The sequence below is a fragment of the Kluyvera ascorbata genome (assembly GCF_023195735.1).
GTDB classification, from domain to species: Bacteria; Pseudomonadota; Gammaproteobacteria; order Enterobacterales; family Enterobacteriaceae; genus Kluyvera; species Kluyvera ascorbata.
Map to the genome: position 1 here is coordinate 2,069,588 of NZ_CP096201.1, position 57,223 is coordinate 2,126,810.

The 57,223-nt window shown below is 53.6% G+C and carries 54 protein-coding genes, 1 pseudogene and 1 riboswitch (2 of these 56 cut by a window edge); of the genes and pseudogenes, 30 read left to right on the plus strand and 25 right to left on the minus strand.

The features are described from left to right. The 7 genes from aspS to MY052_RS09835 all read left to right on the plus strand — a co-directional run. On the plus strand, positions 1-161 hold the final stretch of the coding sequence (gene aspS, locus MY052_RS09805; RefSeq protein WP_035891713.1) for an aspartate--tRNA ligase. Its footprint begins 1,627 nt before the window's first position; only the last 161 of its 1,788 coding nucleotides appear in the window; the start codon falls outside the window, past its left edge; its stop codon occupies positions 159-161. A gap of 1 nt (position 162) precedes the next feature. Beyond that, a complete protein-coding gene (gene nudB / locus MY052_RS09810; protein WP_035891712.1) occupies positions 163-606 on the plus strand; it encodes a dihydroneopterin triphosphate diphosphatase in 444 nt (147 codons plus the stop codon). A gap of 28 nt (positions 607-634) precedes the next feature. Continuing rightward, a complete protein-coding gene (locus MY052_RS09815) occupies positions 635-1,378 on the plus strand; it encodes a YebC/PmpR family DNA-binding transcriptional regulator (RefSeq protein WP_035891711.1) in 744 nt (247 codons plus the stop codon). 34 nt (positions 1,379-1,412) lie between these two features. Further along, on the plus strand, positions 1,413-1,934 hold the full coding sequence (gene ruvC, locus MY052_RS09820) for a crossover junction endodeoxyribonuclease RuvC (protein WP_035891708.1): 522 nt from the start codon (positions 1,413-1,415) through the stop codon (positions 1,932-1,934). A gap of 81 nt (positions 1,935-2,015) precedes the next feature. Beyond that, positions 2,016-2,627: a Holliday junction branch migration protein RuvA gene (gene ruvA, locus MY052_RS09825; protein ID WP_035891707.1), complete on the plus strand. Its 612-nt coding sequence runs from the start codon at positions 2,016-2,018 to the stop codon at positions 2,625-2,627. 8 nt (positions 2,628-2,635) lie between these two features. After that, entirely contained in the window at positions 2,636-3,646 is a 1,011-nt protein-coding gene (gene ruvB / locus MY052_RS09830; RefSeq protein WP_123652044.1) for a Holliday junction branch migration DNA helicase RuvB, read from the plus strand. 165 nt (positions 3,647-3,811) lie between these two features. Continuing rightward, positions 3,812-4,264, plus strand: coding sequence for a hypothetical protein (locus tag MY052_RS09835; RefSeq protein WP_035891704.1), 453 nt, complete (start codon positions 3,812-3,814; stop codon positions 4,262-4,264). Positions 4,265-4,347: 83 nt separating this feature from the next. On the opposite strand, the gene znuB is transcribed toward MY052_RS09835, so the two are convergent. Both znuB and znuC read right to left on the minus strand, forming a co-directional pair. Continuing rightward, entirely contained in the window at positions 4,348-5,136 is a 789-nt protein-coding gene (gene znuB / locus MY052_RS09840) for a zinc ABC transporter permease subunit ZnuB (protein WP_248538709.1), read from the minus strand. Then, positions 5,133-5,888 (minus strand): zinc ABC transporter ATP-binding protein ZnuC, encoded by a 756-nt coding sequence (gene znuC / locus MY052_RS09845; RefSeq protein WP_035891701.1) that lies wholly within the window; start codon positions 5,886-5,888, stop codon positions 5,133-5,135. The genes znuB and znuC overlap by 4 nt, the downstream gene beginning before the upstream one ends. Positions 5,889-5,965: 77 nt before the next feature. On the opposite strand from znuC, the gene znuA reads away from it, so the two are divergent. From znuA to lpxM, 3 genes are all read left to right on the plus strand, one after another. Continuing rightward, a complete protein-coding gene (gene znuA, locus MY052_RS09850) occupies positions 5,966-6,925 on the plus strand; it encodes a zinc ABC transporter substrate-binding protein ZnuA (protein ID WP_248538710.1) in 960 nt (319 codons plus the stop codon). A gap of 12 nt (positions 6,926-6,937) precedes the next feature. Continuing rightward, entirely contained in the window at positions 6,938-8,260 is a 1,323-nt protein-coding gene (gene mepM / locus MY052_RS09855) for a murein DD-endopeptidase MepM (RefSeq protein WP_248538711.1), read from the plus strand. A 130-nt stretch (positions 8,261-8,390) separates the two neighbouring features. After that, the gene (gene lpxM / locus MY052_RS09860) at positions 8,391-9,368 is read left to right on the plus strand and encodes a lauroyl-Kdo(2)-lipid IV(A) myristoyltransferase (RefSeq protein ID WP_123652041.1); all 978 of its coding nucleotides are present in this window, start codon (positions 8,391-8,393) and stop codon (positions 9,366-9,368) included. Between the two features lie 85 nt (positions 9,369-9,453). Here lpxM and pyk read toward each other — a convergent pair whose 3' ends face one another. Next, the gene (pyk, locus tag MY052_RS09865) at positions 9,454-10,896 is read right to left on the minus strand and encodes a pyruvate kinase (protein WP_035891694.1); all 1,443 of its coding nucleotides are present in this window, start codon (positions 10,894-10,896) and stop codon (positions 9,454-9,456) included. Positions 10,897-10,997: 101 nt separating this feature from the next. Beyond that, positions 10,998-11,867: a MurR/RpiR family transcriptional regulator gene (locus MY052_RS09870; protein ID WP_035891692.1), complete on the minus strand. Its 870-nt coding sequence runs from the start codon at positions 11,865-11,867 to the stop codon at positions 10,998-11,000. Between the two features lie 397 nt (positions 11,868-12,264). Here MY052_RS09870 and zwf point away from each other — a divergent pair, with 397 nt between their 5' ends. The 3 genes from zwf (at position 12,265) to MY052_RS09885 (ending at position 16,465) form a co-directional block, all read left to right on the plus strand. Next, complete coding sequence (zwf, locus tag MY052_RS09875) at positions 12,265-13,740, plus strand: glucose-6-phosphate dehydrogenase (protein ID WP_035891689.1); 1,476 nt, start codon at positions 12,265-12,267, stop codon at positions 13,738-13,740. 232 nt (positions 13,741-13,972) lie between these two features. Then, positions 13,973-15,784: a phosphogluconate dehydratase gene (gene edd / locus MY052_RS09880; protein ID WP_035891688.1), complete on the plus strand. Its 1,812-nt coding sequence runs from the start codon at positions 13,973-13,975 to the stop codon at positions 15,782-15,784. A gap of 39 nt (positions 15,785-15,823) precedes the next feature. Continuing rightward, positions 15,824-16,465, plus strand: a complete 642-nt coding sequence (locus MY052_RS09885) for a bifunctional 4-hydroxy-2-oxoglutarate aldolase/2-dehydro-3-deoxy-phosphogluconate aldolase (RefSeq protein ID WP_035891686.1) — start codon at positions 15,824-15,826, stop codon at positions 16,463-16,465. Positions 16,466-16,541: 76 nt separating this feature from the next. On the opposite strand, the gene purT is transcribed toward MY052_RS09885, so the two are convergent. Continuing rightward, positions 16,542-17,720 (minus strand): formate-dependent phosphoribosylglycinamide formyltransferase, encoded by a 1,179-nt coding sequence (purT, locus tag MY052_RS09890; RefSeq protein WP_248538712.1) that lies wholly within the window; start codon positions 17,718-17,720, stop codon positions 16,542-16,544. Positions 17,721-17,897: 177 nt separating this feature from the next. Here purT and ptrB point away from each other — a divergent pair, with 177 nt between their 5' ends. Further along, the gene (gene ptrB / locus MY052_RS09895; RefSeq protein WP_248538713.1) at positions 17,898-19,949 is read left to right on the plus strand and encodes an oligopeptidase B; all 2,052 of its coding nucleotides are present in this window, start codon (positions 17,898-17,900) and stop codon (positions 19,947-19,949) included. Here ptrB and exoX read toward each other — a convergent pair whose 3' ends face one another. The 3 genes from exoX to MY052_RS09910 all read right to left on the minus strand — a co-directional run bounded on the left by exoX (position 19,950) and on the right by MY052_RS09910 (position 21,620). Continuing rightward, the gene (exoX, locus tag MY052_RS09900) at positions 19,950-20,609 is read right to left on the minus strand and encodes an exodeoxyribonuclease X (protein WP_202217747.1); all 660 of its coding nucleotides are present in this window, start codon (positions 20,607-20,609) and stop codon (positions 19,950-19,952) included. A 22-nt stretch (positions 20,610-20,631) separates the two neighbouring features. Continuing rightward, complete coding sequence (locus MY052_RS09905; RefSeq protein ID WP_248538714.1) at positions 20,632-21,300, minus strand: carbon-nitrogen hydrolase family protein; 669 nt, start codon at positions 21,298-21,300, stop codon at positions 20,632-20,634. A gap of 89 nt (positions 21,301-21,389) precedes the next feature. Beyond that, a complete protein-coding gene (locus MY052_RS09910) occupies positions 21,390-21,620 on the minus strand; it encodes a DNA polymerase III subunit theta (RefSeq protein ID WP_035891678.1) in 231 nt (76 codons plus the stop codon). 137 nt (positions 21,621-21,757) lie between these two features. On the opposite strand from MY052_RS09910, the gene yobA reads away from it, so the two are divergent. From yobA to lpxP, 4 genes are all read left to right on the plus strand, one after another. Next, positions 21,758-22,132 carry a CopC domain-containing protein YobA gene (gene yobA, locus MY052_RS09915; protein WP_202217749.1) on the plus strand — a complete coding sequence of 125 codons (375 nt, stop codon included), beginning with the start codon at positions 21,758-21,760 and terminating at the stop codon, positions 22,130-22,132. A 1-nt stretch (position 22,133) separates the two neighbouring features. Then, positions 22,134-23,003: a copper homeostasis membrane protein CopD gene (gene copD, locus MY052_RS09920; protein WP_248538715.1), complete on the plus strand. Its 870-nt coding sequence runs from the start codon at positions 22,134-22,136 to the stop codon at positions 23,001-23,003. 12 nt (positions 23,004-23,015) lie between these two features. Next, on the plus strand, positions 23,016-23,354 hold the full coding sequence (locus MY052_RS09925) for a YebY family protein (protein WP_115074432.1): 339 nt from the start codon (positions 23,016-23,018) through the stop codon (positions 23,352-23,354). 742 nt (positions 23,355-24,096) lie between these two features. Further along, positions 24,097-25,032: a kdo(2)-lipid IV(A) palmitoleoyltransferase gene (lpxP, locus tag MY052_RS09930; RefSeq protein ID WP_035891672.1), complete on the plus strand. Its 936-nt coding sequence runs from the start codon at positions 24,097-24,099 to the stop codon at positions 25,030-25,032. Between the two features lie 31 nt (positions 25,033-25,063). Here the strand turns inward: lpxP and MY052_RS09935 are convergent, their stop codons facing one another. From MY052_RS09935 to yebS, 4 genes are all read right to left on the minus strand, one after another. Then, on the minus strand, positions 25,064-25,303 hold the full coding sequence (locus MY052_RS09935; RefSeq protein WP_035891671.1) for a YebV family protein: 240 nt from the start codon (positions 25,301-25,303) through the stop codon (positions 25,064-25,066). Between the two features lie 110 nt (positions 25,304-25,413). Then, positions 25,414-26,853: a 16S rRNA (cytosine(1407)-C(5))-methyltransferase RsmF gene (gene rsmF / locus MY052_RS09940; protein WP_248538716.1), complete on the minus strand. Its 1,440-nt coding sequence runs from the start codon at positions 26,851-26,853 to the stop codon at positions 25,414-25,416. Positions 26,854-26,932: 79 nt separating this feature from the next. Next, positions 26,933-29,566: a PqiB family protein gene (locus MY052_RS09945; RefSeq protein ID WP_202217753.1), complete on the minus strand. Its 2,634-nt coding sequence runs from the start codon at positions 29,564-29,566 to the stop codon at positions 26,933-26,935. Further along, on the minus strand, positions 29,535-30,818 hold the full coding sequence (gene yebS / locus MY052_RS09950) for a paraquat-inducible protein A (protein ID WP_248538717.1): 1,284 nt from the start codon (positions 30,816-30,818) through the stop codon (positions 29,535-29,537). The genes MY052_RS09945 and yebS overlap by 32 nt, the downstream gene beginning before the upstream one ends. 143 nt (positions 30,819-30,961) lie before the next feature. Here yebS and MY052_RS09955 point away from each other — a divergent pair, with 143 nt between their 5' ends. The 4 genes from MY052_RS09955 (at position 30,962) to htpX (ending at position 35,396) form a co-directional block, all read left to right on the plus strand. Then, complete coding sequence (locus tag MY052_RS09955) at positions 30,962-31,459, plus strand: GAF domain-containing protein (protein WP_035891663.1); 498 nt, start codon at positions 30,962-30,964, stop codon at positions 31,457-31,459. Positions 31,460-31,556: 97 nt separating this feature from the next. Next, complete coding sequence (gene proQ, locus MY052_RS09960) at positions 31,557-32,249, plus strand: RNA chaperone ProQ (RefSeq protein ID WP_035891662.1); 693 nt, start codon at positions 31,557-31,559, stop codon at positions 32,247-32,249. 19 nt (positions 32,250-32,268) lie between these two features. Beyond that, positions 32,269-34,317, plus strand: a complete 2,049-nt coding sequence (gene prc / locus MY052_RS09965) for a carboxy terminal-processing peptidase (RefSeq protein WP_248538718.1) — start codon at positions 32,269-32,271, stop codon at positions 34,315-34,317. Between the two features lie 194 nt (positions 34,318-34,511). Beyond that, entirely contained in the window at positions 34,512-35,396 is an 885-nt protein-coding gene (gene htpX / locus MY052_RS09970; protein WP_035891656.1) for a protease HtpX, read from the plus strand. Positions 35,397-35,448: 52 nt separating this feature from the next. Here the strand turns inward: htpX and pgaD are convergent, their stop codons facing one another. The 4 genes from pgaD to pgaA are packed head-to-tail and all read right to left on the minus strand — an operon-like array spanning position 35,449 to position 41,670. Next, the gene (pgaD, locus tag MY052_RS09975) at positions 35,449-35,883 is read right to left on the minus strand and encodes a poly-beta-1,6-N-acetyl-D-glucosamine biosynthesis protein PgaD (protein WP_035891655.1); all 435 of its coding nucleotides are present in this window, start codon (positions 35,881-35,883) and stop codon (positions 35,449-35,451) included. Then, positions 35,883-37,211, minus strand: a complete 1,329-nt coding sequence (pgaC, locus tag MY052_RS09980) for a poly-beta-1,6-N-acetyl-D-glucosamine synthase (protein WP_248538719.1) — start codon at positions 37,209-37,211, stop codon at positions 35,883-35,885. Before pgaC ends, pgaD begins: the two co-directional genes overlap by 1 nt. Beyond that, positions 37,208-39,214, minus strand: a complete 2,007-nt coding sequence (gene pgaB / locus MY052_RS09985; protein ID WP_248538720.1) for a poly-beta-1,6-N-acetyl-D-glucosamine N-deacetylase PgaB — start codon at positions 39,212-39,214, stop codon at positions 37,208-37,210. Before pgaB ends, pgaC begins: the two co-directional genes overlap by 4 nt. An 8-nt stretch (positions 39,215-39,222) precedes the next feature. Continuing rightward, positions 39,223-41,670 carry a poly-beta-1,6 N-acetyl-D-glucosamine export porin PgaA gene (gene pgaA / locus MY052_RS09990; protein ID WP_248538721.1) on the minus strand — a complete coding sequence of 816 codons (2,448 nt, stop codon included), beginning with the start codon at positions 41,668-41,670 and terminating at the stop codon, positions 39,223-39,225. 618 nt (positions 41,671-42,288) lie between these two features. Here pgaA and MY052_RS09995 point away from each other — a divergent pair. Continuing rightward, positions 42,289-42,888 carry a helix-turn-helix transcriptional regulator gene (locus MY052_RS09995; protein ID WP_035891746.1) on the plus strand — a complete coding sequence of 200 codons (600 nt, stop codon included), beginning with the start codon at positions 42,289-42,291 and terminating at the stop codon, positions 42,886-42,888. Positions 42,889-42,909: 21 nt separating this feature from the next. On the opposite strand, the gene MY052_RS10000 is transcribed toward MY052_RS09995, so the two are convergent. Beyond that, positions 42,910-44,283, minus strand: a complete 1,374-nt coding sequence (locus tag MY052_RS10000) for an MFS transporter (protein ID WP_248538722.1) — start codon at positions 44,281-44,283, stop codon at positions 42,910-42,912. Between the two features lie 177 nt (positions 44,284-44,460). Between MY052_RS10000 and kdgR the strand changes: the two genes are divergently transcribed. Further along, positions 44,461-45,252: a DNA-binding transcriptional regulator KdgR gene (kdgR, locus tag MY052_RS10005; RefSeq protein WP_035891649.1), complete on the plus strand. Its 792-nt coding sequence runs from the start codon at positions 44,461-44,463 to the stop codon at positions 45,250-45,252. Between the two features lie 50 nt (positions 45,253-45,302). Here the strand turns inward: kdgR and MY052_RS10010 are convergent, their stop codons facing one another. Beyond that, positions 45,303-45,542, minus strand: a complete 240-nt coding sequence (locus MY052_RS10010) for a YobH family protein (RefSeq protein WP_035891647.1) — start codon at positions 45,540-45,542, stop codon at positions 45,303-45,305. A gap of 168 nt (positions 45,543-45,710) precedes the next feature. Here MY052_RS10010 and mgrB point away from each other — a divergent pair, with 168 nt between their 5' ends. The 5 genes and pseudogenes from mgrB (at position 45,711) to rlmA (ending at position 48,302) form a co-directional block, all read left to right on the plus strand. Further along, the gene (gene mgrB, locus MY052_RS10015; RefSeq protein ID WP_035891646.1) at positions 45,711-45,854 is read left to right on the plus strand and encodes a PhoP/PhoQ regulatory lipoprotein MgrB; all 144 of its coding nucleotides are present in this window, start codon (positions 45,711-45,713) and stop codon (positions 45,852-45,854) included. Between the two features lie 73 nt (positions 45,855-45,927). Next, positions 45,928-46,221 carry a YebO family protein gene (locus MY052_RS10020; RefSeq protein WP_248538723.1) on the plus strand — a complete coding sequence of 98 codons (294 nt, stop codon included), beginning with the start codon at positions 45,928-45,930 and terminating at the stop codon, positions 46,219-46,221. A gap of 759 nt (positions 46,222-46,980) precedes the next feature. Beyond that, positions 46,981-47,125 (plus strand): annotated as a pseudogene (locus tag MY052_RS10025) (DUF2627 domain-containing protein). 12 nt (positions 47,126-47,137) lie between these two features. Further along, positions 47,138-47,347: a transcription antiterminator/RNA stability regulator CspE gene (gene cspE / locus MY052_RS10030; RefSeq protein ID WP_001062678.1), complete on the plus strand. Its 210-nt coding sequence runs from the start codon at positions 47,138-47,140 to the stop codon at positions 47,345-47,347. A 157-nt stretch (positions 47,348-47,504) separates the two neighbouring features. Continuing rightward, the gene (rlmA, locus tag MY052_RS10035; protein ID WP_248538724.1) at positions 47,505-48,302 is read left to right on the plus strand and encodes a 23S rRNA (guanine(745)-N(1))-methyltransferase; all 798 of its coding nucleotides are present in this window, start codon (positions 47,505-47,507) and stop codon (positions 48,300-48,302) included. On the opposite strand, the gene mntP is transcribed toward rlmA, so the two are convergent. The 5 genes from mntP to manX form a co-directional block, all read right to left on the minus strand. Next, entirely contained in the window at positions 48,299-48,868 is a 570-nt protein-coding gene (mntP, locus tag MY052_RS10040) for a manganese efflux pump MntP (RefSeq protein ID WP_035891640.1), read from the minus strand. The two genes, rlmA and mntP, sit on opposite strands and share 4 nt — an antisense overlap. A 17-nt stretch (positions 48,869-48,885) precedes the next feature. Beyond that, positions 48,886-49,048, minus strand: a riboswitch (yybP-ykoY riboswitch). A gap of 198 nt (positions 49,049-49,246) precedes the next feature. Then, the gene (locus tag MY052_RS10045; RefSeq protein ID WP_248538725.1) at positions 49,247-49,705 is read right to left on the minus strand and encodes a DUF986 family protein; all 459 of its coding nucleotides are present in this window, start codon (positions 49,703-49,705) and stop codon (positions 49,247-49,249) included. 53 nt (positions 49,706-49,758) lie between these two features. Next, entirely contained in the window at positions 49,759-50,613 is an 855-nt protein-coding gene (locus MY052_RS10050; protein ID WP_035891638.1) for a PTS mannose transporter subunit IID, read from the minus strand. Positions 50,614-50,625: 12 nt separating this feature from the next. Continuing rightward, on the minus strand, positions 50,626-51,426 hold the full coding sequence (locus tag MY052_RS10055) for a PTS mannose/fructose/sorbose transporter subunit IIC (RefSeq protein WP_035891636.1): 801 nt from the start codon (positions 51,424-51,426) through the stop codon (positions 50,626-50,628). A gap of 62 nt (positions 51,427-51,488) precedes the next feature. Next, positions 51,489-52,457 (minus strand): PTS mannose transporter subunit IIAB, encoded by a 969-nt coding sequence (manX, locus tag MY052_RS10060; RefSeq protein WP_035891635.1) that lies wholly within the window; start codon positions 52,455-52,457, stop codon positions 51,489-51,491. Between the two features lie 455 nt (positions 52,458-52,912). Between manX and yoaE the strand changes: the two genes are divergently transcribed. Then, positions 52,913-54,466 carry a CNNM family cation transport protein YoaE gene (yoaE, locus tag MY052_RS10065; RefSeq protein WP_202217759.1) on the plus strand — a complete coding sequence of 518 codons (1,554 nt, stop codon included), beginning with the start codon at positions 52,913-52,915 and terminating at the stop codon, positions 54,464-54,466. A gap of 91 nt (positions 54,467-54,557) precedes the next feature. Here yoaE and MY052_RS10070 read toward each other — a convergent pair whose 3' ends face one another. Both MY052_RS10070 and sdaA read right to left on the minus strand, forming a co-directional pair. Next, a complete protein-coding gene (locus tag MY052_RS10070) occupies positions 54,558-56,123 on the minus strand; it encodes an EAL domain-containing protein (RefSeq protein WP_248538726.1) in 1,566 nt (521 codons plus the stop codon). A gap of 136 nt (positions 56,124-56,259) precedes the next feature. Beyond that, a protein-coding gene (gene sdaA, locus MY052_RS10075; RefSeq protein ID WP_248538727.1) for an L-serine ammonia-lyase crosses the window boundary here: on the minus strand, positions 56,260-57,223 show its 3' portion. The gene runs 401 nt beyond the window's last position; 964 of the gene's 1,365 nt are visible here — the last part of the coding sequence; the start codon falls outside the window, past its right edge — the gene reads right to left on this strand; its stop codon occupies positions 56,260-56,262.

Genomic DNA, 57,223 nt, shown 5'->3' on the forward strand with positions numbered 1-57,223 from the left:
CCGGCACCGATAACATCCGTGACGTTATCGCCTTCCCGAAAACCACCGCGGCAGCTTGTCTGATGACCGAAGCGCCAAGCTTCGCTAATCCGGCATCTCTGAGCGAACTGGGTATTCAGGTTGTGGCGAAAGAGCCAAAAACGTCGGCGGAGAACGAGTAACATGCCATTCAAGCGACCCGTCTCTATTCTGGTGGTGATTTACGCCCAGGACAGTAAGCGGGTGCTGATGCTGCAGCGACGCGATGACCCTGATTTCTGGCAGTCGGTTACCGGCAGCCTGGAAGAGGGGGAAACCGCGTCGCAGGCCGCCATGCGTGAAGTAAAGGAAGAGGTCACTATAGACGTTGTTTCTGAGCAACTGACCTTGATGGACTGTCAACGCACGGTGGAGTTTGAAATTTTTCAACATTTACGTCATCGCTATGCGCCGGGCGTTGAGCGCAATACAGAATCCTGGTTCTGTCTTGCGCTGCCCCATGAGCGGGAAGTTGTGTTCACCGAGCACCTGACCTACCAGTGGCTCGATGCGCCCGCGGCGGCGGCGCTCACCAAGTCGTGGAGCAACCGGCAGGCGATTGAAGAATTTGTCATTAACGCTGCCTGAAAGGGCATAGTTTTTTGGAGATATTTTTATGGCAGGTCATAGTAAATGGGCCAACACCAGACATCGTAAAGCGGCGCAGGATGCTAAGCGCGGCAAAATCTTCACCAAGATCATTCGTGAGCTGGTGACAGCGGCCAAACTGGGCGGCGGCGATCCGGATGCGAACCCACGTCTGCGTGCTGCGGTAGATAAAGCCCTGGCCAACAACATGACGCGTGACACCCTGAACCGTGCTATCGCGCGCGGTGTGGGCGGTGATGAAGATTCCAACATGGAAACCATCATCTATGAAGGTTACGGTCCTGGCGGCACCGCGGTGATGATCGAATGTCTGTCCGACAACCGTAACCGTACCGTTGCTGAAGTGCGTCATGCGTTCAGCAAAACCGGTGGCAACCTCGGTACCGACGGTTCCGTTGCTTACCTTTTCAGCAAAAAAGGGATTATTTCCTTTGAGCAGGGCGACGAAGACACCATCATGGAAGCGGCGCTGGAAGCTGGTGCTGAAGACGTTGTGACCTTCGACGACGGCGCGATTGACGTGTACACCGCGTGGGAAGAGATGGGTAAAGTACGTGACGCGCTGGAAGCGGCTGGCCTGAAGGCTGACGCGGCAGAAGTGTCTATGATCCCGTCCACCAAAGCGGACATGGATGCTGAAACGGCACCAAAACTGATGCGTCTCATCGACATGCTGGAAGACTGTGACGACGTTCAGGAAGTCTACCACAACGGCGAAATCTCTGACGAGGTTGCAGCAACCTTAGAATGAGGTGGCTGTTCCGCAACCTGACAGGAGGTGCGTGATGTCTATTATTCTCGGCATTGACCCGGGGTCGCGCATCACCGGTTATGGTGTCATTCGCCAGGTTGGCAGACAGCTAACCTACCTTGGCAGCGGATGCATCCGCACCAAGGTTGACGATCTTCCGTCACGCCTGAAGCTGATTTATGCAGGCGTGACGGAAATTATCACCCAGTTCCAGCCGGACTATTTCGCTATTGAGCAGGTTTTTATGGCGAAAAACGCCGACTCGGCGCTTAAGCTGGGACAGGCGCGCGGGGTAGCGATTGTCGCCGCAACCAATCAGGAACTCCCGGTTTTTGAGTACGCCGCCCGCCAGGTGAAACAGACCGTCGTGGGTATTGGTAGTGCGGAAAAAAGCCAGGTTCAGCATATGGTCCGTACGCTGTTAAAGCTTCCCGCCAACCCTCAGGCCGATGCCGCCGATGCGCTGGCTATCGCCATTACCCACTGCCACGTCAGCCAGAACGCCATGCAAATGAGCGATACCCGGCTGAACTTAGCGCGTGGACGATTACGATAATCACAAATCAGGCTGGATAAATATCCAGCCTTTTTTTATGATAGTACATTACTCTTTTAGCCCTTAACGCAGGAGCGTCACGTGATAGGCAGACTCAGAGGCATCATTCTCGAAAAACAACCCCCGCTGGTTCTTCTGGAGACGGGCGGCGTAGGCTATGAAGTGCATATGCCAATGACCTGCTTTTATGAGCTGCCGGAAGCCGGGCAGGAAGCGATTGTTTTCACCCACTTTGTCGTCCGTGAAGACGCGCAGCTGCTATACGGCTTTAATAACAAGCAGGAACGTACGCTGTTTAAAGAGCTGATTAAGACCAACGGCGTTGGGCCGAAGCTGGCGTTGGCCATTCTCTCCGGCATGTCGGCGCAGCAGTTCGTCAACGCGGTAGAGCGCGAAGAACTTGGGGCGCTGGTTAAGCTGCCGGGCATCGGCAAGAAAACGGCGGAACGCCTTATTGTCGAAATGAAAGATCGCTTTAAAGGTCTGCATGGCGATCTCTTTACGCCAGCCGCCGATCTGGTGCTGACGTCTCCTGCGGGTCCGAGTGCCGACGACGCCGAGCAGGAAGCGGTTGCTGCGCTGGTGGCGCTGGGCTATAAACCTCAGGAAGCCAGCCGAATGGTGAGCAAAGTTGCCCGTTCGGATGCCAGCAGCGAAACATTGATCCGCGAAGCGCTCCGCGCGGCGCTATGAGGTAGAGGATGATTGAAGCAGACCGCCTGATTTCGTCAGGCAGTAGCATGGCAGAAGAGGTGGCGGATCGCGCCATCCGTCCTAAGTTACTGGCCGAATATATCGGTCAGCCGCATGTTCGTTCGCAGATGGAGATCTTTATCCAGGCGGCGAAGCTGCGCGGCGACGCGCTTGACCACCTGCTTATTTTTGGCCCGCCGGGGCTTGGGAAGACCACGCTCGCCAATATCGTTGCCAACGAAATGGGCGTAAACCTGCGCACCACGTCAGGCCCGGTGCTGGAAAAAGCGGGCGATCTGGCGGCGATGCTGACCAACCTCGAACCTCATGATGTGCTGTTTATCGATGAGATCCATCGTCTTTCGCCGGTGGTGGAAGAGGTGCTCTATCCAGCAATGGAAGATTACCAGCTCGATATCATGATTGGGGAAGGCCCGGCTGCGCGGTCGATTAAAATCGACCTGCCGCCGTTTACCCTGATTGGCGCCACCACGCGCGCAGGTTCTCTGACGTCACCGCTGCGTGACCGCTTCGGCATCGTGCAGCGCCTGGAGTTTTATCAGGTACCAGATTTACAGCATATCGTGGGGCGCAGCGCGCGCTTTATGGGGCTGGAGATGAGCGATGATGGTGCGCTGGAAGTGGCTCGTCGTGCGCGCGGAACGCCGCGTATCGCCAACCGTCTGCTGCGCCGAGTTCGAGACTTTGCGGAAGTGAAACATGACGGTACCATTTCGGCAGATATCGCCGCCCAGGCGCTGGATATGCTCAATGTCGATGCGGAAGGCTTTGACTATATGGACCGTAAGCTGTTGCTTGCGGTCATTGATAAATTCTTCGGTGGGCCGGTTGGGTTGGATAACCTCGCGGCGGCAATCGGGGAAGAGCGCGAAACGATTGAAGACGTGCTGGAGCCGTATCTGATTCAGCAGGGATTCTTGCAGCGCACTCCGCGTGGCCGTATTGCGACGACGCGGGCGTGGAATCACTTCGGTATTACGCCGCCGGAGATGCCGTAATGATGAGCAGACGGAATGATATATTCCGTCTGCGAGCCTGACCCATTATTTTCCTCATCAGATTTATCATCCATGTCATTTTAGATATTTCGCTCATTTGTGATGAATTTATAGCGAAACCCCCATGCTATAAATCAATTTCATCAATACATGAGGAGTAACAAAATGAAATCAATGACCGTCCTATCAATTGCTGCCCTGACTATCGTCGCGATGTCTGGCGTAGCGAATGCGGCTATTTCCGGAACCCAGACATGGAAAATGGTAAATGACCAACTTCAAAATACCAGTAACGGACAAACATTGTGTATGACCGGTGTTGCTTTCCAGCAGGCAACGATGGGAGTATGTGGTTCTAATCCAGGTATGCAAAATATTCGTCAGGTCACTTTCGAGATGAATGGCGCACTGCGACTGGATGCGCATCCAAATTATGCTTACACACCATTAGACGGTAAAATTTATATCCGCGAATATGATACCGTTGTGAGTAATTGGGACTATATCAACGGACAGCTGAAAAAAGTTGATTCCGATGGTGTTCTCAAGTGTCTTGATATTGAAGGCGGCAAAAACGTTCAGGGCGCCAAATTGTATTTAGCAGCTTGTACCCAGTAATAAAATAAGCACCGGTAATATCATCGGTGCTTATTTATTTAGCCGATTTCAAATCACCTCCTATGGAGGTGTTTATCGTTTATTTAGGCATTCGGTTGTTTTTTCATCATGCTGAAAATAAACAACAGGGCCGCACACAGCACCACCGACGGACCCGCAGGTGTGTCATAGAACGCTGAGAAGGTTAAACCACCGGTGACCGCTATCATGCCCACGCCAACGGCGACGCCCGCCATCTGCTCCGGCGTGCGAGCGAAACGACGCGCCGTGGCCGCCGGGATAATCAGCAGCGACGTGATAATCAGCGCACCGACAAACTTCATCGCCACGCCAATGGTGAGTGCCGTGACCAGCATCAGCAGTAGCTTCACCCGCTGCAGCTTCACGCCGTCGACAAAGGCCAGATCCGGGCTGATGGTCATCGACAGTAAATTGCGCCACTGCCAGAACAGAATCGCCAGCACCACCATCACGCCCAGCGCAATGGAGATAAGATCCTGCGGCGTAACCGCCAGCAGGTCGCCGAACAAATAGGCCATCAGATCGACGCGAACATTCGACATCAGGCTGACCACCACCAGGCCCAGCGACAGCGCGCTGTGCGCCATAATACCCAGCAGGGTGTCCACGGCGAGGTGAGGGCGTTTCTCCAGCCACACCAGGCCGCCCGCCAGCAGCAGCGTCACAAAGATAACCGCATAGAATGGATTAACGTTCAGCAGCAGGCCAAACGCCACGCCCAGCAGAGAAGCGTGCGCCAGCGTATCGCCAAAATAGGACATCCGTCGCCAGACAACAAACGAGCCAAGCGGGCCGGCAGCACACGCCAGCATTATTCCGGCAAGCCAGCCTGGAAGTAAAATTTCAATCATGACTGCCCATTTCCCCGACGTAGAACGATACGGCCCTGTAAATCATGGCGATGATTATGCTGATGGCGGTAAATACCCAGCTGTTCTGCACCGCGAGGGCCAAACATTGAGATAAATTCCGGATGCATAGAAACCACGTCCGGTGTTCCGGAGCAGCAGATATGGTGGTTAAGGCAAAGCACGTCGTCGGTCTTGGCCATCACCAGATGCAGATCGTGCGAGACCATCAGTACCGCGCAGTCGAGTTCCTGGCGAAGCTGGTTGATGAGATCGTAAAGCGCAACCTGACCGTTTACGTCCACGCCCTGAGTCGGTTCATCCAGTACCAGCAGCTGCGGTTTATTCAGCAGCGCACGCGCGAGTAGCACGCGCTGGGTTTCCCCGCCGGAAAGCTTCTGCATGGGGGCGTCTTGCAGATGTCCCGCCTGAACGCGCTTCAGCGCGGGCAGAATATCTTCTTTTCGCGTCGCCGGATGTAAACGTAAAAATCGCTTGACGGTCAGCGGCAATGTGGCGTCGAGGTGTAACTTTTGCGGCACATAACCAATGCGCAGATGTTTATCGCGGATGACAACACCTTCGCTAGGTGCTACGAGGCCGAGCACCACGCGTACCAGCGTTGATTTGCCCGCGCCATTCGGACCAAGCAGCGTCAGAATGCGGCCTGGCTTGAGATTCAGCGAGACGTCAGCGAGCACCCGGCGTTGGCCGAAGGTGACGGAGACATTTTCCAGAGATACAAGATTCGTCATAGCAATTAGGGGTTGCACAAGATAGTGAATGTTATAATATCACACTTCACTTATTCATTTCGATTAATAGACGCATTATGTTACAGAAAAATACGCTTCTTTTCGCAGCTTTATCCGCTGCACTTTGGGGAACGACAGCACAGCATGCTGATGCTGCCGTTGTAGCATCGCTCAAGCCGTTAGGCTTTATTGCTTCAGCCATTGCAGATGGCGTCACTGAGACGCAAGTATTACTGCCAGACGGTGCGTCTGAACATGATTATTCACTGCGTCCATCTGATGCAAAACGCTTACAGAACGCGGACTTAGTCGTATGGATTGGTCCTGAAATGGAAGCATTTATGGACAAGTCATCGCAAAGCATTCCCGACAATAAAAAAGTCACCATCGCTCAGCTTGACGGTGTGAAACCGTTGCTCATGAAAGGGGCAGATGACGATGATCATGATGCCGGTGACGGAGATGACCATGACCACGCTCACGGCGAAAAAGGTGACGCGCATCACCATCATGGTGAGTACAACATGCATCTGTGGCTCTCCCCAGAGATAGCGCGGCTGTCGGCGGTTGCAATCCATGACAAATTAGTGGAACTTATGCCCCAGAGTCGAGCCCGGCTCGATGCCAACCTGAAGGATTTTGAGGCCAATCTGGCCGCAACCGATAAAAAGGTGGCGAACGAGCTGGCACCGGTAAAAGGAAAAGGGTACTTCGTTTTTCATGATGCCTATGGCTATTACGAAAAACACTACGGTTTGACGCCGCTTGGGCACTTCACCGTTAACCCCGAAATTCAACCTGGTGCGCAGCGTTTACATCAAATAAGAACACAGTTGGTTGAGCAAAAAGCAACCTGCGTTTTTGCTGAGCCACAATTCAGGCCCGCCGTCGTTGAATCAGTTGCGCGGGGAACCAGCGTTCGCATGGGAACGCTCGATCCTCTAGGCACGAACATTAAGCTGAGTAAAGAAAGCTATCCGGCGTTTCTTACTCAACTGGCGACCCAGTATGCGAGCTGCCTGAAAGGAGATAAGTAAGGAAGTGAATACGTGCAGCAGATAGCCCGCTCTGTCGCTCTGGCATTTAACAATTTGCCGCGGCCCCACCGCGTTATGCTGGGGTCACTCACCGTTCTCACGTTGGCCGTCGCTGTCTGGCGGCCTTACGTTTACCATCCAACCTCTTCATCCCCCGTCGTCCGTACGATTGAGCTGGAGAAAAAAGAAATTCGCTCGCTTCTGCCAGAGGCCAGCGAACCGATTGATCAGTCCGCGCAGGAAGACGAAGCCATCCCTCAGGATGAGCTGGACGATAAAGCCGATAACGAAACGGGCGTGCATGAGTATGTAGTATCCACGGGCGATACCCTGAGCAGCATTCTGAATCAGTACGGAATCGATATGGGGAATATCAGCCAGCTCGCCTCGGTTGATAAAGATCTGAAAAATATGAAAGTGGGGCAGCAGCTCTCCTGGACGCTGAATGACGATGGTGATTTACAGCGTTTAACCTGGGAGATGTCGCGCCGCGAAACCCGTACCTACGATCGCGTTGCTAATGGTTTTAAAATGAGCAGCGAGTTGCAGAAGGGCGACTGGGTTAACAGCCTGGTGAAAGGTACCGTTGGTGGAAGTTTCGTCACCAGCGCCGTCAACGCCGGCTTAACCAGCGCGGAAGTCAGCGCGGTGATTAAATCAATGCAGTGGCAGATGGACTTCCGTAAGCTGAAAAAAGGCGACGAGTTCTCGGTGCTGATGTCACGCGAAATGCTGAACGGCAAGCGTGAACAGAGCCAACTGCTGGGCGTACGTTTGCGTTCCGACGGTAAAGATTATTACGCGATCCGCGCCGAAGACGGTAAGTTCTACGACCGTAGCGGTACCGGGCTGGCGAAGGGCTTCCTGCGCTTCCCAACCGCGCGCCAGTTCCGCGTGTCGTCTAACTTTAACCCGCGTCGTCTGAACCCGGTAACCGGTCGCGTAGCGCCGCACCGCGGCGTGGACTTCGCGATGCCGCAAGGCACGCCAGTGCTGGCCGTCGGTGACGGTGAAGTGGTGGTAGCGAAGCGCAGTGGCGCAGCAGGTTACTATGTCGCCGTGCGTCATGGTCGTACCTACACCACGCGATATATGCACCTGCGTAAGCTGCTGGTGAAACCAGGTCAGAAGGTTAAACGTGGTGACCGTATTGCGCTCTCCGGTAACACTGGTCGCTCTACTGGCCCGCACCTGCACTATGAAGTATGGATCAACCAGCAGGCGGTGAACCCGCTGACGGCGAAGTTGCCGCGCACCGAAGGGCTGACCGGTTCGGATCGTACCGATTACCTGGCCCAGGTGAAAGAAGTGCTGCCACAGCTGCGTTTCGACTAATTTCGCCTAAGAAGTATCCGTTCAGAGCCGGTGCCTTTACAGCACCGGCTTTTTCTTTTGTGCGAAGCACCCGGCCTCGCTACACTATCTGATTATCCACATTGACCGATGATTCAACCCCGGAATAGGCATGGAAACGAAAAAAAATAACAGTGAATACATTCCCGAGTTTGAGAAATCTTTTCGCCATCCTCAATACTGGGGTGCCTGGTTAGGCGTACTGGCATTTGCGGGAATCGCTTACGTACCGGCAAAAATCCGTGACCCTATTTTGGGTAAGCTCGGTCGCCTGGCGGGTAAATTTGGCCGCAGCGCTCGCCGTCGCGCGCAGATCAATCTGCTGTACTGCTTCCCGGATAAAAGCGAAGCTGAGCGCGAAGCCATTATTGATGAGATGTTTGCCACCGCGCCGCAGGCAATGGTTATGATGGCAGAGCTGGCGCTGAAAGGGCCGGAAAAAATTCTGCCGCGCCTCGACTGGCAGGGGCAGGAGATTATCGATGAGCTCCGCGCCAATGGCGAAAACGTCATTTTCCTCGTGCCGCACGGCTGGGGCGTTGATATCCCGGCAATGGTGATGGCGTCGCAGGGCCAGAAGATGGCGGCGATGTTCCATAATCAGGGCAACAAAGTCTTCGACTACGTCTGGAACACTGTTCGTCGTCGTTTTGGCGGTCGTCTGCACGCCCGTAACGACGGCATCAAGCCGTTTATTCAGTCCGTCCGTCAGGGCTACTGGGGCTACTATCTGCCGGACCAGGATCACGGCCCAGAGCACAGCGAGTTCGTGGATTTCTTTGCTACCTATAAAGCCACGCTGCCGGCGATTGGCCGTCTGATGAAGGTGTGCCGCGCGCGCGTAGTGCCGCTGTTCCCGGTTTATGATGGCAAAACGCATCGCCTGACCATTCTGGTTCGCCCACCGATGGATGACCTGCTGGAAGCGGATGACAACACCATTGCGCGTCGAATGAACGAAGAGGTGGAGATTTTCGTTGGGCCGCATACTGAGCAGTACACGTGGATCCTGAAGCTGCTGAAAACGCGCAAGCCGGGTGAAACCGAGCCGTATCAGCGTAAAGAACTCTATCCAAAGAAAAAGAAATAGCCCCGTAGCCCGGCGACACGACGCTTAGCCGGTTACGCGGATAAAAAAACCGGACATTGTCCGGTTTTTTTATAGCGAGAATAACTTACTCAACGGTCAGAATACGCGTGGTGTTGGTTGAACCCACGGTGCTCATCACGTCGCCCTGGGTAACGATAACCAGGTCGCCAGACATCAGATAGCCTTTATCACGCAGCAGATTTACCGCGTCGTGTGCCGCCGCAACGCCGTCACATTCGCTGTCGAAGAAGACTGGCGTCACGCCGCGATACAGCGCTGTCAGGTTCAACGTACGCTCATGGCGGGACATCGCGAAGATAGGCAGCCCGGAGGTGATACGGGAGGTCATCAGCGCGGTACGGCCAGACTCGGTCATGGTGATGATGGCGGTCACGCCTTTCAGGTGGTTAGCCGCATACATTGCCGACATGGCAATGGCTTCTTCCACGTTGTCGAACTGTACGTCCAGACGGTGTTTAGAAACGTTGATGCTTGGGATCTTTTCTGCACCCAGGCAAACGCGCGCCATGGCGGCAACGGTTTCAGAAGGGTACTGACCCGCAGCGGTTTCCGCTGAGAGCATCACCGCATCGGTACCGTCCAGCACAGCGTTCGCCACGTCCATGACTTCCGCGCGGGTTGGCATTGGGTTGGTAATCATCGACTCCATCATCTGGGTCGCGGTGATCACGGAGCGGTTAAGCTGACGAGCGCGACGAATCAGCGCTTTCTGGATACCGACCAGCTCAGGGTCGCCGATTTCAACGCCGAGGTCACCACGAGCAACCATCACGACGTCGGAGGCCAGAATGATGTCATCCATCGCGTCCTGGCTGCACACGGCTTCCGCACGTTCCACTTTGGCGACGATTTTGGCATCGCAGCCAGCTTCGCGCGCCAGACGGCGAGCGTAGTTCAGGTCTTCACCGCAGCGCGGGAAGGAGACGGCCAGGTAATCAACGCCAATTTTAGCCGCGGTATGAATATCCGCTTTGTCTTTATCGGTCAGCGCTTCAGCCGAGAGGCCACCGCCTAACTTGTTGATGCCTTTATTGTTGGACAGCGGGCCACCGACGGTCACTTCGGTGAATACCTTCATGCCCTGGATTTCCAACACTTTCAACTGTACGCGGCCATCGTCCAGCAGCAGGATGTCGCCCGGCACGACGTCGGCAGGCAGACCCTTATAGTCGATGCCCACTTTCTCTTTGTCGCCTTCACCTTTACCGAGGTTGGCGTCGAGCAGGAATTTGTCGCCGATATTGAGGAAAACTTTACCTTCTTTGAAGGTAGAAACGCGAATCTTTGGTCCTTGCAGATCGCCAAGAATAGCTACATGGCGGCCCAGTTTTGCTGCGATTTCGCGTACTTTGTCAGCGCGTAGCTGATGATCTTCTGGCGTACCGTGAGAGAAGTTCATGCGTACGACGTTAGCACCGGCGGAAATTACCTTCTCGAGGTTGTTATCGCGGTCGGTTGCTGGGCCTAACGTGGTGACGATCTTGGTTCTGCGAAGCCTTCTGGACATGTAATACTCCGTTGACTAATACAACTCAGGTGTTGCGTGAACAGGGATCCGGTATCAATCATTACCGAATGTTTAAATCGAATACACCGTTATTATCGGTTTTAGTGATTATCGCTGTGTGCTGAAAGCTCTTTATCAAACCGCGATTCCTTTAATGCTTCTTTGACTCGCTTCAAGTTATCCCTGAATTTCGCCCCTCGACGTAAGGTAAAACCGGTTGCCAGGACATCGATCACGGTTAGCTGCGCAAGTCGGGAAACCATCGGCATATAGATGTCGGTATCTTCGGGAACGTCCAGCGTGATAGCGAGGGTCGCTTCTCTGGCCAGCGGCGTGCCGGCGGAGGTGATGGCGATAACCATAGCATCATTTTCCCTCGCCACTTGGGCGACCTCGACCAGGCTTTTGGTTCTGCCGGTATGGGAAATCAGCACAACAACGTCATCGTCGCTGCAATTCATACAGCTCATACGTTGCAATACGATGTCATCAGAATAGATGACCGGGACGTTAAAGCGAAAAAACTTGTTCATCGCGTCATGCGCCACGGCGGCGGAAGAACCCAGGCCAAAGAAAGCAATTTTCTTGGCCTGCGTTAGCAGGTCTACCGCACGATTAACCGCCGACATATCGAGTGACTGACGAACGTGTGCCAGGCTCGCCATGGCCGACTCGAAAATTTTCGCCGTATAAGCCTCAACGCTGTCATCTTCATCAACATTACGATTAACATACGGTGTACCGTTGGCCAGGCTTTGGGCAAGATGGAGTTTGAAGTCGGGGAAACCCCGGGTCTCCATACTGCGGCAGAAGCGGTTAACGGTGGGTTCGCTGACCTCAGCTTCAAGCGCGAGTGCGGCAATGCTTGAATGGATTGCCTGTTCTGGCGCGGCCAGAATAACTTCCGCCACTTTTCGCTCGGATTTGCTAAGGTTTTCCAGTTGGGTCTGGATTCTTTCCAGCATGTTCATCGTGACAAGTTGCTCATAGATTGAAACGATTCCATTAATGGGTGAAATCTGCAGGCGTTTTAGCAAGAATATACGCCTGAAGATGAGTGAAAAGCGAAGAGGAACAGCAAAAAATGTTGTTTTTTTTCATAACATGATCACCGTCGTATTTTAACAGACGAGGCTCAGGCGAAAGAACGAACAAAACTGGCGGATTGCCTAATGCCGCAGCCGCAATGGTTCCGAATTGTGCGATCGGAGCCAGCGAAAGGCGTTAAAGGGTTTCGGCAATTTCGTAAACACAGTACAGTGCACCGTAAGAAAATTACAACGATATCCGTCGCTTTTCGGCAAAAGCTGAACGGTGACGGGTAGATAGCCTGGCATAGAACCGGGAATATAAACTGAGGAGAATGACATGGCGGTAACGCAAACGGCCCAGGCATGCGATCTGGTCATTTTCGGCGCGAAGGGCGACTTGGCCCGCCGGAAATTGCTGCCTTCCCTGTATCAGCTGGAAAAAGCTGGCCAGATTAATCCGGACACCCGGATTATCGGCGTCGGCCGTGCCGACTGGGATAAAGCGGCATACACCAAAGTTGTCCGCGAAGCGCTCGAAACCTTCATGAAAGAGAAGATTGATGAAGGTTTGTGGAACACCCTCAGCGCACGCCTTGACTTCTGCAACCTCGATGTCAACGATGCGCCAGCATTTTCGCGTCTTGGCGAGATGCTCGATCAAAAAAATCGCACCACCATCAACTACTTCGCTATGCCGCCAAGCACCTTTGGCGCCATCTGCCGCGGTCTGGGTGAAGCGAAGCTGAACGCTAAGCCGGCGCGCGTCGTCATGGAAAAACCGCTGGGCACTTCGCTGGAAACTTCCCGCGAGATTAACGACCAGGTGGGCGAATATTTTGAAGAGTGCCAGGTTTATCGTATTGACCACTATCTGGGTAAAGAAACGGTTCTGAACCTGCTGGCGCTGCGCTTTGCCAACTCCCTGTTTGTGAACAACTGGGATAACCGCACTATCGATCACGTGGAAATTACCGTTGCTGAGGAAGTCGGGATTGAAGGCCGTTGGGGTTACTTCGACCAGGCCGGTCAGATGCGCGATATGATTCAAAACCACCTGCTGCAAATTCTGTGCATGATTGCGATGGCTCCGCCGTCCGATCTGAGCGCCGACAGCATTCGTGATGAGAAAGTAAAAGTGCTGAAGTCGCTGCGTCGCATCGACCGCAGCAACGTGCGTGATAAAACCGTGCGCGGTCAGTATACCGCAGGGTTCGCGCAGGGGCAGAAAGTCCCAGGCTACCTTGAAGAAGAGGGCGCTAACAAATCCAGCAGCACCGAAACCTTCGTTTCTATTCGCGTGGATATTGATAACTGGCGTTGGGCAGGCGTGCCGTTCTACCTGCGTACCGGCAAACGTCTGCCGACCAAATGCTCTGAGGTTGTCGTTTACTTCAAAAACCCTGAACTGAACCTGTTCAAAGAAACCTGGCCTGAACTGCCGCAGAACAAGCTGACTATTCGTCTGCAGCCGGATGAAGGCGTGGATATTCAGATCCTTAACAAAGTTCCTGGTCTGGAGCACAAGCATAACCTGCAGGTGACCAAGCTGGATCTGAGCTACTCAGAGACCTTTAATCAGACTCACCTGGCGGATGCCTATGAACGTCTGCTGTTGGAAACCATGCGTGGTATCCAGGCGCTGTTCGTTCGCCGCGACGAAGTGGAAGAGGCCTGGAAGTGGGTCGACTCCATCACTGAAGCATGGGCAAGCGATAAAGACGCCCCTAAACCATACCAGGCTGGCACCTGGGGACCGGTTGCTTCGGTCGCGATGATCACCCGTGACGGCCGTTCCTGGAACGAGTTCGAATAAGGGACCGCGATAATCCGGAAGGGTTATTTTACCGGTAACATGATCTAACACAGCATGTAGTGCTATTTTTGCTCATTTAAGCCCCGAGTGGATTCACCTCCGGGGCTTTTTTTATTACACTACGGGTAGACCTTTGCCTCTGAGCTGCGCTATACGGTGATTTTCGATAAATCAGACCAATGATTTACCCGTGTAAGATAGCGGCCTGGACAGAAAAATTTGAGGAGCCTTTATGAACTCTGTAATGTTACGGGTAACAAATCGTATTATTGAACGCTCGCGCGACACGCGTGAAGCCTACCTGGCGCGTATCAATCAGGCCAAAACTGAAACGGTTCACCGTTCTGAACTGGCCTGCGGTAATCTGGCGCACGGTTTTGCCGCCTGCCAGCCCGACGATAAAGCATCGCTGAAGAGCATGCTGCGTAACAATATCGCGATCATTACCTCCTATAACGACATGCTTTCTGCCCATCAGCCGTATGAACACTACCCGGATGTGATCCGTAAAGCGCTGCATAGCGTGAATGCGGTCGGTCAGGTCGCGGGCGGCGTGCCGGCTATGTGCGACGGCGTAACCCAAGGGCAGGACGGCATGGAGCTTTCTCTGCTGAGCCGCGAAGTGATTGCGATGTCTGCTGCGGTAGGCCTGTCTCATAATATGTTTGACGGCGCGCTATACCTTGGTGTGTGTGACAAAATCGTCCCAGGGCTTGCCATGGCGGCGCTCTCCTTTGGTCATCTGCCTTCCGTCTTTATTCCATCGGGCCCGATGGCGAGCGGTCTGCCGAACAAAGAAAAAGTACGCATTCGTCAGCTTTATGCTGAAGGCAAAGTGGATCGTAATGCGCTGCTGGAATCCGAAGCCGCGTCCTACCACGCGCCGGGCACCTGCACTTTCTACGGTACCGCCAACACCAACCAGATGGTGATCGAATTTATGGGCATGCAGCTGCCGGGCTCCTCTTTTGTTCACCCGGATGCCCCGCTGCGTGCAGAACTGACCGCTGCCGCTGCGCGTCAGGTGACGCGTATGACCGGTAACGGTAACGAGTGGATGCCGCTCGGTAAGATGATCGACGAAAAAGTGGTGGTTAACGGTATCGTGGCGCTGCTGGCAACCGGCGGTTCGACCAACCACACCATGCACCTGGTGGCGATGGCGCGCGCGGCGGGCATCATCATCAACTGGGATGATTTCTCCGACCTGTCTGAAGTCGTGCCGCTGATGGCGCGTCTCTACCCGAACGGCCCGGCGGATATCAACCACTTCCAGGCGGCGGGCGGTGTACCTGTGCTGGTCCGTGAACTGCTGAAGGGCGGTCTTCTGCATGAAGACGTAAACACGGTAGCCGGTTTCGGTCTCTCTCACTACACCATGGAGCCGTGGCTGAACGAAGGCAAGCTCGACTGGCGCGAAGGCGCTACGGCTTCGCTGGATGACAACATCATCGCCACCTTCGACAAGCCGTTCTCTAAACATGGTGGTACCAAAGTCCTGAGCGGCAACCTGGGCCGCGCGGTCATGAAAACCTCAGCCGTCCCGGTTGAAAACCAGATTATTGAAGCGCCAGCGGTGGTGTTTGAAAGTCAGCACGATGTGCTGCCAGCCTTCGAAGCTGGCTTATTGGATAAAGATTGCGTGGTTGTTGTGCGCCATCAAGGGCCAAAAGCGAACGGCATGCCAGAATTACATAAACTTATGCCGCCACTTGGTGTATTATTGGACCGCTGTTTCAAAATTGCGTTAGTCACTGATGGACGACTGTCCGGTGCATCCGGTAAAGTGCCGTCAGCGATCCACGTAACCCCTGAAGCATATGACGGTGGCCTGCTGGCGAAAGTGCGAGATGGCGACATGATCCGCGTCAATGGCCAGACCGGCGAGCTGACGCTGCTGGTTGATGAAGCCGAACTGGCAGCACGCCAACCGCATATTCCTGATCTGAGCGCTTCGCGCGTGGGGACAGGCCGTGAACTGTTTGGCGCATTACGGGAAAAACTGTCCGGCGCAGAGCAGGGCGCAACCTGTATTACCTTTTAAGATGACACGTTTTGTAGATCTGGCGAGAGAAAATTTCTGATGAAAAACTGGAAAACAACTGCAGAAGCAATCCTGACCACTGGCCCGGTAGTACCGGTAATCGTGGTTAACAAGCTTGAGCACGCTGTACCGATGGCGAAAGCGCTGGTTGCTGGTGGCGTACGCGTACTGGAAGTGACGCTGCGTACTGCCTGTGCGATGGACGCTATCCGTGCTATCGCAAAAGAAGTGCCGGACGCTATCGTGGGTGCGGGTACCGTGACCAACGCTCAGCAGCTGAAAGAAGTGACCGACGCTGGCGCGCAGTTTGCTATCAGCCCAGGCCTGACCGACAACCTGCTGAAAGCCGCTACCGCGGGCACCATTCCACTGATCCCAGGTATCTGCTCCGTGTCTGAACTGATGCTGGGTATGGAACACGGCCTGAAAGAGTTCAAATTCTTCCCGGCTGAAGCGAACGGTGGCGTGAAAGCGCTGCAGGCAATCGCGGGTCCGTTCTCTCAGATTCGTTTCTGCCCAACCGGCGGTATCTCTCCAGCTAACTACCGTGACTACCTGGCGCTGAAAAGCGTTCTGTGCATCGGCGGTTCCTGGCTGGTTCCGGCCGACGCGCTGGAAGCAGGCGACTACGATCGCATCACCAAACTGGCTCGCGAAGCGGTTGAAGGCGCGAAGCTGTAAGGTGTTCGTTGCGCCCGGTCTGATAGCCGGGTAAGCAAAAGAAGGGCGGGTATGCGTAAGCAGCCCGCCTTTTTTCTTATCCCTGAACGACGACTGCCGCCGCGGCGATTTTGGCGCGTTCCACGGCCTCTTCAACGCTGTCTGCGGTTGCCAGCGCGACGCCCATGCGACGAGAACCCGCGATATCTGGTTTGCCAAACAGGCGCAGCTGTACGCCAGCATCCAGCGCATTCTGCACGTTATCAAAGGTGACGTTGCGACTGGTCAGCGTCGGCAGCAGTACGGCAGAAGCGGACGGACCGTACTGACGGATGCCGCCAATCGGCAGCCCGAGGAAGGCGCGAACGTGCAGGGCAAATTCCGATACATCCTGCGAAATCAGCGTCACCATGCCGGTATCGTGCGGGCGAGGGGACACTTCGCTGAATACCACGTCGTCACCGCACACAAACAGCTCCACACCGAAGAGACCGTATCCGCCCAGCGCCAGCACGACCTCGCGGGCGATCTCCTGCGCGCGTGCCAGCGCCAGTTCGCTCATCTGTTGCGGCTGCCAGGATTCACGATAGTCGCCATCTTCCTGGCGATGGCCGACAGGAGCGCAGAAGTGCACGCCGTCGACGGCGTTAACGGTCAGTAGGGTGATTTCGAAATCAAAATTAACCACGCCTTCCACAATCACTCGGCCCGCACCGGCGCGACCGCCTTCCTGCGCATACTGCCAGGCCTGCGCCAGCTGGTCTTCATGGCGAATAAAGGTCTGGCCTTTTCCGGATGAACTCATGACGGGCTTCACGATGCACGGCAGACCGATATCGGTGACCGCCTCACGGAACTGCGCTTCGCTGTCGGCAAAGTGGTAGGCTGAGGTTGGAAGCTTGAGGGTTTCTGCCGCCAGACGGCGAATGCCTTCGCGGTTCATCGTCAATTTGGTCGCCCGGGCGCACGGCACCACCTTCTGGCCCGCCTGCTCAAGCTCAATCAGCGTATCCGTGGCGATGGCTTCGATTTCCGGGACGATAAAGTCCGGTTTTTCCTGCGCAACCAGCGCTTTCAGGACATTGCCATCGAGCATGTTGATAACGTAAGCGCGGTGCGCGACGTGCATCGCTGGCGCATCGGCGTAACGATCGACGGCGACCACTTCAATGCCTAAGCGCTGGCATTCGATCGCCACTTCTTTACCTAACTCACCTGAACCCAGAAGCATTACGCGCGTCGCAGCGGGACGCAAAGCTGTTCCTAATAACGTCATTACCCATTCCACCGTCTATCCAAAGTTTGGCACATTATAAACGAAAACGTTTGCGTCTGTCTTGCGAGTGGCACAAAAGGCTGATGAAACGTAGGATGAGGGGATAGGTTAAGTTGGCAATGAGCGCGACTTTTGCCAGGCTTAATAATGAATTAACACAACAAGAAGAATAACGAGATGCCACCTAAAGCGAAACGGATACCCCACACCATGACATTGCATGGTGATACGCGCGTCGATAACTACTACTGGCTTCGCGATGACACCCGCACCAAACCGGCGGTGCTTGACTATTTACAGCAGGAAAACGCCTACGGGCGCGAAGTGATGTCCTCCCAGCGCAGTCTACAGGATCGCGTGCTGAAAGAGATTGTCGACAGGATCCCACCGCGTGAGGTCTCCGCGCCTTATATCAAAAACGGTTATCGCTACCGCCAGGTTTTTGAGCCGGGACGCGAATATGCGATTTACCAACGTCAGGCGTTAGATAGTGATGAATGGACGTTGCTGATTGATGAAAATAAGCGGGCGGCGCACAGCGAGTTTTATACCCTGGGCGGGCTGAACGTAGCGCCGGACAATAACCTGCTGGCGGTGACCGAAGATTTCCTTTCCCGCCGTCAGTACAGCCTGCGTATTCGCCATCTGGAAAACGAAACCTGGCTGCCAGAAGTGATTGACGATGTCTCGCCGGGCGTGGTGTGGTCAAATGACTCCCGCGTGCTTTACTACGTTCGCCAGCACCCCACGACGCTGTTGCCGTGGCAGGTCTGGCGGCATCAGGTTGGGGCATCTACGGAACAAGATGAACTTATCTATGAGGAGCAGGACGAGACGTTTTACGTCAGCCTGCACAAGACCTCTTCACGCCAGTACGTGGTGATTGTGCTCTCAAGCACCACGACCAGCGAAATGCTGCTGCTCGATGCTGACCAGGTAAACGCCCAGCCGCGCGTCTTTGTGCCGCGGCGTAAAGACCATGAATACAGCCTCGATCACTATCAAAACCAGTTTTACCTGCGCTCTAACCGCGATGGCAAAAACTTTGGTTTGTATCGCAGTGAATCCTTTGAAGAGGCGGAGTGGCAAACTCTGATTGCGCCGCGCGACGCGGTCATGCTGGAAGACTTCACGCTGTTTCGTGACTGGCTGGTGGTTGAAGAGCGCCAGCGTGGCTTAACCAGCCTGCGCCAGATCCATCGCCATAGCCAGCAGGAAACGTCCATCGCTTTTGATGATCCGGCCTACGTGACATGGATTGCCTACAACCCGGAACCGGAAACCGCCTGCCTGCGCTATGGCTACTCGTCGATGACCACCCCTGACACGTTGTTTGAGCTGAACATGGACAGCGGAGAACGCCGCGTGCTGAAGCAGCAGGAGGTGAAAGGTTTTGATGCCAGCCGCTATCGCAGTGAGCGTCTGTGGGTTACCGCACGTGATGGCATAGAGGTCCCGGTTTCACTGGTTTACCGCCATGAACATTTCCGTCGGGGTAAAAATCCGCTGTTGGTTTACGGCTACGGCTCTTACGGTGCCAGCATGGACGCCGACTTCAGCAGCAGCCGCTTAAGCCTGCTTGACCGCGGCTTTGTCTTTGCTATCGCCCATATTCGCGGCGGCGGTGAGCTGGGGCAGTTATGGTACGAAGAGGGGAAATTCCTCAAGAAGAAAAATACCTTCAACGATTATCTGGATGTGACGGAAGCGCTGCTGGCCAAAGGCTACGGTGACTCCTCGCTGTGTTATGGCATGGGCGGAAGCGCGGGAGGCATGCTGATGGGCACGGTGGTCAACGAGCGTCCCGATCTGTTCCACGGTGTCGTTGCACAGGTGCCGTTCGTTGATGTCGTGACCACTATGCTCGACGAGTCGATTCCGCTGACCACCGGCGAGTTTGAGGAATGGGGTAACCCGCAGGATGAAACTTACTATCGCTATATGAAATCCTACAGCCCTTACGATAATGTGCGTGCGCAGGCCTATCCGCATCTGCTGGTGACATCGGGGCTGCATGATTCCCAGGTGCAGTACTGGGAACCCGCAAAATGGGTCGCTAAGCTGCGCGAGCTGAAGGTAGACGACAATCTGTTGCTGCTGTGCACCGAGATGGACTCCGGTCACGGCGGGAAGTCCGGACGCTATAAAAGCTATGAAGGAGTGGCGCTGGAGTTTGCCTTCCTGATTGCCCTGGCGCAGGGAACGTTGCCGGGGCAAACCGAGCGTTAATTACAGCTCGAGGTAGTGCTTAAGCGTAACGCGCATTTCCGGGCTCATGCGGTCGAGGTTGTTAAACAGCCAGCGCAGGTAGCCCGGATCGTTTTTCGCCACTTCCGCGACTTCCTGCCCGCGGTACTTGCCGAAGGTAAAGGTACGCAGCAGCGCCGGTCGACCGGTGACGTCTACCATTTGATCCGGCGTCCAACCTGACACCTGCATAATATCAATCAGCAACGACGCGGTGATATAGCAGTCGTAAAGTGCGCGGTGATGATGCAGACCTGGTGGTGTCGCCACGCTTAGCTTGCGTGATTTATACAGCGCCATATTGCTGTACTTGATTCCCGGCCACAGGCGGCGGGCCATCTTCATGGTACAAATCCACTCGCCGTCCATTTCAGGCAACACGCGGCGGTCGAAGCTGGCGTTGTGGGCGACATACCACGGGCTACCCTGGTAAAACGGCACCACTTCTTCAATCCACGGTTTGTCGGCCACCATCTCTTCGGTTATCCGGTGGATGGCCATCGCCTGCGGGCTGATAGGGCGGTCCGGGCGAACCAGATGACTCATCGGGTTGACGATTTTACCGTCAATAACATCGACGGAGGCTATCTCGACGACGCCCCCTTGTAGGTCACAGGTTTCTGTATCGATAACGCGCAGCATGGCAAACTCCGGCCTAAAACGTTTAGCGTAATGGAATGATCTCGCCTTGCCAACCCTGGGCGCTCTTTCTGCCTGTCAGCAACAGTTCACCGCCGTCGGCGCGGACGATAAGCTGACCGTTTTCATCCCACAATGCGCTGCCGCCCGAAAACGTGCCGCTGGCATAGTTCGATTTTAAAACGGCAATGGCGTATTTGTGGGCGAAGCGCTGAAGCCGCTGGCTGGTGCGCTGCTGCTGTGGCTCCGCCATGGAGCTGACGGTTGCCAGCACTGAGGCTTGTGGGGAGAGTTCACACCCCTCATGGTTCAGCTCAAAGACGCTGATTTGATCTGATTCGGGAGCGAGACAGGTTCCCTGGCCTTGATGCTGCTTAATGAGGCCTGGGGTATGCGGGGCAAAAATGACAATACCCTTAATGCGTTTGCCGTCGTTGTCCATTGGCAGGCCAGCAATAATGGTCATTTGATGGCGCTGAGCGGCTTCGCTTAACGGCAAAAGCTGAGAATCGTCCGGCGGCGCAGGTAATGTCTGTTCGTCGTCAGGGCCGGTAAGCGAGAGCTCTGGAAATATCAATACCTTACAGGCCTGTTCGGCCGCGACATCGATAAACCGCAAATGGTGGGTGATGTTCTCCGCAACATCTCCCTTGCGGGGAGCATATTGCGCTGCTGCAATAGTCCATGTCAGCATCGTTGCATCCTTCAACACGTTGTCATTGGGCTTTTATTCCAGCTCATAGTATCAGGATTGGCGTAAGGAACTGTAACCAAGCGTAAGCTTTACTTGGATTTAGGCTCGTACGGCAGCCGGGAAAGATTGACGGAGGCCAAACGGTGCGTAATCAGGCGTTCGCGGAACCAGTCTCGCAGATGCGCTGGCTGTTCACGTTCAACCACTTCGGCGACGACCGGCATGTTATAGCGCTCTTTAAACGCCACGCCAGCGGCAGCCAGATCAACGTTCACTTTGTCCATCTCGTCTTGTGGTAGGGTTGCCAGATTGGTGTGCATGATTTTCTCCTTGGAATAACGCGCAAAAGTTACTAAGAGTATCGCAAAATGGCAAGTCCAGAGGGTGCTCATCTCGACGAGAACATTATACAGCGTTATTCTTTGTCATATATCGATAACAAAAGGGAATGATGGAAATGAAATTCACCGCGCCTCGCGCACTCAGTGCCATGGTGTTTGTCCTGGGTTCACTCAGTGCTTCATCCGTCTGGGCTCATGCCCATCTTCAGCAGCAAATCCCGGCAGCAAATTCAGCGGTCAGCCCCGCACCTCACGCATTAACGCTTAACTTCTCTGAAGGTGTTGAGCCTGGCTTCAGCGGTGTGACGCTGATGGGGCCAGATAAGCGCATTATTCCCGTTGGTAAAGCCACGCGTAGCGAAAGCGATAAAGCGCAGCTGGTTATTCCGCTGAACGAAACGCTGGGAGAGGGGCTGTACACCGTCGAATGGCACGTTGTTTCCGTCGACGGGCACAAGACTAAAGGTCAGTACCAGTTTAGCGTGAAGTAATATGCTGGCGGCTCTCTACGTTGGTTTGCGTTTTGCTCACTTTGCCGCGCTGATGGTGGCCTTTGGCTGCACGCTTTATGCGGGGTGGTGGGCACCTACAGAACTCAGGCGTTTGCTGGCCCAGCGCTTTTCTCGGCTACTGCGCAGCGCGTTAGCGGTAAGCGTGCTTTCAGCTATGTTGATGCTGGTGGTGCAGGGCGGGCTGATGGGCGACGGCTGGTCAGATACCTGGCGGCCCGAAGTCTGGCGGGCGGTGATACAGACTCACTTTGGCAGCGTCTGGCTGTGGGAGGTTGTCCTCGCGTGGGTCACATTAGGCATCGCCTGGGTTCAACCTCGACAGATGATGCGTCGGCTTTTGCTTCTGGGCGTCGCACAGTTTATCCTGCTGGCGGGTGTAGGGCATGCCGCCATGTATGACGGCGCGCTTGGTGTGCTGCAACGTATCAATCATGCGGTACATCTCCTTTGTGCTGGCGCATGGGTTGGCGGGCTGGTGCCGTTTCTTTATTGCCTGCGTCTGGCAAAAGGGCGCTGGCGTAAAGCGGCTATTGACACCATGATGCGCTTTTCCCGTTATGGGCACCTGGCGGTGGCTGGGGCGATTGCAAGCGGTCTGGTTAATGCCTGGCTGATTCAGGGTGGGCTTAGCGTTGCAACACCCTACGGGGTCGCGCTGTGGGTGAAGTGCGGCTTCGTGGCGTTAATGGTGATGGTCGCGTTGGCGAATCGTTATCTGCTGGTGCCGAGAATGTCGGCCGCGACGGAACTGACGCAGCGTATTTTCCTGCGAACCACGCAGGCGGAAATTGTCCTGGGGGCTCTGGTGCTGGCGTGTGTAAGCCTGTTCGCCACCTGGGAACCTTTTTAATTGAACTGGCGAATTATGAAAAAGATTATTCTCTCTTTGTTGTTACTTACCACCACCGGCTCAGCGTTGGCTGCACAGATTATTACCGTCAGCCGTTTTGAGGTGGGTAAGGAGAACTGGGCGTTCAACCGCGAAGAGGTCATGCTGACCTGTCGCCCTGATAATGCGCTGTACGTCATCAACCCGAGCACGCTGGTGCAGTATCCGCTTAATGATGTGGCTGAACAGCAGGTGAAAGCGGGCAAGACTCAGGCGCAGCCGCTAAGCATCATCCAGATTGACGATCCTAAACAGCCGGGTGTGAAAATGAGCCTGGCACCGTTTATCGAGCGAGCGAAGAAACTCTGCTGATTCTCAGAATATCTGTTTAAAAATCAATAAAAAACCGCAATCATTCTCATGGAATGGCTGCGGTTTTTTTATCTTATGCCGTTTATTCAACGAAATTTTTCAGCTCACAGCGGTTGTGGACTGGAAAACCTGTCACGGTCATCTATTCTTATAAAGCAAGGCGACTTAGCCTGCATTAATGCCAACTTTTAGCGCACGGCTCTCTCCCAAGAGCCATTTCCCTGGACCGAAAACAGGAATCGTTTTCGGTCTCTTTTTATCTGTCGTTTCCTTCCAACAGGTCAAACACGGTATACGACTCGCGTGCTTGTTAAACCAATGTAAACAGATTTTCTGCCGCATCCAAGTACTTTTGTGTCATTTCGCAAAAAAAAATTTCCGTGGAAATGTGATGCAGGAAATGGAACTGCTGAAAAACGCAGAAGAATCATTTCACTCACTAAAACCGCTATCGTGCTAATTATATTTATGCTCAGTATTAGAATAATTATTTCAATGCGTGAATAAAAATCGCTATTTTTTTTAAAAGAAAAAGCGCATGCTTGCGGCGAGTTAAGCCACAGCCTGCCACGCCGTATTACACCTCCGTATTCTGCCGTTTTGTAAATAAACGTCCGGACAGTGAATTTGTCGAATGCAGTACTGTCAAATACTCATACGTACCGCGTTAAGACAGAGGAATGGACTCATTTTTTTCTTAAGCGTTACCTTGTGCAGTGCTCCACGTTATCCGGAAAAAATGATGTTCCAGAATTTTGATGTTCGTTTGCTTCACCCACGTAATGGGTTGAAGTGGTTTGCGCTTGCTCTCTTATGGCTAGTAGTCCAACTCCCTTATCCGCTTTTACACCTGCTCGGTACCTCCGTCGGTAAAGCCTCGCGTCGTTTTCTGAAACGCCGTGAGCAAATTGCTACGCGCAACATTGAGCTCTGTTTCCCTCATATGACGGCGGAAGCGCGCGAAAAGCTGATTGAACAAAACTTTATGTCTTTGGGTATGGGGCTTATCGAAACCGGTATGGCCTGGTTCTGGAGCGATGCGCGCGTGCGCAAATGGTTTGATGTCGAAGGCTATGCCAACCTAATGCACGCGCTGACAGAGCAGCGTGGAGTGATGGTGGTTGGCGTGCACTTTATGTCGCTGGAATTAGGTGGCCGTGCGATGGGGCTGTGTCGTCCGATGATGGCAACCTATCGCCCGCACAACGACCCGTTGATGGAGTGGGTACAAACCACCGGGCGTCTGCGTTCAAACAAAGCGATGATCGATCGTCGTAACCTGCGTGGCCTGGTTCAGGCGCTGAAAGCGGGAGAAGCGGTGTGGTTTGCGCCGGATCAGGACTACGGCCCGAAAGGCAGCGTATTTGCTCCGTTTTTCTCGGTGAGCGAAGCGGCAACCACCAACGGTACTAACGTATTGTCACGCCTTTCCGGTGCGGCAATGCTGACCGTGACGATGGTGCGTAAGCCTGATACGAAAGGCTACACGCTGCACATTAGCGAAGCGATGACCGATTATCCTTGTGGGGATGAAGTGTCGGCGGCGAGCTATATGAACAAAATTATCGAACGCGAGATTTTACGTGCGCCGGAGCAGTATCTGTGGGTGCATCGTCGGTTTAAAACCCGACCGCGGGGAGAAGCATCGCTCTACAAAGTGGTGCCACACGCCAAATAAATAACCCGCCTATGGGCGGGTTCCTTTTGGGTTAGACAAGCCGCATAACCCAGGCATCAGACGGTTGATCGTAATGTTTGCGATAAAGCACTGAATGTTCGCCATCAAGAAGGGCCGGGATGCTGATATCGGCATCCCAGGCATCTAACTGCATGCACAAATCGGGATCGGACTTACAAGGGATGCTTAACGTTCGCTCGCCGTGTTGCTCGGCGTGCAGCACGGCATCATCAATTTCGAATGCGCCGATGCGTACGCTGGTTTTGCTCATAATGCTCTCCGTTAATCTGCTGACCGGTGTGGTACGACCAGTGGCCGTACCTTTTCATCCTAGCCAACACAGAGCATTTCGCCAATCAAAAAATGCGCTTTTTTTGTGCGCTACTCCGACCTGTTAGCAAAAAGTTTCCCATCGCGCACCAGTTCACGTGGATAGCTGTTCTTCAGACGTGAACCAATACGTTTTGCCAGCCCAAGCGGGAACCCCTGGAACGTGACGATGACATCATCCTGAGACGGGGCATTTCCCGGGTAGACGTCGCGACCACGATACCATTCCTGCGCGTCAGCTGATGTTAATTCGTGGCCGAGTTCAGCGGGGTTGGCCAGCGCAATCACCGCTTCATGCTGCCAGCGGAAGCCTTTATTGTGAGTTTCGGCAAGCTTAATACCAATGCGTGAGAAACGCACTTTACCCAGCAGCGGCTCGATTTCTTTCGGGAACAACCAGACTTCTTTGTCACGCTGCCATAGCACCAGCGACTCATCCCATTCAATACCGACGCGGCGTGCAGCATCGATGACGGTATGGGATTCTCGGGTTTTCATTGGTACGAACGGGAATTTACCCACTTTGTAGCCCGGCGCGGGCAGCGGGTCGATCGCCGCCGTTTTCTGCAGACGGGCCACGAAGAACCCTTCACAGTCATAAATCTGCGGGAAAACGTGCAGGTAACCTTCCGCAGTCAGCGCCTGGTCGGCAGTAGGGAAAAGGTCGCCTAACGGGAGAACGTGCACCGCATCGGGATAGCGCTCGAGCAGCCAGTTCACCACCGATTCATTCTCATCACGGTTGAGCGTGCAGGTGGAGTAGACCAGCGTACCGCCGGGGCGCAGGGCGTGAAATGCGCTGTCGATAAGCTCACGTTGGGTGTTGGCAATATCCTGATTGCTGGCAAGCGACCAGTTCTTCAGCGCGTCCGGGTCTTTGCGCACTACGCCTTCGCCGGAGCACGGCGCATCCAGCAAGATAGCGTCGAAGCACTCCGGCAACGCCGCGCCGAATACGCGACCATCAAAGTGGGTCAGTGCCGTATTGGCAATGCCGCAGCGGCTGATGTTGGCGTGCAGCACCTTGACCCGGCTGGCGGAAAATTCGTTAGCCAGCAGCATGCCGCGGTTTCCCATTCGGGCGGCAATCTGAGTGGTCTTAGAGCCAGGTGCGGCGGCGACATCCATCACTCGCGCAGGCGCGTCGCCGTCGGCAAACAGGGCCGCAACCGGCAGCATGGAACTCGCCTCCTGAATATAAAACAGACCGCTCAAATGCTCTGCGGTACTGCCCAGCGGGAACTCGTCTTCGTTATCACGCTCAATCCAGAAACCTTCGGCGCACCAGGGCACCGGCGTTAACTGCCAGCCATAAGGCGCGACCAGCGCCAGAAAATCATCGACGGTAATTTTGAGCGTGTTGACGCGAATACTCCGGCGCAGTGGGCGCTGGCAGGCATCAATAAATGCTTCAAAGGAGAGATTCTTCGGCATGGCCTCGCGCATTTGCGCAAGGAATTCATCGGGGAAAAAGACTGCGTTTTGAGCCACTGGCGAATACCACAAGGAGATAAAGAGCGCGCAGTTTACCATAAAAATGCGCCGGTGATGGGCACCGGCGCAGAGGTTGTTAGCGTGGCAGGGCGGTGCCCCATTCTCGCCATTCTTTCGGCTCTGACTCCAGCAGCAGGAAGTGTTTTCCTTCCTGCGCTTTTGGCGCCAGCGGAATGCCCGGTGGAGTGGCAAAGGCAATGCCGCCGCGGATGAACTGATTGAAGGTGCCGGTTTTAACCACGCCACCAATCAGCCCGAAATCGAGGCTGTAGCCAGAAGCCAGCCAGAACACCGAGTTGTTGCGTACCAGATGCTGATAACGTTGGCCGATGCGCATTTCGATCATCACGCGGTCGGAGAGGCTACCCAGGCGCAGACCGGTGACGGTCCCGACTTCAAGGCCACGGAATAATACCGGCGTGCCGATACTCAGCGAACCCGCTTCTGGTGCTTCGACGACGATGTTCAGGCCGTTGAGGTAGCGTGAGTCGGAGATGGTCGCTTCCTGCAGCTCAAAATCACGACGCATTTCACCGTGGCCCGGCTCGACGTTAACGTACGGCTGCAGCAAGGTATCCAGATGCTCAACGCCTGCCGCCGAAATTTGCGGCGTAATCACCGAGAAGCGAGTGCCGCGCCGGGCGAACGTTGACACGTACTCAGGGTAGAGCACGGCGCTGGCCTGGACTTCGTTGCGTGAGGCGTTCAGCTCAAGGCTTTGCACCTGGCCGATGTCGATACCGAGGTAGCGAATCGGCATGCCGGATGAGAGCTTATCGGCATCAAAGGCGTGTAGCGTTATCTGCCCGCCGATAGCACGAGCGGCGGTTTCTGATGCATAAAGCAGGCGTTTGTCACCCTTGCGGCTGCCTGCGCCGGCAGCGTTGAGATTATCGAAGCTGATAGCCCCTTTCAGCGCACGTGAAAGCGGTGAGGCTTGCACCGTTAGCCCGCTGCCGTTCAGCTGCACTTTCGCACCCCCTTCAGCCCAGAACACGCTATTTGGGGTCAGCAGTGAGCGGTATTCCGGTTTAATGTGAACTGCGATATCGAACGCATTAGCGCGCGGCTGCACCGAGGTGACTTCGCCGACTTCAAACTTACGATACAGCACGATAGAACCGGTCTGAATATCCGGCAGGGTATCGGCGGTCAGCATCAGGGTCGTGGTAGGGTAGTCGCTTAAATTGTTCTCCTGCGCTTTCTCGAGATTAGAGAACAGCGGGTAGCTCGCCTTCATTGGTCCTTTTTCGCCAGGCAGAATGCGAATGCCGCCGCTTAACCACTCATTGGCGCTGGCACCTAAGAATTCAACGCCGTCGATACCCACTTTGACATCCATCTTGCTGTTGACCACAAATTTGCTGTCGCCGTGGAGCAGGTCGCGGTACTGCGGGTCGATGGCTACCGCAAAGCTAATACCTTTCGCACTCAGCGTGCGTTCCATCACCTGACCGATTCTGACCCCGTGCAGCATGATAGGCTGTCCGGCATCAATGCCGTAGCTTTCCGGCGCGGTCAGCGTCAGCGTCAGGACGCCAGGCTGTTGCAGTAACGTTTTGTCGGCGGCCAACACGGTAAAGCGGTCTTTTGGTTCGCCGTCACCGGGTACCAGTTCAAACGTACTGCCGGTCAGCAGGGTGCTCAGATTCGGATTATCCAGCGACAGCTTAGGCTGATTCAGTTCAATCCGGGTTTTTTCTCGCAGCAGCGAGACGACGCTCGGGTCAACGGTCATTTCACCGGTAACGGAGCTATCCGGATTCAGCGTCAGTTTGGTCAACTGACCCACTTCCAGCCCTTGGTAGAGCATGGGCGTGGAACCCGCTTTCAAACCGTCGCCGCTCGGCAGCTGAAGCTGGATCAACACGCCACGTTGGCTGTGGGCGAGGTCTTCATAGAGGCCATACTCATCGTTTTGCGCAGCGGCCTGCGAGTCGGGCGGTGAATCAAAAGCGATAGCACCGTTGACCAGCGCCGCGAGGCTTTCGAGCTGCACTTTGGCACCGCTCAGCCCTACATCCGCTTTAATGCCCGACACGTTCCAGAAGCGGCTGCCTTTTTTCACCAGATTGGTGAAACGACGCTCAATCAGGACATCAATGGTTACGCCCTGATTGTTTGGATTAATGGCGTAATCATAAACGCGTCCCACGGGGATTTTGCGGAAATAGACCAGCGAGCCGCTGTTGAGCGAGCCTAAATCCGGCGCGTGCAGGTGGATCATCAGTTCGCCGTTGTTCAGGCGATATTTCGGCTGCGTGTCCAGTGCGGTGAAGTGATCGCGCGCTTCGCCTTTACCGGGCATCATGCCGATATAGTTACCGCCAACCAGCGCATCAAGCCCGGACACGCCAGCGAGGGACGCTTTCGGGGTCACCAGCCAGAACTGAGTTTCGTCGCGCAGGGCGTCTTCCATATCGCTTTTAATGCTCGCGCGCACTTCAATCTTGCTGCGGTCCTCGGCGAGGCGAATGTCCTGAACGGTACCGACCTCGACGCCCTGGAAGCGCACAGGGGTACGTCCCGGGACAATACCGTCTGCCGACATGAAGTCGATAGTAATGGTGGTACCGCGATCCTCGTAGCTGTTCCAGATTAGCCAGCCAGCAATCATCAGAGCGATGACCGGCAGCAGCCAGAACGGAGAGATGCGGCGTTTGGTTTTAATTCGCGCCTCAGTCTGTGAAGCGGGCGTTTCCTGACTCATGTGCGTCCCAAAGTAAGCGGCTGTCCAGCCATTCAACAGCAAGAATAGTTAATATTACCGCAGCGCCAAAATAAAATGCAGCGGGGCCCATCGTGAAGGCGAGAAGCTGATCGCGATTGATGAGCGACATGGTTAACGAAATGACAAACAGATCGAGCATTGACCAACGGCCAATCCAGGTGACAAAACGCAGCAGCAGTATACGCGTGCGCAGCCCCTGTTCACATTTAAAGTGGATGCTAATGAGTAGCGTCAGCATCACGATGATTTTGGTAAACGGCACCAGAATACTGGCGATGAATACCACCGCCGCGACCGCGATGTTACTGTTAGCCAGCGACATGATACCGGAGAGGATAGTGTCGGTCTGACGCCCACCGTTGACGTAGATAACGGAGATAGGCAGCAGGTTAGCCGGGATCAGAAAGACAATGGAGCTGACCAGCGCCGCCCAACTTTTTTGCAGGCTCTGTCGGCGCCGGTAGCGCAGCGGCGTATGGCAACGGCGACAGCGACCACGGGTATCGGCGTGCCCGGTGTAACCGCACGCAATGCAAACCCGCAGGTTGGCATCGGGCCGCGTTGAAGGGCGCTGCGGATAAAAACGCTCCCACAGCTGTTCAACGTTAAGGTGAATCAGGGTCAGAATGCTGAGCACCACCAGAGAGATAAAGGCGAACAGGCCAATTCCCGGCTGCAGGAAGGCATAGTCCTGGACTTTGATCGAGGCGACCGCGATGCCAACCAGGTAAATATCCAGCATCACCCACTCTTTGAGCTTATCGAGCATCAGCAGGACAGGGCGCAGATTCATGCCCAGAATATTACCGAGCCACAGATAGGCAATGGAGACGACCAGCACAGCAGGCGCGCCGACGGTGCAAAAGAAAACCATTGCTGCGGTAATCGGGTCACCCTGGTCAGTCATCTGCCAGATCCCCGACAACAGATTGGCGTCAATACGCACCCCCAGCAGATGAAGACGCAGCAGTGGCTCACTCCAGGCGAACGGCATCAGTAACAGCATGGTGATGGCCATCGCGCCAAGGCGAGTCAATGACCAGTCGCGCCCGTCGCGCACTTTGGCGTTACAGCGTGGACAATAGGCACTTTGCGATGATTTTACGACCGGTAACCGAAAAAGCATATCGCACTGCGGGCAACGTTGGTAATGTGCCCACGGCAACGGTGCATCAATCTTGTGAATATGTATTTTTTTCGACGGCGTTATGCGTGATGTTTTCAGTGCCATTTATTACATTGAGAAATGAATGTATAACTCTATCTTAACCTAAGTATCGATTCATCTTGAGCCCGAACGCACTTAATGCGTATTTTATAAGGCGATAAGCTGAGTAATGCATCAGTAACACCGTAAACAATAATGGTTATATAATGAGCAAAACAGAATTTTACGCGGATCTTAACCGCGATTTTCAGGCATTGATGGCAGGTGAAACGAGTTTTTTAGCTGTAATCTCTAATACCAGCGCGCTGCTGTACGAGCGTCTTTCTGAGGTGAACTGGGCGGGATTTTATCTGCTGGAAGGCAAAACGCTGGTCCTTGGGCCATTCCAGGGCAAAATTGCCTGCGTGCGTATTCCGGTTGGCCGTGGCGTCTGTGGTACTGCCGTGGCTGAAAATCGCGTGCAGCGCATTGAAGATGTCCATGCCTTTGATGGTCACATTGCCTGTGACGCAGCCAGCAATGCCGAAATCGTCCTGCCTCTTGAGGTGAACGGTCAGGTTATTGGTGTGCTGGACATCGACAGCACGGTCTTCTCCCGCTTTAGCGAAGAAGATGAAAAGGGCTTGCGTGAACTGGTCGGCCACCTTCAAAAAGTGCTTGAAGCGACCGATTATCAAAAATTCTTTGCCCCCGTCGAAGGATAATCAACGGATAACGTAGCATTTACGGATTGCGTCATTATAATGTCGCCTGTTCATGCCTGCGGCTTGTTGGCTACGTCCGTTGTAATCAGGAAATTTCATGGAAAATCAACCTAAGTTGAACAGCAGTAAAGAAGTTATCGCATTCTTAGCCGAACGTTTCCCGCAGTGCTTTAGCGCGGAAGGTGAGGCTCGCCCCCTGAAAGTCGGTATTTTTCAGGATCTCGTAGCGCGTGTTGAAGGGGAAATGAACCTCAGCAAAACTCAACTGCGCTCCGCATTACGTCTTTATACTTCAAGCTGGCGCTACCTCTACGGTATCAAAGCGGGTGCAGTACGCGTCGATCTCGACGGCAACCCATGCGGCGAACTCGACGAGCAGCACGTGGCGCACGCGCGTCAGCAGCTTGAAGAAGCGAAAGCTCGCGTTCAGGCGCAGCGCGCTGAACAGCAGGCAAAAAAACGCGAAGCGGCTGCTGCTGCGGGCGAACAGGGTGACGCACCACGTCGTGAGCGTAAACCACGTCCTCCAGTACGTCGTAAAGAAGGGGCCGAACGTAAACCACGCGCCGCCGCAGCTAAACCTGCAGCTAAGCCAGTTCGCGAAGTCCGCGAAGAGAAGTTTACCCCGGTATCCGATCTGTCCGCGCTGACGGTCGGCCAGTCCCTGAAAGTTAAAGCCGGCAATAACGCCATGGATGCGACCATCCTGGAAATCACCAAAGATGGCGTTCGCGTTCAGCTTACTTCTGGTATGTCAATGATTGTACGCGCAGAACACCTGGTGTTCTGAAACGGAGGCCTGGCCAGGCATGAACAAATTCTTTAGGCTCTCCGCGCTTGCTGGTCTGTTATTGATAACAGGCCAGGTCTTAGCGGTGGAAGATATTACCCGTGTTGATCAGCTTCCTGTTCTTAAGGAAGAGACGCAACACGCGACGGTGAGCGAGCGCGTAACCTCGCGCTTTACCCGTTCTCACTACCGCCAGTTCGATCTCGACGAGGCTTTTTCAGCCAAAATCTTCACCCGCTATCTGAACCTGCTGGACTATAGCCACAATGTGCTGTTGGCCAGCGACGTTGAGCAGTTCTCAGCGAAGAAAGGGCAGATTGGCGATGAGCTGCGTTCTGGCAAACTTGATGTCTTTTACGATCTCTACAATCTGGCGCAAAAACGCCGTTTTGAGCGCTATCAGTACGCGCTGAAGGTGCTTGAGCGCCCGATGGATTTCACCGGCTCCGATACCTTTAATCTTGACCGCAGCAAAGCGCCGTGGCCGAAAGATGAAGCCGAATTGAATAAGCTTTGGGACGGCAAGGTCAAATTTGACCAGTTGAGCCTGAAGCTTGCGGGCAAAGACGATAAAGAGATTCACGATACGCTGGCGCGTCGCTATAAGTTCGCGATCCGCCGCCTGGCGCAAACCAACAGCGAAGATGTGTTCTCGCTGGCGATGACCTCTTTTGCGCGCGAAATCGACCCGCATACCAACTACCTCTCTCCGCGTAACACCGAGCAGTTTAATACCGAAATGAGCCTGTCTCTGGAAGGTATCGGCGCGGTGCTGCAGATGGACGACGACTACACCGTGATTAACTCCATGGTGGCAGGCGGTCCGGCGGCGAAGAGCAAGGCGATAAGCGTAGGCGATCGTATCGTTGGCGTCGGCCAGACCGGTAAAGGCATGGTTGATGTAATCGGTTGGCGTCTTGACGATGTGGTGGCGCTGATTAAAGGACCGAAGGGCAGCAAAGTGCGTCTGGAAGTCCTGCCTGCTGGCAAAGGTTCGAAAACCCGTATCGTGACCCTGACCCGCGAGCGTATTCGTCTTGAAGACCGCGCGGTGAAAATGTCGATTAAAGGTACAGGTAAAGATAAAGTTGGCGTACTGGATATTCCAGGATTCTACGTTGGCCTCACTGAAGACGTGAAGGTTCAACTGCAGAAGCTGGAAAAACAGAACGTCAGCAGCGTGATTATCGATCTCCGTAGCAACGGCGGCGGTGCGCTGACCGAGGCGGTTTCGCTCTCTGGTCTGTTCATTCCTTCCGGCCCGGTGGTGCAGGTACGTGATAACAACGGCAAAGTTCGCGAAGACAGCGATACTGACGGCGTGGTGTATTACAAAGGCCCGCTGGTGGTGCTGGTTGACCGCTTCAGTGCTTCGGCGTCGGAAATCTTTGCTGCGGCGATGCAGGACTATGGTCGTGCGCTGATTGTCGGTGAACCGACCTTCGGTAAAGGCACCGTCCAGCAGTACCGTTCGCTGAACCGTATCTACGATCAGATGCTGCGTCCTGAATGGCCTGCGCTGGGTTCCGTCCAGTACACCATCCAGAAGTTCTACCGTATCAACGGCGGCAGTACCCAGCGTAAAGGAGTAACGCCGGATATCATGATGCCTACCGGCACGGAAGAGACCGAAACCGGTGAGAAGTTTGAAGACAACGCACTGCCGTGGGACAGCATTAATGCTGCCACCTATGTGAAGTCTGGCGACATGAAACCGTTTGAACCAGAACTGCTGAAGCTGCATAGCGATCGCATCGCAAAAGATCCAGAGTTCCAGTACATCGCCAAAGATATTGCCCACTTCAACGCATTGAAGGATAAGCGCAGTATCGTGTCTCTGAACTACGCCCAGCGTGAGAAAGAGAACGAAGAGGATGATGCAACCCGTCTGGCGCGGATTAACGATCGCTACAAGCGAGAAGGTAAGCCAGCGCTGAAGAAACTGGAAGATCTGCCAAAAGACTACAAAGAGCCGGATCCATACCTTGATGAGACGGTGGATATTGCCATCGATCTGGCAAGGCTTGAGAAGGCTGCCCCGGCAGAACAGCCGGCGGCGAGCAAGTAAGACTCTGACAGGCACAAGCAATTGTGCCTGTTTTTTTATCTCTCTCTTCTTCTCGTAAACAACTATGCTACAAAATGTAAAGTTGTGTCTTTCTCGTGACTTAGCCTAACGTAATCGTTGAAAATTCCCGGATTACCCCTACGATATGGGTAATCGCATAGTGCGTTTTGTTAAAAAGAGGTTAAAAGTAAATTATGATGCGAATCGCGCTCTTCCTGATGACCAACCTGGCAGTGATGGTTGTGTTTGGGCTGGTGCTAAGCCTGACAGGAATTCAGTCGAGCAGCATGACCGGCCTGCTGATTATGGCGCTGTTATTTGGTTTCGGCGGTTCCATTGTGTCATTGATGATGTCGAAATGGATGGCGCTGAAATCCGTCGGTGGGGAAGTGATTGAACAGCCGCGTACCGAACAGGAACGCTGGTTGGTGGATACCGTTGCGCGTCAGGCGCAGCAGGTGGGTATTGCTATGCCACAGGTCGCGCTGTATCACGCGCCGGACATGAACGCCTTTGCTACCGGCGCACGTCGTGATGCGTCGCTGGTGGCCGTGAGCACCGGTCTGCTGCAGAACATGAGCCGTGACGAAGCCGAGGCGGTCATTGCCCATGAAATCAGCCACATTGCTAACGGCGATATGGTGACCATGACCCTGATTCAGGGCATCGTGAACACCTTCGTTATCTTTATCTCTCGCGTTATTGCGCAGATTGCGGCCGGTTTCCTCGGCGGCAACCGTGATGATGGTGAAGAGAGCAGCAACGGCAACCCGCTGATTTATTTCGCGGTGGCTACGGTGCTGGAGCTGGTATTCGGTATTCTGGCGAGCATTATCACCATGTGGTTCTCACGCTACCGTGAATTCCACGCCGATGCGGGTTCCGCAAAGCTGGTGGGTCGCGAGAAAATGATTGCTGCGCTGCAGCGTCTGAAAACCAGCTATGAACCGCAGGAAGCCAGCAGCATGATGGCATTCTGCATCAACGGTAAATCCAAATCGCTGAGCGAAATGTTCATGACTCACCCACCGTTGGATAAGCGTATCGAAGCGCTGCGCAGCGGCGAGTACATGAAATAATCCCTCGGGGTTCTGAGAATGCCAGTCGGTAACACGACTGGCATTATTGTTTTTACTCCTCAACTTCTTCCTGCCGATTAATCTTTAAATCAATAATGCGGCCAATTCCATCGTGATAGACCGTGAGCAGATTATTACGGCTCATCTCCGAAATGATTTGGGGTTCAACCTCAAAGCTTCTTGCCAGTTCGTCCCGCGGCAACGCCAACCGCCAGGTATGACGGCGAGCGTGGGATCGCCGTCGGTTGTACTGGTACCAGATAATCAGCAGCCAGCCGTTAAGCGCGGCAATCAGCAAATAGGCCAGCACCGCATTAAACGATCCGGTAATCGCGTCCCAGCGGCCATATTTCTGCTCGGTAAACTGCATCAGCAGATTAGCGTACAGAAAAAACAGAAAACCGCACCAGGCGAGCGCCGTGAGCACGGCATCAAAAAGCCGGGGAAACGGTCGGTGCTCGGTTAAAATTAACGTACTTTCGTTCATCAAATGCTCCTTTTTCCACGATCCGGACTTACCCAGCGAGCCCTTGCGCGCTGGCGTTTCAACATGACTTTGGGAAAGGCAGCCACGGTGGTAAATAGCCCAATCATCCAGTAAACCATCGGAAACCAAATGACCCAGAACAGCGCCCCGGCGACCTGTTTTTCATAGCGCCGCTCAATGTACAAACTGACGACGAATTGCAGCAGACACATGATCCCTAGCAGCATTCCGGTAAAGCCCGGAGGGAAAAGACTCTCCACCGTCAGGTTTGCCGGAAGCGGTGCGAGATAGCTGAGGATAAAAAGCAGCACCGTTGTCGCGTAAGCAAAGGCCCAGAATGTTGACAGGGCGTACTCGGCAAACAGCGGCCACATGCGGTGATGCTCCCAGCGGGTCAGAATGCGTAGATTCACCAGAAACACTTCTGCGCCGCCCTGTGCCCAGCGAAGCCGCTGTCGCCACAGGCCTTTTAAGGTTTCCGGCATTAAAATCCAGCACAGTGCGCGCGGTTCGAAGAAGATGTCCCAGTGATGGAGCTGGAGCTTCCAGCTGATATCGATATCTTCGGTTATCATGTCCGGGCTCCAGTAGCCTACCTCGGCCAGCGCCTGTCGGCGAAAGGCGGCAATGACGCCTGAGACGGTAAATACGCGGCCATAAATCCGCTGCGTACGTTTGATTAGCCCGATAATGGATGAAAACTCGCCCACCTGAATGCGCCCGATAAGCGTAGAACGCGTGCGGATGCGCGGGTTGCCGGTGACCGCACCGACGTGGGGATACTGAATCAAGGGCGCCACCAGATAGGCTGCGGTATCGCGGTCAAGCAGGGCGTCGCCGTCAATACAGACCAGCAGGTCGCCTCTGGCCGCCGCAGCACCCGCTTTCAAGGCTACCGCTTTTCCCTGATTTTCCGCCAGATGGATAACCCTCAGCCCCGGTTGTTCTTGCGCTATCTGCGCTAATACGTCCGCGGTGTTATCGGAAGATCCGTCGTTAATGGCGATAACCTCAATATTGGGATACCGCTGCGCCATGGCGGCCGCGATGGTCTCGCGAGCGTTCTGGGCTTCGTTAAAACAGGGGATCAGAATCGACACCAGCGGGTTACCCGGTAATGATGGCGCAGGCATGTCGTGGCTCCACGGCCAGTGTCGTTCCAGTTGAAACCAGAAATAGAGCCCGCCGGTTATCCATAATACCGACATAAACAGCGGCCAGAAAAAGACGAAATCCAGAATCAGTTCACCGGTAAATACGGCGGCGACGCCAAACGGTAGCCCGAAAACCAGACATAAAATGCAAAAAGCGAGCAGACGATCGGTCATTTGTTTGGGTACCAATACGATGAGAATTCAGGCCTGATTTGTGAAATATCAGGTTGGTTATGGATAAAATCGTCGGGGTAGTAGCCGTAATTTTTAACGCCCTGTAGCTGAAGCAGACGCATCCACGCCACCATCTGCTTATCAGCAATGGCGCGATGTTGATTCCAGTCTCTGGCTTGTAGCTCAAAAATAGTTTTGTTAAGCCCACCAGGGCGCTGTGCGACGGCGTTCACCACGCGCGTCAGCCACTCATCGCTGTTTTTCGCGGGTACGGATTCCATTAATGGCATCGCCATCGGAACGGTCCAGTCATAAGCCCGGAGAAAATCATCCAGATTTTGCGCAAACCAGGCTTCGCTTTCGGGTTCAATAAGCGGCAGCGCGAAAATATTGCGTGCTGTTTTTATCTGTGGGCCGCGAATGGCTTTAGCGGCCAGGCTCAGGCGTTGGGTGAAATCGATAAGCTTCTGGCTTTTAAAACGAGTCCAGGCGTGTAGCGCAGACGGCGTTTGCTGGAAGTGATGCATATCGAACGCACGTCCTGTGCGTTGCCAAGCTTGCAGGGCATCTGGGCTAATATCCTCATAATCCGTCAGCACGGCATCATCATGGAACAGAATGCCGTTGAAGGGGGCGTAGCGGGCGAGATCCTGATAAATATCGATGACCTGCTGCTGCGTTTGCGGGTTCCACGGCGAGAGCCGCACGTAGGGTTCAGTGGACATCTGCGCGCGTTGGGTTTTCGGGTCCCAGCGCTGCACGCGGGGAAGTGAAGACGCGAGGTTGAAGGAGAGTACGGGCATCCAGGCGAACACCTGGACCTTCGCGCGGGTTTGCAATTGCCAGGCGACAAAGTTAAACAGGTCGGCGCGCACGGGGAGATGGCGGTTGGGGAAATAGAGCGCGTTAATTTTGCCATCGCCAACCGGGTCTGAAAACGCCTGTAGAAAGACGTGGGTGATTTTCATGTCGTAGACACGCTGCACCAGTTTATCGATGTTGCGGGTCTGCTGTGCGGTATCGCGGTCGTAGACATAATCGAGGTCGACGTGCATCACGCGGACGGGTTCCTGTTCCTGAACCTGCGTGACCGTACTGGCAAACGTCTTGATAGAAGGATTTCCTGAGATAAGCAGGCGAGGAATATTATCAAGATGGTGCACGTCGCCAAGTCCATCGGCAAGCGTGAAGGCCAACTGATAACCCTGACGTTTTGCAATGGCAAGCGACGTGCCGTTTGCCTCGCCGTAAGGCCATACCCAGGCGCGCGGTGCTTTGCCGGTCACTTGTTCGATTTTGCTGGTAACGTGGCGTACGTCTTCGCTAATACGCTGGTCGAACTGGGCGTCGGTTTCATAGCGCCCGGTGGTTTTATCGTAGAATCGATTGGCGATGGCGGGTTCGAGACTGCCTTGAGGGTTCGCTTGAATACCGTAATGGGAAGCCCAGGTATGGGCACCAATTTCGACCCGTGAAGAGTGGCTCAATTCACGGACCATGTCCCAGGTAGCAAAGCGTTCACGCGGGGTCATCAGCCCGCCGAAGTTAACCGCCTGTCGCTCTGGAGTATCAACCCAGCTTCCGACCGGCGCCCACAGAGCAGGGACGTCCCAGGCCTGAAGCAGCGGCCAGACGCGGGTATAAAAACTGCTGTAGCCATCATCAAAGCTCAACAGAAACGCTTTTGGCGGCAGCGTTTTACGCCCCTGGTGCGCGTCCAGAATGTCCTGAACGCTGATGGCTCGATAACCGTTATGGAGCAGCCAGCCAATCTGATCGTTGAGGGCACTGGTTCGTACCGTCAGATAGCGTTGATCGGCTGCATCATCTTCGACATCGTGATAAGCCAGCACCAGAAAGCGATTGGTGGGCCACGGTTTTTCTGCCTCCAGCGGCGTTCTATTTTGTGGTGGAATAAAGGTCAGCGGTTTGGCACAAACTCCCGCACTCAGGCACAACCAACCGGTGAGAACCAGGCGGCAACCCAGACTTCTGTTCAACATAATCATCCTTAAAAACGTAGCGTTGCATCAATGGCGATGGCGAGGTTACTTTCGCGTTTGCCGTCATAGGGGCGCTTGTCCCAGCTCAGCACCACGCCGGTATCAACGACGTTGTTCCACTGAATTCGTTGACCGTAACCGGCGAGGGTAATCGCGCCGGGAGCCTGCGCTTTTTGCCAGTAACCGCCACCTCCGGCGAGCAGCTGTTGGCTCCAGAGCGTGTCATAGTGGCGATACATGAGATGCTCAAGGGCAAACGTCGCGGCAGCGGAGAAATCGCGGGCCGGGTTGTAATAATCGGTATCGACCTGGCTGTTGGTACTGGCCGAGAGTTCCGGCATGAGAGAAAGCGTCAGCGCCGGTGTCTGCCACAGGCGTTCTGAGCCCGTGAGGGTGTATTCCTGTCGGTGGTCGCCGTCAGTGAAGTCGCTTAGCGCCGCGCTGAGGCGGTACTCGCGTCTTTCGTTCTGATACCAGCGGAGCCAGGCCTCGCCTTGATTAGCGCTAATGCCGCTACGCAATGCGCGCAGCGGGGTGGTGCGGGAAATTCGTTCGAGGTTGCTGCCTATCTGCCAGCTATCTCCGAGGCTATAGCGGGTGGAAAGCCGGGCACCCACTTTGCGGGTGCCGTGAAAATGAATAGAGGACACTTCTGCCTCGGCCCAGAAATCACGCGGTCGCCACTCAATCCCGCCAAACTGCTGGCGGCTGATGCCTTTGCCTTCATCAAATTGCCCTTGCGCAAAACGACTGCCCGCAAAAGGACGCCAGCTACAGTCAATCGGTGGGCCGTAAAGCGTGGCATCCCAGGAGAGGTCATGCGAACCGCTAATGGGGTTATCGGAATGAAGACCTTTACCCACGTTCAACTTCAGCTCTGAGAAATGGTGCAGGCTGCGCATTCTTGCCAGGTCGCGAGAGTCGGTGTCCTTTGGCGTTCTGGCAACGACATCGTTGGTGAGCAATTCCATTTGCTGCCATTCGTGAAGGTCCATGGCCACGTACGCCTGCTGACGCTCCAGCTCAATGTTGGCGGGCTCCAGCGCTTCTGCCATTTTTAGCGTCCGTTCTGCGGCGCGCGGCAGCCCGCGGGCCTGAAGCAAGGTGGCGTAATCAATTTTCAGCCCTTGATTGCCCGGTGCTGTCGATGTCAGATGTTGCGCGAGTGCCTCCGCTTCAGGCAGCGAGTGGGTTTGCAGCAGATACTGAAAATAGAGGGATTGACCGGTAAGCCATCTATCATTTGGCTGCGGCGAGGGATCTCCGTAGTCATAGCGGGCCCAAGGAGTCTGTTTCACGATGCTATCGACGTACTCACGTGCGGACTCATAATGGCCGGTATTCAGCAGGGCGAAGAAGAGATCCTGCCGGTCGTCATCAGGATCGGGCTTATAGTTCGGGTGCTGTGCCAGTAGCGTAAATGCAGCGTCGGCATTTTTTTGTTCGAGATAAGCGGAAATGACCCAGCCGATAGCCCAATCTGGCAGGGACTGGCCTTGCGCAATGAGCGACTGATATGCGCTGATGACGCCGGGGTAATCGGCGTTAGCGTACAGGGCGCCAAGTCTATCGATTTGCGCACGATATCTGTCCGCCTGCGCATCGGGTTGGGCCTCCCAGCGTGTTAGCAGAGTGCGATAGCGGCTCAGGGTACGTTGAGGCAGTACAAAGCGCTCCTGCTCCGTTCGTGTTGGCAGCGCAGCCACGCGCACCATGCTGGCCGCATCATTCAACGCCAGACGACGTTGTTGTTCTGGTGACGGCGTAATTTCCCGCGAAAAGGAAAGGGCGGGACTATCGATCCGGTTTTGCGTCAGCGCGTCGACCCATTCCTGCCGTATTTCAGGGGTATCCTCACCGCGGTTAAGTATTTGCGTATCAACCAAAAGCCGGTCGGCATTTTTCCCCTGACGCTGATACACATAAGCGAGCGTTTGCAGATGCGCGAGACTCGGCTGCGACGCGAGCAGGCGCTGCGCCTCCTGTAGGGCGAGATCATCCTTCCCCGCGTCGGCTAACGTTTTCACGTAGCTAATGCGATAGTCATCGTTGTCCGGTGACAGGGTAATGACTTGCTCCCAGAGGGGAAGAGCATTATCCCACTGATGAAGGTTGCGCCAGGACTGTGCCGTTGCCGCGATCGCGCGTGAGGGCATCGGCATATAAACCTGATAACGCTCCCAGAGATGAATAACGTCCCAATCTCGTCCTGCCCAGGAGGCTACCTGCAGCCAATCCGCAACCTGCTGTGAGGTTAACGGATGGTGCTGCTCATAGCGCTGAACATAAAGGAGATACGGCGCATAATTTCCGTCGCGTGCCTGCTGAATTTGTTGGTCATATATCGATTCAGTGCCCAGTACTCGCCCAGGGAAAAGTAATAACAAGCTAATTGAAATCGACAATGTTGCACGATGATAAAGGTATGATTTATTGAAATGAATTGTACTTTCCATATCTATTAGCCATTGGTGTATCAAAAGTCACTGCAAAACCTATCCGCCTTTCAGCGCTGGGTGAAAGGTAAGGTAATGAACGCATTTATCCTGATTGCACATTGCGATGGTCGGTTTATTTTATGGAAATAAATGGCTTCCTTATTAATGGCTGGGAGTGCCAAGCAATATACACCTGATATGGTTGTTGTTAAATATGTTCGAGGAAGGCTAATGTTTTAGGATTTATCTGTGGTGATTCGGAATTTTTGTAATCGAAAGATCGAGTTTGTATTTTTATCGCATTGATATTATTGTATTTTATTGTTTTTTGATTTTTTTGAAACCATTCTGGCAACTGCGTTTTAGTATTCTTTTTCAGGCTTTTATGGGCACATTTGGGACAGTTTTTGACAGAAATTCCTAATGTCCAGAATGCTCTCTTTTACTCTGTTGCAATTTAATTATAATTAACCGCACTAGACGTAATGATACTTCTTTTTAGAGAAGGGATGAATTCATAAAATACACCTTTATTAAAGGTGGTGAAGCCCTATCATCATAATAAAAATATTGTGAGGCGGCATTCTATCCACTTCTTCCATGGACGCTCTTGTTTGAAAATATAAAGGGATGATTGTGGCAACATCAATACTGTTAGTGACGCAGGATTGTTATCTCGTCAAAGGTATAAAAATATTTTTCCCTGACATCATCCAACTCAGTTCGATTAACCACCAGGTTTTTGAAAGTCAGGCTGACGAGTATTCTGTACTGATCGACAGCCGCTCACCGCTGCGTTGTTATGACTACCTGATTATAAATGCCGTAAAGGCCAGGAAGCCTGTCTATTGCGTGATGCTGGATATGCGTCAACGGGAGTCACAGCTGTTTAGCCTGAAGATGTTTTTAAACACATCGCGATCATCAGGAGATATGGCAGGCCTACTCACGCTGTTTCTTAATATGAAGAGCAAACGTCTCACGCCAGTATGGCTCGAGAATCTCGGACTTAGCGTGCATGAGCAAAGCATGCTTCGCATGCTGAACGCAGGGATGTCGATGGAGGAAATAGCGGGCGTATTGAAGGTGTCGGTTAAAGGGCTTTACCGGGAAAGAACGGCGCTCTATGAACGCCTTGGTGCCACGAATTTTAACGAGGCCTGTCTGTTTATCTTCCGCAACCGTCTTCTGGACGATTTGAGTGATGGCCCATTGGCAATGCGCCATACCCCTTGAGGTATGACGCTCGACAGGATTTTAGCTTTGCGCGCGCGGTTGCGTGACGCGCAGTCCGCTGAACAACGTGGCGACGACTGCTAGCGTACCGGCCAACAGCAGTGATACGTGAGTACCGCCGTTGCCAAAAGAGTTAAACATCAGGGCGACGAGCGCTGCACCGGTACTTTGTCCCAGCAATCGCGCGGTACCGAGCATGCCGCTGGCGCCACCGCTGCGGTTACGCGGTGCGGAAGCAATAATGGTGTGGTTGTTCGGTGATTGGAAGAGGCCAAAGCCGGCACCGCACAGCAGCATACGCCAGATAATATCGATATCGCTCGATGACGACGGCAGCAGCGCCAATCCAAACAGGCCGCAAGCCATAATTGCCATACCCAGCGCCCCCAGCAGGCCCGCATGAACGCGCTCGATAAGATAGCCCGCTAGCGGAGCCATCACCATGGTCGCCAGCGGCCACGGCGTCAGCAGCAATCCAGTCTCTACCTCGGTACGGCCGACAACCGACTGCAGGAAGAACGGCAGAGACACCATTGCCAGCATTTGCGCACAGAAAGAGCAGATAGAAGTGCAAATGGAGAGTGAGAACAGCGGAATACGCAGCAGGTCGACCGGTAGCAGCGGCACCGGCAGACGTAGCTGGCGACGGACGAAGAAGAAGCCAATCACCAACAGCGCAACGATTTCCAGCAGCACCACTTGAGTGGACTGCCCTTGAGCAAAGCCACTCAGCGCCGTGATAAGCAAACCGAAAGTGAGCGCATTCATCACCGCGCTCGGCAGGTCGAAGCGTTGTGTCTGACTACGTGTACCGTTTGAAGGCAGGAAGCGGACGGCCAGTAACCAGGCAATAATCCCGAGCGGCACGTTAATAAAGAAAAGCCACTGCCAGCTGGCGAGTGAAAGAATCGCCGCTGCAATAGTGGGGCCTGCTGCCGAAGAGACCGCGACCACGAAAGAGTTTATCCCCATCCCACGACCTAACTGACGCTGCGGGTAAATCAGGCGAATGAGCGCCGTGTTGACGCTCATGAGCGCGGCACCGCCGAAGCCTTGCAGAATACGCGCTAACGTAAGCATTTCCAGGGAATTGGAGAACGCGCAAAACAGTGAAGCCAGCGTGAAGACCACCAGACCCGCTTTATAAATGCGGTGGTAGCCAATCATGTCGCCGAGGAAAGAGAGGGAGAGCAGGGAGATAACAATCGCTATCTGGTAGGCGTTGACTATCCAGATGGACGCTGCCGGTGAGGCGTGCAAATCTGTCGCTATGGTGGGTAGCGCAACGTTAGCAATAGCCCCGTCTAGCACTGCCATCGTAATACCGATAACAATGGTAAGAATAGCCCCGTAACGTTGTGGGATCGGAAGGCCATCAATCAGGTTTCGAGTCATGTTAGAAACTTGTTTTCATGTAAATTATTATCCAGAGAATGATTCTAGCATCGATTATTCGTTTGAATGTCGTAGATTTGTAACCAGGTCACAGAAGTTTCATTGCTACGGAGGCATTGCGAAATTATAATAAAAACCGGTTCTAATTTTTATAAAACAGTTGCGATGAGGTGATAAATGTCAGCAACGGATTTGGACAAACAACCAGATTCTGTCTCTTCGGTACTCAAGGTATTTGGTATCCTGCAGGCACTTGGCGAAGAACGTGAAATTGGTATTACTGAACTGTCGCAACGCGTCATGATGTCAAAAAGCACCGTCTATCGCTTTTTGCAAACCATGAAATCATTGGGATACGTTGCCCAGGAAGGAGAATCCGAAAAGTATTCACTCACGCTGAAGCTGTTTGAGCTAGGTGCGCGTGCCCTGCAGAACGTCGATTTAATCCGCAGTGCGGATATCCAGATGCGCGAACTCTCTCGTCTGACGAAAGAGACCATTCACCTGGGCGCGCTGGATGAAGACAGCATTGTCTACATTCATAAAATCGACTCTATGTACAACCTGCGTATGTACTCTCGCGTAGGTCGCCGGAATCCACTGTACAGCACCGCGATTGGTAAAGTACTGCTGGCATGGCGCGACACGGCTGAGGTTCGTCAGATCCTCGAAGGGGTTGAGTATAAATGCAGCACCGAGCGCACCATTGCGAATACCGATGAACTGATTACCGTTCTGGAGCAGGTACGTAAACAGGGCTGGGGTGAAGATAACGAAGAACAGGAAGAAGGGCTGCGCTGTATCGGCGTACCGGTATTCGATCGTTTTGGCGTGGTGATCGCCGGGTTGAGTATTTCTTTCCCAACGCTGCGTTTTTCTGAAGAACGTCTGCATGAGTATGTGGCGATGCTGCATACCGCAGCGCGTAAAATTTCAGAGCAGATGGGATACAACGATTACCCGTTCTGAGTTTGAAATAAGAAAGCCCGGCGTTGAACCGGGCTTTTTTTTACTCATTTTTAACCGTTATCGACCACGCTTGTACTTTTTCTCAGCAGCGGGCAACTAGACCGACCGACCACACCATTGTCACCGTGTAGATAAAATGCGGTGCTATAGCCTTGTGCAGTCAGATACTTACATTGCAGGCCCAGGCCGCCAGCCGTTTTCTGGCTTCCCACCAGTACGCCGTAACCGCTCAGGAGCACCCCGATCGATACGATAACCAGAAAAACGATAGTTCTGATAAACAGGCGCATAAGAATTCCTCTTCTATTATTTCTTTCATGAATACTACGTTACTGCGATAACGGATTGACACAAGTCTCTGATTCCTAAAAGCGGGAGATGCCGTTACAGTTAGCCGCGGTTTAAGGTTAGCATGCTAACCTGGTTGCATCTGAATAAGAATTCATGCGGAGAGTGGAGTGAAAAAGTTTCGGTGGGTATTACTAATACTCGTGATTGCCGCCTGCCTGCTGCTCTGGACACAGATGATCAACGTGATGTGCGATCAGGATGTTCAGTTTTTCAGCGGCATTTGCAGCATTAACCGGTTTATACCCTGGTAAAACATTTTTGCCGGCTATGATTTCCTTCCGTAATGTGAGTGGTAGAATAGATCGTTCCTTTTGAGGTGGTAAAATGAGTGATCTTGTAAGTTCTGGGGCATTAAATCTGGTATCTCTGGTATTTTCCTTCCTGCTGCTGTTAGTCGGTCTGGTGTTGTGGTTCTTTGTGAATCGCTCTAGCTCCCGCGCTAACGAGCAAATTGAACTCCTTGAATCGCTGCTCGATCAGCAAAAGCGCCAGAATGCGCTGCTGCGTCGTTTATGCGAAGCCAATGAGCCGGAAGCGAAGGAAGAAGAGGCACCAAAAGCAGAAGAAGTTGAAGACGAAAGCAAAGATGATTTCATTCGCCTGGTGGCAGAACGATAGTATCTTTAACAGCCAACGCCGGGCAGCCTGATTCAGGCTGCCGGACGCCGTTCGATGCACTGTCCTGGTGCGCTTATTTCCGCTCTCCTTACTCTCAGCCGTTACGCCACATGCCACGCTTATTGCGCAATGGAGAAAGGATATATTTGTCCCCCGTCCAAACGGCCTTATCTATAACGTTATGTTATTATTGCCTATAAATCATTCAATGAATCTATTCCTCACGCAGAGATATTATTGTTCGTATTAACCTTGTACGAAGTGGTTAATTAATCACCCGGTGGGGTAAGCATAATCTGCGCCATAATAGCGAAACGTTTTTATTGCTTTGTAATGAAGCAATGTCACGAAACTTTCATTATTTTGGTGCAATATAAGATGTGATTGTGAGTCGTATGCTCATCGTTTGGTCGACGGGTTCGGACAGGGGACTTATAACTGACGGGCTAATCGGCATGCGAAAATGTTATAGCGAAAATAATCTAACGATATAAAAAATTTTTGAGGCGATAAGGTTAATCTGGACGCTGAAAAAAAGTTGGTCTATGTTAAAAATGTCTTACGTTACCGTAAGCTAGGTCACATTTCAGGTCTGCTAACATTCATTAAACACCGCGTTTTGTTGTGGGGAAATGCGCCTCGAGACAACGGAATTGTTGGGATTTGTGCGGCTGATCGAGACACCTTTAAAAATGGCTTGCCATTATTAACGTTGTATGTGATAACACGTTTTGGGTTAAACGAGGTACAGTTCTGTTTATGTATGGCATTATCAGTAAAGAAGTTCTGAGTAAACACGTTGACGTTGAATACCGCTTCTCTGCCGAACCTTATATTAGTGCCGCATGCAGTCATGTCTCAGTTTTATCTATGAAAACGCCTGCGGGCGCAGAAAACACTCTAAGGAATTTTGCAAATGGCAAAGATTAAAGGTCAAGTTAAGTGGTTCAACGAGTCTAAAGGTTTTGGTTTCATTACTCCTGCTGACGGCAGCAAAGATGTATTCGTACATTTCTCTGCAATCCAGGGTAACGGCTTCAAAACTCTGGCTGAAGGTCAGAACGTTGAGTTCGAAATTCAGGACGGTCAGAAAGGCCCAGCGGCTGTTAACGTAACCGCTATCTGATTCGACAATCACTGATCTTGCAGCGCGTTAGCGCAACATTATCAGACATAAAGCCTCGTTAATGCGGGGCTTTATCATTTTATCCCCATCGCTTCACCTTTCTCCTTCGCCTGAATAGCGGTACACTTTCGCCCTTTGAAATAGAGCCGGAGTTGCTATGTCCTACAGTTGTCCGCTTTGCCATGCGCCGTTAGCGCGCAGCGGCAATAGTTATCTTTGCCCGCAGCGTCATCAGTTCGATCGGGCGAAAGAGGGATACGTTAACCTCCTGCCAGTACAGCATAAACGCTCCCGTGACCCCGGTGATAGCGCCGAGATGATGCAGGCGCGTCGCGCCTTTCTTGATGCCGGGCACTATCAGCCGCTTCGCGATGCCGTCAGCGCTAAATTACGCGCGATCAAACCCGAACACCTGCTGGATATTGGCTGCGGGGAAGGGTACTACACCCACGCTTTTGCAGATGAAGCACAGGTAACCTGGGGGCTGGACGTGTCGAAAACCGCGATTCGTTATGGTGCGAAGCGCTATCCGCAGGTAGATTTCTGCGTGGCATCCAGTCAACGTCTCCCTTTTGCTGATAACAGCATGGATGCGGTAGTGCGTATTTATGCGCCTTGTAATCAACAAGAGCTGAAGCGGGTAGTGAAACCGGGCGGTTGGGTGATAACCGTAACGCCGGGGCCACGACATCTGGTCGAGCTGAAAGGGCTGATTTATAACGAAGTGCAGCTTCACGCCCCGCATTCAGAAGTGCTGGATGGCTTTACCCTACAAAGCCACGATGCGCTGGCCTATCCAATGCAGTTGACCGGTCAGGAAGCGGTTACGCTTTTGCAGATGACGCCGTTTGCGTGGCGGGCGAAGCCGGAAGTGTGGGAGAAGTTAGCGGAGCAGACACAGTTTGCATGCCAGACGGATTTCGCGATTCACGCCTGGCAAAGAGATGCGGATTAACCCATATAGTGGGCGTAAAGAATCTGCGCACCGATAGCAATCAGCACAATCCCGCCCAAAATTTCGGCCCGTTTGCCAAGCAGCGGGCCGATAAAGCGACCCACCATCATCCCTAAGGTTGACATCAAGAAGGTCGCGCAGCCGATGGCAAACGCGGTTGCGAGAATGTTGACCTGCAGGAAGGCCAGGCCAACGCCGACGGCCATTGCGTCCAGGCTGGTGGCAATGGCGGTGGTCACCAGCAGCCAGAAACCATGACGACGCGGAGTTTCTGCATCATTGTCGTCATCTGTGCCACGGAACCCTTCCAATACCATACGGCCGCCGAGGAACACCAGCAGAACGAAAGCGACCCAGTGGCTCCACTCCATAACGAACTGACTCGCCAGCATGCCAAGACCCCAGCCAATAAGCGGCGTTAGCATTTCAATGATGCCAAAAATGAGGCCAGTACGCAGGGCTTCGGAGAATTTAGGTTTGTGTAGCGTGGCGCCTTTACCAATCGATGCAGCGAACGCATCCATTGACATGCCAAGGGCGAGAAGGATAGTGGCGGTTAAGTTCATGCGAAGGTCCAGACCGGGAAGTTTCCATATGACACATTCCTGCCCCCAGTAATCAGCAGTAAATGCGTCTATGGTCTCGCTTGACTACGATGTAATCCGTACGCACCACGTTTTTCAACGAGTATGTTGACACGTACATTTCCATTTAATGGAAATTAGCTACTCCCCAACGACGGGCGCAACCTTAACATATTTTTAGAATATAAAACAACTCTAAGGCTTGCTTATTTAATCTTTTAATGATAACGATTTTCATTTAGATTTATTGGGTAATCAGGAGGTTAACAAATATGGAGGTATTTTGCGGAATAAACATAGCCAACGCTATAATTGATCTGTTTGAAAATAGCACAGATATAGCGATGGCTATATTTTAACTCATTGAGAATTAATGAGAAGTTTGTAAATCTTTTCCAGGTCGTCAATATTCTTTACGCGGACAAGAAGGCGGCGCTGTTCTAATTGCATAACCAGTACACCATCTTCCGATAAATTCATTTTTTGGATTCGACTGTATTTAATCCAGGCATTTGCAAAGAAGAAGCCTTCGGTTTTAAAGATAATTTTCGGGCTACGGATCCAGAACAGATAAAATCCAGTCAGCGCTAGAGCACATAATAACCATGTGGTGATTAATTCACCGTGGTTATTCACATTGTTGTAAACCAGGATAACGATCAGTACAACGAAGATAACGCTGTCGACACGGTCAGCGCGCAGCAGCGGAACGGACAGCAGAGTGGTGCCATGACGGCGGGGCATGATGAACTGGTCGTAGATGGCAAATGCCAGCATTGCAATGATAAAGAGAACCAGTACCAGATCCGTGATTGTCATTAAGCCTCCAGATAAAAAAAACCGGGGGCAGGGCCCCCGGCATACTACAGATATTACAGACCCAGCAGGCCGACAGCGTAGCCTGCGATACCAATGACGAAGAAGCCAATGATGATCCACAGGGCGTTAACTTTCTTACGCAGCAGCCACATACAGGCGAAGGTCAGCAGCAGCGGTACCAGACCCGGCATCAGCTGATCCAGGATGGTCTGCACGGTGGTAACACGAGTCTGACCATCCTGACCGGTGATGGTCGAAACCACCAGCGGGATGTTCACGTGCGTCCACTTGTTAACCAATGCCCCCATGACAAACAGGCCGAGGATTGACGCCCCCTCAGTCAGTTTCTGCAGGAAGCCGCCGCCCATATCCTTAACGATGTCGATCCCTTTCTGGTAGCCGTAAGCCACGCCGTAGTAACGGGTCAGCAGACGTACTGCGTTGAAAAGGATGAAGAACAGCAGTGGCCCAAGCAGGCTGCCGCTCATCGCGATACCGGCACCCAGTGCCGCGAATACCGGACGTACGGTACCCCAGAAGATTGGGTCACCCACGCCTGCCAGCGGACCCATCAGACCAACTTTGATACCGTTGATAGCACCATCGTCGATCTCTGCGCCGTTCGCACGCTGCTCTTCCATCGCCAGCGTTACGCCGAGTACCGGCGCTGCTACGTATGGATGGGTGTTAAAGAATTCCAGGTGACGCTTGATGGCCTGTTTGCGCGCATCGTTGTTCTCTGGGTACAGACGACGAATCGCTGGAACCATAGAGAAGCAGAAGCCCAGCGCCTGCATACGTTCGAAGTTCCATGAACCCTGGAACAGGTTAGAACGAATGAACACGCCACGAATGTCACTCGGTGTGAGTTTTTTCTCGGTGGTGGTAGTTTTAGTCATATCAACCATTTCGCTCACCTGTTAGTCCAGTTCGTTATCAAGATCGTTATTACCAGCAGCCTGAACTGGCGCACCGGCTACGCGGTTATATTTCGGGCTCAGCTGAATGTAGAGGATGGCCATAACTGCACCAATCACACCCAGAGCAACCAGGTTGAAGTTAGTAAACGCCGCGGTAACGAAGCCGAGATAGAAGAACGGCATCAGGTAGCCTGCGCGCATCATGTTGATGACCATCGCATAACCAACTACCACAATCATACCACCGGCGATGTTCAGACCGCTGGTGACCACTTCTGGCAGAGCGTTCAACAGGCCCTGAACTTCACTGGTGCCTACGGATACGGCAACGATAACCGCTGGGATAGCGATACGCATTGCTTGCAGGAACAGGGAAGAGACGTGCAGCCACGAGATGGCCGTCAGGTTACCGTTTTCCGCCGCTTTATCCGCCGCGTGCTGGAAGGCAACGGTGATAGTACGAACGATGATGGTCAGAACCTGGCCTGCTGCTGCCAGTGGAATCGCCAGAGCGATACCTGCACCAATGCTTTGGTGACCGGCAATAACCAGAACGGTTGAAATAATTGAGGCTAATGCGGCATCTGGTGCTACTGCTGCACCGATGTTCATCCAGCCCAGCGCGATCATTTCAAGGGTACCACCGATGATAATACCGGTTTTCATGTCCCCGAGAACGGCACCGATTAGCGTACAGGCCACCAGCGGACGGTGGAACTGAAATTCATCAAGTACCGACTCCATACCCGCGATACATGCGACGATGAACACCAGCACAATCTGAAGAGTGGTAATCTCCATTGTACTTCTCCTATTGCTTATACAGACTTAAGTGTGAAGGCTAAAAAACGTTGCCCGAGCGGTTATTTATCCGCTTTGGCAATCAGATCCATCATTTTCAGTTTCTGATCGGTGGAGACCTTACGGGCTTCCAGCTCAATACCGCGGGCATTCAGTTTCTTGAAGGCTTCGATATCTTTTTCATCAACGGAAATCGCGTTGTTGACCTGGGTTTTGCCCTGACGGAATGCCATGCCACCAATGTTTACGCTGGTCAGTTTCACGCCGCCTTCGACGATACGTTCAACGTCGGTCGGGTTGGTGAACAGAAGCATCACACGATCGCCTGCATATTTCGGGTTATTGTAAACGCGGATCATTTTGGCGACATCGACAACGTGTGCCGTTACGCCTGGAGGAGCAACCTGAGTCAGCAGGGTTTTACGCACGGTATCGGCGGCAACTTCATCGCTCACGACAATGATGCGGGTGACGTTGGTCTCTTTGGTCCAACGGGTCGCAACCTGGCCGTGAATCAGACGGTCATCGATACGCGCCAGACCGATGGTCATGTAGTCGTTCGGGCCCATTGGTTTCGCCGGAGCGGCGGCTTTCGGTGCAGCAGGAGCCGCAACCGGAGCAGCTTTCTCGACAGGTTTGGCTTTCAGCGCTTTCACGCCTTCGCTACCGGTTTCCACCGCCAGCGCAACCAGCTCGTCAAAGCTTGGGTTATCGTCACGCGCCATGAAGGTTTCGACCAGCATCGGTACGTTGACGCCCGCAATCACTTCATAGTTTTCTTTATCAACAACAATGCGGCTTGCCGCGTTGAATGGGCTACCGCCCCAGGTGTCAACAAGGAACAACACGCCTTTGCTGGTATCAAGCTTAGCCAGTTGCGCATTGTATTTTTCGATTAACGTGTCTGCATTCTCGCCAGGCACGAAATCGATCCAGCCAACATTGTCCTGCTCGCCCAACAGCATTTCTGCCGTTTTCAGCAGTTGTTCTGCTGCCCAACCATGTGTGCCTATTACAATAGCAATCGTCACTTGCTACCTCCTTTATTATCGTGTGTATCAGTAGGGCTGATACATTCATGAGTCGACACGTTACCGAATCGATTCAGACAAGGGTTAGAGACAAAAAATAAATAACTACCGAGAATTATTTTAGACAGTGAAAGAATAATTAATGTGATGAAGATCCGTAATTTAGTTAAAGAGCCGCAATTATTTTGTGGTGCAAAAAATTACCTTACATTTTGCAAAGACTCGTAAATCTCTGCCAAAATGTCATTTGTTTTTGCTATGTTAATGCTTCGTTTAATCACACAGGAGTATAGGGCATCAGCCCGATGTATGGATCGTCACCGACGCCTTTTTGCACACGCTCGCTTTTGCGACGCACTTCCCGGCCTTTCGCGCCACGCTTTTTTATCGTCTGGTATCGTCTCGCTTAAACATGACATAGCGATGACTCGTCTCGTCTCTCGTTGGAGTGGTTTATGGAATTGCTAATGGACCCGTCAATCTGGGCTGGATTATTGACGCTTGTCGTTCTGGAAATCGTTCTCGGTATTGATAACCTGGTGTTTATCGCCATCCTTGCCGATAAATTGCCACCAAAACAACGAGATAAAGCGCGTCTGATTGGCCTGTCGCTCGCGTTAGTGATGCGTCTGGGATTGCTTTCCGTCATCTCATGGATGGTCACGCTGACCGCGCCGCTCTTCAGCGTATGGGGGCAGACGTTCTCCGGACGAGACCTGATTATGCTGGTCGGGGGTCTATTCCTGCTGTTTAAAGCGACGACCGAGCTGCACGAACGGCTGGAAAACCGCCAGCACGATTCCGGGCACGGTAAAGGCTATTCCAGCTTCTGGGTCGTGGTGGCGCAGATTGTCGTACTGGATGCCGTCTTCTCGCTTGATGCGGTGATTACCGCGGTCGGGATGGTGAACCATCTGCCGGTGATGATGGCGGCAGTCGTGATTGCGATGGGCGTGATGCTGCTGGCCTCGAAGCCGTTGACGAATTTCGTCAACCAGCACCCAACGGTGGTGGTGCTGTGTCTGAGCTTCCTGCTGATGATCGGTCTGAGCCTGGTTGCCGAAGGCTTCGGCTTCCATATTCCGAAAGGCTATCTGTACGCGGCGATTGGCTTCTCGATTATTATTGAGCTGTTCAACCAGATTGCCCGTCGTAACTTTATTCGCCACCAGTCGACGCTGCCGTTACGTGCGCGTACGGCAGATGCCATTCTGCGCCTCATGGGCAACCGTAAGCAGGTGAATGCGGCAAATGACGAAGGTCAACAGCCGACGATGCCGGTGCCGGAAGGCGCGTTCGTGGAAGAAGAACGCTATATGATTAACGGCGTTCTGACGCTGGCCTCTCGTTCGCTGCGCAGCATTATGACCCCGCGTGGGGAAATTAGCTGGGTGGATGCGGACCTGAGTACCGAAGAAATCCGCCAGCAGCTGCTGTCATCGCCACACAGCCTGTTCCCGGTGTGTCGGGGTGAGCTGGATGAAATCGTCGGCATCGTGCGTGCTAAAGAGCTGCTGGTGGCGCTGGAAGCGGGTGAAGACGTCCTGGCGATAGCCTCGGCAACACCGGCGATTATCGTCCCGGACACGCTGGACCCTATCAATCTGCTGGGCGTACTGCGTCGGGCGCGCGGAAGCTTCGTTATCGTGACCAACGAGTTTGGTGTGGTACAGGGGCTGGTCACGCCGCTGGACGTGCTGGAAGCGATTGCCGGTGAATTCCCGGACGCCGACGAAACGCCGGAAATTGTGGCGGATGGTGACGGCTGGCTGGTGAAGGGCACCACCGACCTGCACGCGTTCCAGCATGCATTGGGGCTGGATAACCTGGTGGATGATGATATCGCGACGGTGGCGGGGCTGGTGATTGCCGTCAACGGGCAGATCCCACATATTGGCGATGTGATTGAACTGCCATCGTTGCACATCACGATTACGGCGGCCAATAACTATCGTGTCGATCAGATTCGCGTGGTGAAGCTGGCTTCACCACACGACGAAGACGAATAAGGTAGTTGAGTAATCCCGGCGGCGCTTTGCCTGGCGGGACTACGAGAAGAAGTGACTTTGGGGAACTCCCGGGTCACTTCGTTCACTCGGGCTACGATATCTGCGAATTCAATTTGTTATGCGTCGCCAGCCACTCGGGAAATGCCTCCAGCGGCATCGGCTGCGCATAGAGATACCCTTGCAACAAATGCACGCCGTGCTGCTGCAAATAGAGCGCCTGCGCTTGGGTTTCGACCCCTTCAGCAACCAGCTCAATATTCAACCGCTGACCCAGCGCGATAATGATATCCGTCACCGCCGAGTTCACCGCATCGGTGCCAATGGCGCTAGTAAAGGACTTATCAATTTTCAGGATGTCTGGATGCAGCATTTCAAGCCAGGAAAGCGAACTGTTGCCGGTGCCAAAATCATCGATAGCCAGTTTAATCTGATGGTTCCCCAGCTCGCTGCGTAACGGGTAGCTCACGTCATTCAGCGCGTCACGCTCGGTGAGCTCTACCGTCAGTTGCTGTACGGGGTTTACGTTGAACCAATTCTGCTTTAAATCTTTCAACAATTTGTCGTTTTTAAAGTGCGGAGCCGCAACGTTGATGCCTATCTGAAAATCGCTATCCTGAGGGAACAAATGCAGACGCTGCGCTGTTTCGCTGATGACGTAGCGGGTCAGCGGAATAATCAGGTTTTGCGTTTCGGCAATGGGAATAAACACGTCCGGCGCGACCCAGCCGACGCGCGGATTGTTCCAGCGCAGCAGGATTTCCACGCCGATACAGCGCTGCGCGCGAGCATCCATTTGCGGCTGGCAATAAAGGCCGAACTCTTTACCAGCGATGCCCATGTTAATTTCCCGGGAAAAGCTCAGTCGACCAGCGGTCGCAAGCCAGGCTATCCACGTAAACAGAACGCTCATGATAAGCGCCAGCGGCAGGTCGGTGACCAGATTAGTGAGCGCAAGCCGGTTCGGGCCCGGGCTTAGCGCCGCGACGCTAAACGGGAAGGCAGTTGAAGCACGTAGATACACCTGATTGCCTGTGCTGTCTAACTGCCCGGTTATCCCAATATCGTGCTGATAATGCTGGTCAGCGACGTTCAGGCTAACGTGCGTTATCAGCGGTGGGGCGGACTCAAGGATGATATTGCTGATTAAATCAATGTTGATGGAGACCATCACGCCATCCTGACCATCCGCTGATGCAGGAAACCACTGGACAAGGATAGGGCTGCCTATCATTAAGGAATGATCGGTTGTGAGCAGGAGCAATGGATTTTTAGTTGGCAACTGCGGCTGAAGTGAATGGACGTCGATATTGCGTGAACCCAGCGCGCTGGAGCAATAAAGCTTGCCCGATTTAACCAGCGCAATAGAGCGTACCGTTTGCAGCATGACGGCCAGTTTACGCAGCGGCAGATGAATGGCCTCACACGGCTGTCCGACCAGGGCGAGCATCTCTGCACGTTGTGTTTTTAGCGGTTGTAGGATTCGGTTGAGACGATCGACGGAGTGGGCCGTGAGAGCATCAATCTGATGCTGATTTATGCTGCGCTGCGAAATAAATCGTATTCCTAGTGTCAACGCAAAAGCACAGAGCGCGACAATCACACAGACGGCGATTCGCTTATGAAGGTAGAGCCTGATAATTCCTTGTGCTGATTGCATATCCGCTGCTCGTCGCGCTTTGAGTGGTTATGAAAATAGCAGTGACAACAGAGCAAGTGTAGTGGGTAGCGAAAATAGTGAGAAAAAATAGGCAAATAAATCGCCTACCCGTATTAGGGGTAGGCGAAATAACGTATTAGTCGCACTGAACCTTAATAGCCAGACCACCACGCGACGTTTCGCGATATTTGGCGTTCATGTCTTTACCGGTTTCGTACATGGTTTCAATAACCTTGTCGAGGGAAACGCGCGGCTCGCTGGTACGACGCATCGCCATACGTGCGGCGTTAATCGCTTTGACCGAGGCAATGGCGTTACGCTCAATGCACGGCACCTGAACCTGGCCTGCAACCGGGTCACAGGTCAGGCCGAGGTTATGCTCCATACCAATTTCCGCCGCGACGCACACCTGCTCCGGGCTGGCACCCAGCAGTTCAGCCAGGCCGGCTGCCGCCATCGAACAGGCTACGCCCACTTCACCCTGGCAACCCACTTCCGCGCCGGAGATAGAGGCGTTCATCTTATACAGCGCGCCAATGGCACCGGAGGCCAGGAAGTAGCGAATATAGATATCCGGGCTAACGGACTCGATAAAGTGATCGTAATAGGCCAGTACCGCCGGAACGATACCACAGGCGCCGTTGGTCGGTGCTGTGACCACGCGGCCACCGGCGGCGTTCTCTTCGTTTACCGCCAGCGCGAACATGTTCACCCAGTCGATGACGTTCATCGGGTCGCTGGAGAGCTTATCGCTGGAAACCAGCATACGGCGCAGCGCGGAAGCACGACGCGGTACGCGCAGCGGACCCGGCAGCACGCCTTCGGTATTCATGCCGCGGTCAATACAGGCGCGCATGGTCTGCCAAACGTTCTCGAAGTAGTCTTCAATCTCTTTCTTGCTGTGCAGCGCCAGTTCGTTCTGCATCACCATGCCAGAGAGCGACAGGCCGGTCTCTTTGCAGTAGTTGAGCATTTCGGTCGCTGAAGCAAACGGGTAAGGCACCTGCACTTCGCCGCTGTCCGCTTTGCCAAAATGCTCTGCGTCGACGATAAAACCGCCGCCGATAGAATAATAGGTTTTGCTGTAGAGATCGGCGTCA

Excerpts from the sequence above, each read along its gene's own strand:
- nudB (WP_035891712.1), top strand. The coding sequence starts at position 163 with ATGCCATTCAAGCGACCCGTCTCTATTCTGGTGGTGATTTACGCCCAG.
- MY052_RS09815 (WP_035891711.1), top strand. The coding sequence starts at position 635 with ATGGCAGGTCATAGTAAATGGGCCAACACCAGACATCGTAAAGCGGCG.
- ruvC (WP_035891708.1), top strand. The coding sequence starts at position 1,413 with ATGTCTATTATTCTCGGCATTGACCCGGGGTCGCGCATCACCGGTTAT.
- ruvB (WP_123652044.1), top strand. The coding sequence starts at position 2,636 with ATGATTGAAGCAGACCGCCTGATTTCGTCAGGCAGTAGCATGGCAGAA.
- MY052_RS09835 (WP_035891704.1), top strand. The coding sequence starts at position 3,812 with ATGAAATCAATGACCGTCCTATCAATTGCTGCCCTGACTATCGTCGCG.
- znuB (WP_248538709.1), bottom strand. The coding sequence starts at position 5,136 with ATGATTGAAATTTTACTTCCAGGCTGGCTTGCCGGAATAATGCTGGCG.
- znuC (WP_035891701.1), bottom strand. The coding sequence starts at position 5,888 with ATGACGAATCTTGTATCTCTGGAAAATGTCTCCGTCACCTTCGGCCAA.
- znuA (WP_248538710.1), top strand. The coding sequence starts at position 5,966 with ATGTTACAGAAAAATACGCTTCTTTTCGCAGCTTTATCCGCTGCACTT.
- lpxM (WP_123652041.1), top strand. The coding sequence starts at position 8,391 with ATGGAAACGAAAAAAAATAACAGTGAATACATTCCCGAGTTTGAGAAA.
- pyk (WP_035891694.1), bottom strand. The coding sequence starts at position 10,896 with ATGTCCAGAAGGCTTCGCAGAACCAAGATCGTCACCACGTTAGGCCCA.
- MY052_RS09870 (WP_035891692.1), bottom strand. The coding sequence starts at position 11,867 with ATGAACATGCTGGAAAGAATCCAGACCCAACTGGAAAACCTTAGCAAA.
- zwf (WP_035891689.1), top strand. The coding sequence starts at position 12,265 with ATGGCGGTAACGCAAACGGCCCAGGCATGCGATCTGGTCATTTTCGGC.
- edd (WP_035891688.1), top strand. The coding sequence starts at position 13,973 with ATGAACTCTGTAATGTTACGGGTAACAAATCGTATTATTGAACGCTCG.
- MY052_RS09885 (WP_035891686.1), top strand. The coding sequence starts at position 15,824 with ATGAAAAACTGGAAAACAACTGCAGAAGCAATCCTGACCACTGGCCCG.
- purT (WP_248538712.1), bottom strand. The coding sequence starts at position 17,720 with ATGACGTTATTAGGAACAGCTTTGCGTCCCGCTGCGACGCGCGTAATG.
- ptrB (WP_248538713.1), top strand. The coding sequence starts at position 17,898 with ATGCCACCTAAAGCGAAACGGATACCCCACACCATGACATTGCATGGT.
- exoX (WP_202217747.1), bottom strand. The coding sequence starts at position 20,609 with ATGCTGCGCGTTATCGATACAGAAACCTGTGACCTACAAGGGGGCGTC.
- MY052_RS09905 (WP_248538714.1), bottom strand. The coding sequence starts at position 21,300 with ATGCTGACATGGACTATTGCAGCAGCGCAATATGCTCCCCGCAAGGGA.
- MY052_RS09910 (WP_035891678.1), bottom strand. The coding sequence starts at position 21,620 with ATGCACACCAATCTGGCAACCCTACCACAAGACGAGATGGACAAAGTG.
- yobA (WP_202217749.1), top strand. The coding sequence starts at position 21,758 with ATGAAATTCACCGCGCCTCGCGCACTCAGTGCCATGGTGTTTGTCCTG.
- copD (WP_248538715.1), top strand. The coding sequence starts at position 22,134 with ATGCTGGCGGCTCTCTACGTTGGTTTGCGTTTTGCTCACTTTGCCGCG.
- lpxP (WP_035891672.1), top strand. The coding sequence starts at position 24,097 with ATGTTCCAGAATTTTGATGTTCGTTTGCTTCACCCACGTAATGGGTTG.
- MY052_RS09935 (WP_035891671.1), bottom strand. The coding sequence starts at position 25,303 with ATGAGCAAAACCAGCGTACGCATCGGCGCATTCGAAATTGATGATGCC.
- MY052_RS09945 (WP_202217753.1), bottom strand. The coding sequence starts at position 29,566 with ATGAGTCAGGAAACGCCCGCTTCACAGACTGAGGCGCGAATTAAAACC.
- yebS (WP_248538717.1), bottom strand. The coding sequence starts at position 30,818 with ATGGCACTGAAAACATCACGCATAACGCCGTCGAAAAAAATACATATT.
- MY052_RS09955 (WP_035891663.1), top strand. The coding sequence starts at position 30,962 with ATGAGCAAAACAGAATTTTACGCGGATCTTAACCGCGATTTTCAGGCA.
- proQ (WP_035891662.1), top strand. The coding sequence starts at position 31,557 with ATGGAAAATCAACCTAAGTTGAACAGCAGTAAAGAAGTTATCGCATTC.
- prc (WP_248538718.1), top strand. The coding sequence starts at position 32,269 with ATGAACAAATTCTTTAGGCTCTCCGCGCTTGCTGGTCTGTTATTGATA.
- htpX (WP_035891656.1), top strand. The coding sequence starts at position 34,512 with ATGATGCGAATCGCGCTCTTCCTGATGACCAACCTGGCAGTGATGGTT.
- pgaD (WP_035891655.1), bottom strand. The coding sequence starts at position 35,883 with ATGAACGAAAGTACGTTAATTTTAACCGAGCACCGACCGTTTCCCCGG.
- pgaC (WP_248538719.1), bottom strand. The coding sequence starts at position 37,211 with ATGACCGATCGTCTGCTCGCTTTTTGCATTTTATGTCTGGTTTTCGGG.
- pgaB (WP_248538720.1), bottom strand. The coding sequence starts at position 39,214 with ATGTTGAACAGAAGTCTGGGTTGCCGCCTGGTTCTCACCGGTTGGTTG.
- pgaA (WP_248538721.1), bottom strand. The coding sequence starts at position 41,670 with ATGGAAAGTACAATTCATTTCAATAAATCATACCTTTATCATCGTGCA.
- MY052_RS10000 (WP_248538722.1), bottom strand. The coding sequence starts at position 44,283 with ATGACTCGAAACCTGATTGATGGCCTTCCGATCCCACAACGTTACGGG.
- kdgR (WP_035891649.1), top strand. The coding sequence starts at position 44,461 with ATGTCAGCAACGGATTTGGACAAACAACCAGATTCTGTCTCTTCGGTA.
- MY052_RS10010 (WP_035891647.1), bottom strand. The coding sequence starts at position 45,542 with ATGCGCCTGTTTATCAGAACTATCGTTTTTCTGGTTATCGTATCGATC.
- MY052_RS10020 (WP_248538723.1), top strand. The coding sequence starts at position 45,928 with ATGAGTGATCTTGTAAGTTCTGGGGCATTAAATCTGGTATCTCTGGTA.
- cspE (WP_001062678.1), top strand. The coding sequence starts at position 47,138 with ATGGCAAAGATTAAAGGTCAAGTTAAGTGGTTCAACGAGTCTAAAGGT.
- rlmA (WP_248538724.1), top strand. The coding sequence starts at position 47,505 with ATGTCCTACAGTTGTCCGCTTTGCCATGCGCCGTTAGCGCGCAGCGGC.
- mntP (WP_035891640.1), bottom strand. The coding sequence starts at position 48,868 with ATGAACTTAACCGCCACTATCCTTCTCGCCCTTGGCATGTCAATGGAT.
- MY052_RS10045 (WP_248538725.1), bottom strand. The coding sequence starts at position 49,705 with ATGACAATCACGGATCTGGTACTGGTTCTCTTTATCATTGCAATGCTG.
- MY052_RS10050 (WP_035891638.1), bottom strand. The coding sequence starts at position 50,613 with ATGGTTGATATGACTAAAACTACCACCACCGAGAAAAAACTCACACCG.
- MY052_RS10055 (WP_035891636.1), bottom strand. The coding sequence starts at position 51,426 with ATGGAGATTACCACTCTTCAGATTGTGCTGGTGTTCATCGTCGCATGT.
- yoaE (WP_202217759.1), top strand. The coding sequence starts at position 52,913 with ATGGAATTGCTAATGGACCCGTCAATCTGGGCTGGATTATTGACGCTT.
- MY052_RS10070 (WP_248538726.1), bottom strand. The coding sequence starts at position 56,123 with ATGCAATCAGCACAAGGAATTATCAGGCTCTACCTTCATAAGCGAATC.